This is a genomic window from Streptomyces sp. NPDC058195, assembly GCF_042883525.1.
Taxonomy (GTDB): Bacteria; Actinomycetota; Actinomycetes; order Streptomycetales; family Streptomycetaceae; genus Streptomyces.
The window spans coordinates 1-57671 of record NZ_JBHVVM010000030.1 but is presented as its reverse complement, the minus strand read 5'-3'; the positions used below and the strand labels follow the sequence as shown (position 1 = coordinate 57671).

Here is a 57671-nt window from a genome sequence, read left to right as displayed (position 1 = left end):
TGGCACGACATCGCACCCCGCAGCACGGTGCGATCCATGGAGGTGGTCACGAGCGCCCAGATCACCAGCCACCCCGCCTTCGTCACCGCGATGCGCGACGCCTTCGAACAGGTCAGCGCATGAGCAGCACGCCGAACATCCTCCCCGCTCCAGATCTCGCGGCCTCCACGACGAGGCCGAGTCCGTGAGCATCACCCTGCGCACACCCCAGTCCCCCGCAACGGCAGATCGCCCCGACGCCACGCCACGGTTGTGGGCACAGCGCAACTTCGTCCTCTTCTGGTTCGGGCAGACCGTCTCGAAAGTCGGCAACGGCGCATACTCCGTCGCGCTCGGCTGGACCGTCTACCGGATGACCTCGTCAACAGCCGCTATGGGCACGATCTTGGCCCTCAACTTCGCGCCGCAGGTCATATTCTCCGTGGCCGGCGGGACACTGGCCGACCGATGGTCACGGCGCCGCGTCATCGTCGGTGCCGACTTGACGGCCGCCGGGGCCATCGGTGTCCTCGCGGTGCTCGCCGCCACACAACACCTCTCCCTCGGCCTCCTCATGGCCGCAGCCGTAGTGCTGGGCACCGTCAGCGCCTTCTACAGCCCGGCCTACGCGGCCATGAATCGCGAACTGCTCGAAGCAAAGGAGTTCCGTAAGGCCAACTCCGTGCTCACCGCGTCCTCGAGCCTGGCCCGCCTCGTGGGGCCCCTGCTGGCAGCTGGCCTCTTCGGGGTCGGTGGACCCGCACTCGTCTTCGCGCTGAACGCCGCCTCCTTCGCGATCGCGGCCGTCGCGATGATGGCCACGGACATCCGAGCCCGCCCCGGCCCACGCACGATGGACGGAATCCGCCGGGAACTTTCCCAGGGGCTGCGCTACACATGCTCCGAGCCCTGGCTGATTCTGATCATCGCCCTGTCGCTCGCGGTCAACATCCTGTGCCTGGCCCCCTATTCCGTGCTGCTGCCCGCGCTCGTCCAGCAGGCCCACAGCGGGGTGGGAACCCTAGGACTGGTCAGCGCGTCCGAGATCGCTGCCCTGCTGCTGGCCTCACTGATCATCGGGCGTGTGCGCGGGATCAAGGCGGGCACCGGACTGCTCGTTCTGGGCTCGGCGATGGGCCTGGGCGCCACGGTTCTCGGCACGCTGGGAGGCCAGCCAGGCATGCTGTTCCTCGGCGCGATCTTGTTCGGTGTCGGGCTTTCCTTCGACGTCATCGAGAACACCCTGCTGCAGAACAGAGTGCCCGAGCATCTCCTCTCCCGGGTCTACAGCGTGAACATGACTCTCTCGTACTCGCTGCAACCGCTCGGATACTTCTTCTCCGGGCTTCTGGCACGGCACTTCAGCGCCCCTGCCGTCCTCACGGCAGGCGGGCTCACGATGCTCACCGCCTGCTCCGTCGCCGTGCTCCTGCCGACCACCCGGCGCCTGGATGCGGTCCGCTGCTAGCCCGCAGTCCACCGGCCGACCCGTACAGCATCACCTCTTGATCGCCCTGCTCGACGCGGAGTGCGAGCTCGCGCCCAGGGCAGCGAACCCAAGCCTTGTGGAGGAAATCCCCCATGCCCAACCTTGCCGACATAGCCGAGATCACGTCACACATGCTGATAGGTGAGCACGCCGAGCAGCCGACCTGCCTGCCCCAGGCCATGCTGGACGCTGCGGCCCGACACCCCGACCGCGTCGCGGTGGTCCATGACCACGCCCATATCACCTATCGCGAACTTGCCGATCAGGCACTCGAGTTGGCCGCCCGGCTACAGGGCGAGGGCGTCGGCCGCGAGGTGCCCGTGGCCATTTTGCTGCCGCGCACGCCCGCCCTCGTCGCGGCCATCTTTGGCACCTGGCTGGCCGGCGGGGCTTGCCTGATGTTGGACCCCGTCGCTCCGCCCCGTCGCCGTGAGCATATGCTCCGCGACAGTGGAACCCGTGTCGCGGTGACGGCCCAGGAGCTGGCCGCTTCGCTGCCCGCCGGCATCCGTACGATTCTGCCGCCGGGGGCCGACCATGCGACCGGAACTGGGCCGCTGGCCAGGGGCGACATGCTGGTAAAAGCCACCGACCTCGCCTACGTCATCTATACCTCCGGCACCACCGGGCAGCCCAAGGGCGTGATGGTCGAGCACCAGACTCTGTCCGCCATGGCCGACAGCATGGAACAGGCCCTGTACGGCGGGAACGATCCCGGTGTGCGACGTGTGGCACTCAATGGTGCTACCAGTGCCGATCCCTTCTTCGCGGACTTCGCCAACCTGGCCCGTGGACGCACACTCGTCATCGTGGACGAGGCCACCCGCCGTGACCCGGAACGTCTCGGGAATCTGCTGAGCACGCAGCGCATCGACCTGTTCGACGGTACTCCGACGCAGATGCGAGCCCTGCTCCTGGCTGTCGGCGCCTGCGCACTGGACTCCCTGAAGTTCCTCATCCTGGGCAGCGAACCCATTGATGCCGAACTGTGGCAGCAACTGCGCTCCCTCACGCACGTGCGCACCCACAACTACTACGGCCCCACGGAAACAACGGTGTATGTCACCGGGGCCGTCCTGGCACACCACCCCGAGCCGGTCATCGGCACCGCGTTGCCCGGTAATCAGGCCCTCGTCGTAGACCGGGACCTGCGGCCCGTACCCGCAGGTGAGATCGGCGAGATCTGCATTAGCGGCGACCAAGTGGCCCGCGGCTACCTCAACCCCGGGCCTGCCGAAGGCGCCCGCTTCGCTCTCCTCGCCCTGCCCGACGCCCCCACCCCTGTCCGCGCCTATCGCACCGGTGACAGGGGCCGGTACAACGCACGCGGCCAACTGGAGTTCCTCGGCCGCTTCGACAACCAGGTCCAGGTCAACGGCCACCGCATCGAACTCGGCGAGATCGAGCATCATCTACGCGCCTGCCCCGAAGTGGCCAATACCGCTGTCGCCCTGCTGGAGGGCCAGGCGGGCGAGGGCCTGCACGCCTGGCTCGTCCTCAACGAGAGCACCGACCTGAGCGTGATCCGCGCCCGCCTGGCCGAGAGCCTGCCTGCGCACATGCTCCCCCGCCTCACGGCGGTCGGCTCCATCCCGATGAACACCGCGGGCAAGGCAGACATCCAGGCCCTCGCCGTCGCGGCTCAGCAGCACCCGCACTCCTCGCCTGCGGCGGGCGAGGAACTGCCCGACATCTTGAACACCGCCTGGCGGGACATCTTGAAAGCGGACGCGATCGACTCCGCCGACCGCTTCTTCGACATCGGCGGAGACTCCGTCAAGGCCACCCAGCTCACGCTCGCTCTGCGGCACCTCCTGGGCACCGCCCTCCCCATCCGGACGATCTTCGAAAACCCGCGCCTGTCCGACTTCCAGCACGCCGTCAGCCAGCACCTGACCACGGAGCCCGCCGACGCGCAAGCGCCCCGGCCCGCCTGAGAAGAGGACCGACATGACGACAGCTTCCGCACAAGTACCCGCCCCGAGCCTGGAGTTCTGGCCGGAAGCCACGCTCGGCATGGGACTCGGCGTCCCCGTCGCCATCGGCGGCGACCTCTCGCCCGAAAGCCTCCTCGCAGCGCACCACCACGGCGTGTTCTGCCTGCCCCGCAGCGAAGCCGACGACCTCGCCGAGGCCGAAGCCACCTACAGCCCGGACGTACAGACCGGTGACATCCCCGTGCTTCCCTCCACGGCGAACCCGTACGGCACACAGTGGTGGTCGCCCTATCTGCGCTACGTCATTCCCACCGACGAAATCCGCCTGGGCCGCACCGTCCGGAAGAAGATCCGCGGCTCGTCCTGGACGACCCGCGTGAACGAGGACTTCACCGGCGTCCTGGACGCCTGCCGAGGCGACCGCAAACCGAGGTGGATCACCGAAACCCTGGTGGACTGTCTGAAGGACCTGCACCAGGACGGCTGGGTCAAGAGCATCGAAGTGTGGGAAGGCGGCGACCTTATCGGCGGGCTCTTCGGCTTCGCCCTCGACCAGGTCTTCGTCATGTCGTCCACCTTCAGCCGTCGGCCCCATGCTGCGAAGATCGCCATCGCGGACCTCGCGCGCCGGACCGACCTCGGCAACATCCGGCTCCTGGACGCGCAGGGCCACAACGACTACACGGTCAGTGTGGGCGCCCGAGGAATCCCGCGAGCCGAGTACCTGCAGAGGCTGGGCCCGGCAGGACCTCCCGGTGTCCTCGACGAGCAACCCGCCGACGCCAGACGCCTTCTCGTGCCCTAGCCGGACAGCCCGAACCCCACGGACCTACACTCCCGAAGCCGAGAGAGACGCAATGTTCACTGCTCTGCTCCTCATCACCCTGGGCATCACGATCCGGCAGGCCGACCGCTGGTGGCATAGTCCCCGCCGCGGACGCCACACGCTGAAGACGCTGCGCGACGTCATGGCGCTACAGCGTCAGCGGGTCAACGACGCCACTCCGGTCCTGCTGCTCATCGGCCACTGGGTGGAGATAGCCGGATGGTGCCTCTTCGCCGCCCACCACGGCGTCTGGGCCTGGGTGCTGACCGCCGTCGTGAGCGCGGTCAAGATGCGCCATCTCCAGGAGGTCAGCCACTTCGCGGTCCATGGCGTCCTCACCCGTAACCCCCGGCTCAGCGCCTTCCTGGCAGAAGCCGCCGTGCACCTCCCGCTCGGGTTCGTCCCCGTGCCGGTACGCCGACAGCGTCACGTGCGCGAGCACCACCCCAACGCCACCGTCTCCGGCGTCGACCCCAACCTCGCCGACCTGCACCAGGCAGGGCTCCACCCTGGCGTTGCGACACGACACTTCGTACGAGCCGTCGTATTCCCGCTCACGCCACACGGCATCGTCGACACAGTCCAGGGCATCTACGCCAACATCTTTACCTCGCAGGCTCGTTGGGGACGCTTCGTCGCGCTGGCCGCCGCGCCCACCATCGCAACGTGGGCCTGGGGCTGGCACGTGGCCCTGTTCGTCTTCGTCATTCCGCGACTGCTGTTCTACCCGCAGCTCGCCTGGATGTCGCTCCTGGTGGAGCACCGCTGGTTCGACGCCGAACCCATCGCGGGCCCGCCCGCCGTCGTCGAAGCCGCGCGCTGCCTCCGCATGTATCCGAACCTGCCCGCCCTCGCCCTCCTCGCGCGCGGCACATGGCTGCCCTACGGAGACCTCTACCACTACGCTCACTCCGCTCACCCGTCGGTGCGCTGGAACTTCCTCCCCGCGCTGGAGCACGCCATCGGATTCCCCCACTACTCGCCCGACGCCCTGCTCCTGGGGGACAACGCGGTCCTGCGTCGGCACCGCAAGGCTCTGGCCGCGGACACGGTGGCCGACGCTCCACAGACCGTTGCGCTGCTTACCAGGTAGCACGGCCGCACACAGGCAGGAGAACCGAACACCATGCCCACTCCATTGTTGTTGGCCAAGGGCCACGGCGCACAGAACGACTTCCTCGTGGTGACCGACCCGGACAACCGACTGCACCTGACGCCGGCCGACATCACCGCGCTCTGCCACCGACGCACCGGCATCGGCGCGGACGGACTCCTGCGCGCGGTCCCCGCCACCCGTATCCCCGAGGCCGCCACGATGGCCCGTGACGCGGAATGGTTCATGGACTACCGCAACGCGGACGGCAGCCTCGGCGCCATGTGCGGCAATGGCATCCGCGTCTTCGCCCGGCACCTCGTTGACACACGCCTCGCAGCCCCGGGCCGACTCCCGATTGCCACCCGCGCCGGAATCCGCACCGTCCACGTGCCCATCGACGACAGCGAGGACATCCATGTCGAGATGGGCCGCCCCACCCTGCCCGGCCCCGACACCATCACCGTCACCGCCGACGGCTTCAGCTGGCCCGCCGTGCACGTCGACGTCGGCAACCCGCACGCGGTCGTCTTCGTTGATGACCTAAACCATCCCGGCCCCCTCAACGTTGCGCCCGTCGTCACACCGACCAACGCCTATCCGCACGGCGTCACCGTCGAGTTCGTCCAGCGACGTGGTCCGCGACACCTCATCATGCGGGTGCACGAGCGCGGCGTCGGCGAGACTCGCGCCTGCGGCACCGGCGCCTGTGCCGCCGTAACCGCGCACGTGCTGACCTCAGCCGATCCGAGAACCGGTGTATTCCGCGTCGACGTGCCCGGCGGCACCCTACACGTCACCGTCCACGACGACGGCACACTTCGCCTCGCTGGCTCAGCTCATATCGCCGCCACCGGAATCCGGCCTGTGCGCCGCCTTACCGGCACTGAAAAGACAAATGATCTGCTTAATCGCGGCGTGCTCAGCAGAGCAGCTGTTGGCCCGCCACATGGTGTGTGAAGCCCTCACCGGCGAAGTGGGCATCGAGGCGGAATGGCCCACCGATGGCCGCACCTGCCACAGCGGCGACCGTCACCTTCAGCGCGTGCGGCTATTGCCAGATCCTGACAAGCGCGTCGAACTGTGCTCGGAGTCGAAGTCGGCCGCTCCAGCAACGCAAGCAAGTGAGACCTTAGGAGCCGCCCGGAGAGGCGCTCCGGTGGACAGCCGGTGGACAGACGCCTTTGGACGAGCCAGTGCGAGGCCGCACGGGGAAGACTGGCGCACATGGTCTGATCTGGGAAAACGTCATCAGGGAGCATGGCGCGGCACCACTCGGCACGATCGCTCTCGGTCTCGTAATGCGTAGGTCTCGGGGTCGAAACCTGAAGACAGCGCTGGCCCGGTTGAGGGTCAGAGCTGCAGGCGCCCCCGGTCGCACATGGGTGGTTTCAGGAACCGGGAGCCGTTTCCTTCAGGAAACGTTCCACCTCGCGGGCCATGCCGGAATCAGCCGCTGACGCGCGAGAGTTCCTTCCCGTTGAGCCCTCGTGGATGCCGAGTCCGCCGACCCAGACGTATCCGAACGCTTGCTCACCGTCGATCTCTGGACTGATTTGGATGTCCAGTTGCCGCAACTGCGCGGGGGTGCAGCGGCGTAGACGGTGGCCGTCGCCCGCCGTTGCGGGTAGAGGTTGAAGCCTCGGATGTCGCTGGAGCCGTACTCATCCACGAAGGCGCCGTGGCCGTCCCGTCTCACACGGACGTCAATGTGGCGGGGATGGTCGCACAAATCGATGGAGAGGTGTGTGGAACGGCGGTTCTCGAACGTCACCTGGAACGAGACGTACGTCAGCCCCTTCGCCTCGTCCCTACGACCCTGCGGGTGCACTCCCCTCGTGAGGGTGTGCACCCGTACACGCAGGCCGGCTCACTCATCGGACTGATAGTCCTGCCAGTCTCCGATGACGTTCGGCGCTTCCATGATCCCCCTCTGACTGATCACGTCAGCTTACGTCCCGCGTTCGTCTCCCCCGCTGCGTGGAGCGGAGGAGAGGGCCTTGAACGTTATGCCGAAACGGTGGCTTTGCCGGTCCCTTCGAGGGATTGGGGCCCTGGTCCCGGGCCCCGGAAGGTTGCTTGCGCAGGGATATCCCAGGGACTTTTCAGGGACTTTCGCGTCTGTCCCAGGGCCGATCCAGGGACTTTCCGCCGCGTAAGCAGGGAAGGCCCTGACAGCGCTGAAAGACACAAAAGAGCTGGTCAGGGCCAACAACCTCAGCACTCGATGATGTTCACCGCGAGCCCGCCCCGCGCGGTCTCCTTGTACTTCACGTTCATGTGACCATTCGGCATCGTTCTTCAAGCCATTGCCGAACCTCCACCGGAGAGAACCGTAGCTGCTGGCCCACGCGGAAGCTCGGCATTCCCTCCTTGAGGTGATTGTCGTACACCCAAGAAGTAGGCTTCCCGAGATAGGCGGCAAGAGCCTTGACGTCCCACATCGGCTCACTCACGAACAATTCCTCTACGCTTGTTTCGGCTGCTCGCGAGGACAGTAGTGAGGAATGGCGGCCGCACCAAGCGGGTGGAGGTCTGCCGGGCGACGAGGGCTCTGAAGCCAGTACCGATCCAGCACGACGCACCCGAACGGACCGGAACGGACGTCAGCGGAAGTCAGCACCAGGTCAGCACCAGTGCCTCTGCGCTCGACTTGCCTCGCACGGTCCGCGCCTCTGACCTGCATGTTTGCTCAGGAGGGCGTCGCGTGGTAGGCGGCGCCCTCCCATTTGGAGAACATCTGGCTGCGCACCAAGCGCTACGACGCGAACGGCAAGGTCAGAAGCGGCACGGGCGGGGTCTGCTACCTGTACTGGCCCGCCCGGCCCACAGCGGCGCAGCGCCGGGTACTGCGCGCGTTCGGCCTGCTCTGACCGTACGCGCGGCACCGTGGCCTCCTCACCCGCCCGGGGTGAGGCGGCCGTACGCGCCGGGCCCTCCCCAGGCACACCGGCCAGGGCCGCTCGCCCTTGACGGCGGGGCAGGGCCGTCCCGGCGCATGCGCGGCTCGCCGCGTGCCCTTCCCGCCCCCGGCGTGCGCCTTGTTCCCGCGGCGGAAGAAGCCGATTCTGATCCTTCCGGCCACTGCTGTACCAAGGCGGACCCCATGACGACGAGCGATGCCGACGACGCCCCCGAGCCCCTTCCCGGGCCCGAGCCCGAACCGGGGCCGGAACCCGAGCCGGAACCCGAGCCGCCCGCCTCCGGGAACAGGCGCGGCTGGCGCACCAACGCGACGGTACTGGCGCTGGTGGTGGCGGTCGCCTCCGCCGCCGTGGCCTCCGTGGTGACCCCGCTCGGCGACCATCTGGTGAAGGCCGTCCTCGACGACCCGACCTGCCCTGGGGAGGCCTGCGACGGCAAGAGTCCCAAGGACCAGGGGTGCGCGGAGGACGCGCGGAGCTACAAGCCGGACACCGCGAACCCCGCGGTCCTCTCGCTGCGGTACAGCGAGGACTGCCAGGCCGTGTGGGCGAAGATCGAGCAGGGCAGCCCCGGGGACCAGGTGCGGGTGAAGGTCCGCGGCGGCGGCGAGCGCAACGCCGAGATCACCTACGGCAACGACCAGTTCACGCAGATGGCGGCGGTCGGCGACGGCGAGTTCCACGCGACCGCCTGCGCGCTTCCGAAGACCGGCGGGGCCAGTACGTACGAGCGCTACTGCATCGAGGCGAGCGAAGCCACGACGTGGCGGTGACCGTCGGCGGACCGGCGGCGCGCCCTGCCGGGCGCGGCCGGATGACGGGGATGGCGCGGGGTGGTGGTGGGCGCGGTGTCGGTGCCACGTGCTGCAATACGGCATCGGTCCTGCTGAGGGGAAGACGTGACACGTACGACGCCACCGCGCCCGCTTGACGTGGCAGCGGAGTTTTCGGAGCTGGCGGGCCTGGCCAGGAGCGCCGTCCGGCTGCATCCGCGTCCGGGTGCGCCGACCGTTCAGGACAGTTCGGTGGGCGGGCCGTTGCTCTGGCCCGCCGCGGAGCCGTGGCCGGAGCACACACCGGCGTACCGGCCCGGCCGGCCGCTGACCACGCTCGCCGACATACGCACCCGGAGGGACCTGCTCACGCGGGCGTGGGCGCGGCCCCGCGGACCCCGCGAGAACCTGTTCACCCGGCAGGAACAGGAGGTCATCGACCGGATCGGCGCCGGTTACGCACCGGAGTCCCTGCCCGAGGGCCCCCTCCCGCTGATCCCGGTCGCGCAGCTCTACGCCCGGGACGTCCCCGGGCTCCCGTGTCCGGACGGGACGGATCTGCTCCAGGTCCTGTGGGCGCCCTTCGAGGACATCGAGGGGTGCTCCGAAGCGGTGCAGCTGCGCTGGCGGTCGTCGGCGGACGTGCGGGAGATTCTGGGCAAGCCGCCCGAGCCGGTCTACATGGACCAGAGTGATCACGTACCGGCACCGTGTGTGCTGCACCCGGAGGAGATCCGGGAGTTCCCGCCGCCCCACGTCCTCGACGAGGAGCGGCAGGCCGGGCTGCGCGCGTGGGCGCAGGGCCGGTCGGCGGACTACGCGGCGGACCTGTCGGTCGCGCCCGGCTGGAAGCTGGGAGGCTGGCCCGCGCACTTCACGTTCCGCGATCCCGCGGGCGCCGACGAGCTGCACTGCGGCGAATGCGGCGGCCCCGTGGAGGCGTTGCTCACCGTCGACAGCAGTGAGTGGGACGGCGCCACCGGCAGCTGGTGTCCCGTCGAGGACGCCGACGGGAACGACCCTCATCCCTACCGGACCGCGCACGAACCCACGATGGTGACCATCGGGCGCGGCTACACCCTTCAGATCTACCACTGCGTCAGCACCCCGGCCCACCTGCCGCGGACGGTCATGCAGTAGCGGGCCCGGCCGGACACCGGGTGTGCGCACGGCGGGAGGAGCCGCGGGCCCCGTCGGCGGGACTGCCGGTGCCGAGGGGGCCCGCGGCGTGGGCACCGGCGCTTTCGAGGGTCAGCGGACCCGGAGCGCCTCGCGGATCGTCCTGAACAGGTCGGTCTGGTCGGTGACGCCCAGGACGCGGTAGGCCTGCGGGCCCTGCGCCGCGATCCGGACCTCGGTGCCGGTGTGCTCCTGCGACTGGCCGGGTGTGTTGGTCGAGTAGTTGACCTTGACCGGCTGGCCCTCGTCGGTGATCAGCGTGGAGCTCAGGCCGGGCGGCTGGGCCTCCAGCGGAACGATCTGGCTGCTGTGGCCGTGGTCGGCGGTGGTGACGACCAGGGTGTCGGGGTGCTGGGCGGCGTACGCGCGAGCCGTCCTCACCGCGCGGTCGAAGGCCGCGGTCTCACCGATCTGGCCGCAGGGGTCGGCCGCGTGGTCCTGCTTGTCGATCGACGCGCCCTCGACCTGGAGGAAGAAGCCCTGCTTGCCGTGGTTCCGCTTCTGCTTCGCCTCCAGGAGCTGGATGGCCCGGGTGGTCTGGCTGGCGAGGTCCGGGATTCCGGCGGGCCGGTTCGGGTTGGAGGTGACACAGCGCTGCGGGTCGGTCCCCCCGGGCGCGGCGGCCCTGCCGGTCCACTCGGTGGGAACGTTGCCCGGGGCGAAGAGGCCGAGCACCGGCTTGCCGCCCTTGACCGCCTTCAGGGAGGCGCTGTCGGTGACGACCTGGTAGCCGAGCTTGCGCGCCTGCCCGGTGACGGTCAGGCCCTTGTACCGGCCCTCGGTGATCGTCTGGTCGAAGCGCTGCCTGCCGCCGCCGAGAAGGACGTCGACCTTGTGGCTGACGCTCTGCTCGGCGATGGAGCCGGGGCCGCCCTTGGCGAGGGTGTCGGTGGGGCACTTGGCCATGTCGGCCGGGCCCTGGCAGGAGCGGTCGGTGACGTGCGAGGCGAGAACGGCCGGGGTGGCGTCGGTCAGCTCGGCGGTGGTCACCGAGCCGGTGGCGTAGCCGCCCTTCTGCGCCAGCTCCAGGATGGTCGGCACGGCCTTGTTGCTGCCCGGCGTCTTGGAGATCCGGCCGTTGACGGTCTTCACGCCGGTCGCCCAGCCGGAACCGCTGGCCGCGGAGTCGGTGACGTAGTCCGGCGTACCGTTCTCGTGCACGGCGTAGGTGGTGTACGCGCCGGTCAGCGGGAACTTGTCCATGTTCAGGCGGCCGGCCGCCCCCACGGTGTAGTTGCGGGCCAGGGTGATCTCGGAGTCGCCCATGCCGTCACCGATGAGCAGGATGACGTTCTTCGCCTTGCCGCCCTTGACGGCGCCCTTCGCGTAGTCCTGGGCGTCGTGCGCACCGGCCGTGGCCGTCAGCGCGACGGCGGCGGTGGTGGCGAGGACGGCGGCGGTGGCCATCAGGTGCTTGCGCGGCAGGCGCTTCACGGACATGCGGTTCTCCTTGCTCCGGCCGGCGGTCAGTACCGACGCCGCACAGCTCATCAGCGGCGGGTGAACCACCGATGGCGTCCGGGCTGCCTCCGTCCTGCCGGAACATGGCATGCGGAGCCCGCGCGCCGCCCGGTACGGCGACGGGCCCCGGCGGAAGGGAATCCGCCGGGGCCCGTCGCGTACGACCGGTAGCCGGTGTCAGTCCGTGCCGGACTCCATCGCGGCGCGGTCCAGCATGGTCTCCTCGTCCGCGGCCTCCCCGCGCGAGGCGATCGCCTGGGCGCCGCCCCGGTCCATGGCGCCGATCAGCCCGGTCGAGGCCGCCTGCGCGGCACCGATCGGCGTCGGGTGGCCGGTGCCGACCAGGCCGAGGCCCGCGTACTGCTCCAGGCGGGCCCGTGAGTCGGCGATGTCCAGGTTCCGCATGGTCAGCTGGCCGATGCGGTCCACCGGGCCGAAGGCCGAGTCCTCGGTGCGCTCCATGGAGAGCTTGTCCGGGTGGTAGCTGAACGCGGGGCCGGTGGTGTCGAGGATCGAGTAGTCCTCACCGCGCCGCAGCCGCAGCGTCACCTCGCCGGTGACGGCCGCGCCGACCCAGCGCTGGAGCGACTCGCGGATCATGAGCGCCTGCGGGTCCAGCCAGCGGCCCTCGTACATCAGCCGGCCGAGCCTGCGGCCCTCGTTGTGGTACGCGGCCAGCGTGTCCTCGTTGTGGATCGCGTTGACCAGACGCTCGTAGACGATGTGCAGCAGCGCCATGCCGGGCGCCTCGTAGATGCCGCGGCTCTTCGCCTCGATGATCCGGTTCTCGATCTGGTCGGACATGCCGAGGCCGTGACGGCCGCCGATCGCGTTGGCCTCCATCACGAGATCGACGGGGGAGGCGAACTCCTTGCCGTTGATGGTGACCGGGCGGCCCTGGTCGAAGCCGATCGTCACGTCCTCCGTGGCGATCTCCACCGACGGATCCCAGAACCGCACTCCCATGATCGGCTCGACCGTCTCGACCCCGGTGTCGAGGTGCTCCAGGGTCTTGGCCTCATGGGTGGCGCCCCAGATGTTGGCGTCCGTGGAGTACGCCTTCTCCGTGGAGTCCCGGTACGGCAGCTCGTGCGCGAGCAGCCACTCCGACATCTCCTTGCGGCCGCCGAGCTCCGTCACGAAGTCCGCGTCCAGCCAGGGCTTGTAGATCCGCAGGTGCGGGTTGGCGAGCAGCCCGTAGCGGTAGAACCGCTCGATGTCGTTGCCCTTGAAGGTGGAACCGTCGCCCCAGATCTGCACCCCGTCCTCAAGCATGGCGCGAACCAGCAGGGTGCCGGTCACGGCCCGTCCGAGCGGCGTCGTGTTGAAGTAGGGCCGCCCGCCCGACCTGATGTGGAACGCACCGCAGGAGAGCGCGGCCAGTCCTTCCTCGACCAGCGCGGCCCGGCAGTCGACGAGCCGGGTGATCTCCGCGCCGTACGCGGAGGCGCGACCGGGCACGGACGCGATGTCGGGCTCGTCGTACTGGCCGATGTCGGCGGTGTACGTGCAGGGCACGGCGCCCTTGTCACGCATCCAGGCGACGGCTACGGAGGTGTCGAGCCCGCCGGAGAAGGCGATGCCGACGCGCTCGCCGGCGGGGAGGGAGGTGAGGACTTTGGACATGGGAAGACTATGCACCACATCGCATGATCATGCAACATCTGACGCGGCTGCCCGGTTCCGCCGGGGCCTGGCCGGGCATCCGCAACGAGCGGAACAGGGCGGCGGGCCCACCGGCCCGCCGCCCCGTCCCGGATTCCGTGCGGGGGCTCCCTGTCTAGTTGATGGCCCTGATCAGCTCCCCGTCGGTGGTGTCACCGCTGAGCTCCCAGAAGAACGCGCCGCCGAGGCCCTGGCTCTTGGCCCAGGTCATCTTGGAGGCGATGGTGGCGGGGGTGTCGTAGCTCCACCAGTTCGTTCCGCAGTGGGCGTAGGCGGTTCCGGCGACGGTGCCGGTGGAGGGGCAGCTGTTCTTGAGGACCTTGTAGTCCTCGATGCCGGCCTCGTAGGTGCCGGGGGCGGCTCCGGTGGCGGTGCCGCCGGGGGCGTCCTGGGTGACGCCGGTCCAGCCGCGGCCGTAGAAGCCGATGCCGAGGAGCAGCTTGGAGGCGGGGACGCCCTGGGTCTTCAGCTTGGCGATGGCGTCGGCGGAGCTGAAGCCGGCCTGCGGGATGCCGTTGTACGAGGTGAGCGGGGAGTGCGGGGCAGTGGGGCCCTTGGCGTCCCAGGCGCCGAAGAAGTCGTACGTCATCACGTTGTACCAGTCCAGGGACTGGGCGGCGCCGGCGTAGTCGGTGAGGTCGATCTTGCCGCCGTCGGAGCCGTCGGCGGTGATGGCGGCGGTGACCAGGTTGTTGCCGCCGAACTTGGTGCGCAGTGCCGTGGTGAGGCCCTTCAGGGCGGCCGGGCCGCTGGTGTCGCAGGTCAGGCCGCAGGCGTTGGGGTACTCCCAGTCGATGTCGATGCCGTCGAAGACATCGGCCCAGCGGGGGTCCTCCACCAGGTTGTAGCAGGACTCGGCGAACGCGGCCGGGTTCTTGGCGGCCTCACCGAAGCCGCCGGACCAGGTCCAGCCGCCGAACGACCAGATGATCTTCAGGTCGGGGTGCAGCTTCTTGAGCTTGCGCAGCTGGTTGAAGTTGCCGCGCAGATCCTGGTCCCAGGTGTCGGCGACGCCGTCGACGGACTGGTCGGCGGTGTACGCCTTCTCGTAGTCGGCGTACGAGTCGCCGATCGTGCACCTGCCGCCCTGGACGTTGCCGAAGGCGTAGTTGATGTGCGTGAGTTTGTCGGCCGACCCGGAGGTCTCGACGTTCCTCACGTGGTAATTGCGTCCGTAGACGCCCCAGTTAGTGAAGTATCCGACCACCTTGTCGCCGGCCGCGGTGGGGGTCGCGTCGACGGTGGCGGGCGCCGCTGCCCGCGTGGTGGTGGGGGTCGCGCCGGCCGGTGCGGTGCCCGCGACGCCCAGCAGGGCGGCGCCGAGGGCGGCGGTACAGGCGGCAGCGGCGAACGCCCGGAATCGGGCGCGGACGCGGTGGGGTCCGAACATCTTGTCTCCTCGTGGGGGAGGGAACTCGCTTGCGGGGACAGGGAGTCGGCGATGACGCGAACTTGGCATGAACGCGCAAATGCCGTTCCGTGGGAACCGTAGATGGACTAGACCAGTCAGGTCAATGGTGTGGACCAAGTCCCGTGGCCCTTCCGCACGTGGCCGAGTCGCCCGGGTGCCCCGTGACGGATATCGTCCGATCGGGCATACTCAAGCCGCCACAGCCGCTGGCCAGCGGCTCTCGTAATCCGGGGGACCGACGGCGCGGCTGGACCTCAGTGCTTTTCCGGGCAAGCCCGGATCCCCCGGCGGCGCCGCCCACACCCCTCGCGCGCGACCGTCGCAACGCCCGACAGGGAGGAGAGCGCCGTCATGACCGACCGTGCTTCACACATGGTGGAACGTCGACTGCCCACCGAGGAGTCCAGGGAGCTGGTCGCGCTCGTTCGCGACATCGCTCAGCGGGAGATCGTTCCCGCGGCCGCCGAGGAGGAGGAAGCGGGACGGTTCCCGCGCGAGGTCTTCTCGCTGCTCTCCGAGTCCGGTCTGCTGGGCCTTCCCTACGACTCCGCCTACGGCGGCGGTGACCAGCCGTACGAGGTCTACCTCCAGGTGCTCGAAGAGCTCGCGGCCGCCCGGCTCACCGTCGGCCTCGGCGTCAGCGTCCACTCGCTGGCCTGCCACGCGGTCGCCGGATACGGCACCGACAAGCAGCGGGCCGAACACCTCCCCGCGATGCTGGGGGGCGGCCTGCTGGGCGCCTACTGCCTCTCCGAGCCCGCGGCCGGCTCCGACGCCGCCTCGCTCCGTACCAAGGCCGTACGGGACGGTGACGACTGGGTCATCACCGGCACGAAGGCGTGGATCACCCACGGCGGCGTCGCCGACTTCTACACGGTGCTGGCCCGCACCGGCGCCGAGGGTGCCCGCGGGATCACCGCGTTCCTGGTGCCCGGCGACGCCGAGGGGCTGAGTGCGGCCGCGCCCGAGAAGAAGATGGGCATGAAGGGCTCGCCTACCGCCCAGCTGCACTTCGACGGCGTCCGGATTCCCGACACGCGACGGGTCGGGGAGGAGGGCCAGGGCTTCGCGATCGCCCTCTCCGCGCTCGACTCCGGACGGCTGGGCATCGCCGCCTGCGCGATCGGCGTCGCCCAGGCGGCCCTGAACGAGGCCATCGGCTACGCCGCCGGGAGGCAGCAGTTCGGCCGCCCCATCGCGGACTTCCAGGGGCTGCGCTTCATGCTCGCCGACATGGCCACTCAGATCGAGGCGGGCCGTGCGCTCTACCTGGAGGCGGCCCGGCTCCGCGACGCGGGCCAGACCTTCTCCCGCCAGGCGGCCATGGCCAAGCTGTTCTGCACCGACACCGCCATGCGGGTCACCGTCGACGCCGTCCAGGTGCTCGGCGGATACGGCTACACCCTCGACTTCCCCGTCGAGCGGTTGATGCGCGAGGCGAAGGTGCTGCAGATCGTCGAGGGCACCAACCAGATTCAGCGGATGGTCATCGCGCGCCACCTCGCAGGTCCCGAGACCCGCTGACCCGCGGCGGCCGGTCCGGCCGCGCGGGAGTCGTCACGATCCGGCTTCACTCCTGGTCGTGGCGGCCCGGCAGGGTCCGCACCACGCTCTCCCGGTGGCGTGGCGGTGCGCGGCAGGCGGGGGACCGGGCGCGGAACCGTCCGGGAGGGACCGGCCGTGCACCGGACCGCGCAAGCGGCGGCTGCGGCGGAAGAGAAAGGACGGCGGCCGGGACCACGCGGGGCCAGGGGCGAGGGCCGGGGTCCTGCTCACTGCCGGCACCGAGAGTCCGCCCGGCCCGCTCCGAAGGGGCGGAACGCGTACCGCGGACACCACGTCGGCCGGGCCGTCGTGGTGCGCGGGAGCTGCCGGCGGTGCGCGGCGGGCGTCAGGCGGCGTCGTGCCGCATGCGGGGAACGCGCAGCGGGCGGGAGCCGGGGCCCCCGGCGTGCGAGAACGGCTGCATCCTCCAGTCGAGCCCCTGGGGGAGCGTCAGCAGCAGGCCCGTCTCCTGCTCCTGGGCGTCGAGGGAGTCATCGGCGGGCCGCGCCTGCGCGGCCGTACGCCCGGTGCCGGAGCAGACGGTCAGCACGAACGGATTCCACGGCGTCGGGCACCGCGCGTGCTCCGGAAGCACCTCCTCGCCCGCGAGCAGCGCGATCGGCTGCGCGCAGTCCGGGCAGATCACCCGGTACATCTCGAAGGTGTCGTACGCGTCGAACGCGATGTCCTCGCCGGGAACGGTGTCCTCGGCGAGGTCCGGTTCGTCGCGGCCGGTGAGCTTCAGGCTCTGCATGGGAAATTCCCCCCTCAGGTGGGCCGATCAGGCGACTTGGCCTCGGCCACAGCAAGCACTTCCCGTCACGCATCCCCCGTAACCGTGAGGGGGTCGGCTACCCACCCGTAAACCTGTGGTGTTCGTCACATGAACCCTGCGTGCGGCCTCTTCTGAGAGCCGGACGCTGTGCCTGGAGGGCCCCGGGGCCCTAGGTTGATCCGTATGGAGGAGCTGGACCGACAGATCGTGGATTTGCTCGTCAAGGACGGGCGGATGAGCTACACCGACCTGGGCAAGGCCACGGGCCTGTCCACATCGGCGGTTCATCAGCGCGTCCGCAGGCTGGAGCAGCGCGGGGTGATCCGGGGCTACGCCGCGGTCGTCGACCCGGAGGCCGTGGGCCTGCCGATCACCGCGTTCATCTCGGTGAAACCCTTCGACCCGAGCGCGCCGGACGACATCGCCGAACGGCTCGCCGAGGTCCCGGAGCTGGAGGCGTGCCACAGCGTCGCGGGCGACGAGAACTACATCCTCAAGGTGCGGGTCGCCGCGCCGCTGGAGCTGGAGCACCTGCTCACCCGGATCCGCTCCCTGGCCGGTGTCTCCACCCGCACCACAGTCGTCCTGTCCACCCCGTACGAGGCACGGCCGCCGCGGATCTGAGGGGGTCGCGGACCGTTCGGGTCCGGGCAGGCGCGAGACTGGTCCCATGACCGAGAGCACCGCCCCCCAGAGCGACCACCGCACCGTGCTGCTGCGCGGTGGAGACGTCCACAGCCCCGCCGACCCCTTCGCCACCGCCATGGTGGTCGAACGCGGCCATGTCGCCTGGGTGGGCTCGGAAGGGGCCGCCGACGCCTTCGCGAGCGGCGTCGACGAGGTCGTCGACCTCGACGGAGCGCTGGTCACCCCCGCGTTCACCGACGCCCACGTCCACACCACGTCGAGCGGGCTGGCCCTCACCGGCCTCGATCTGTCCCGCGCCCGGAGCCTGGACGAGGCGCTCGCCCTGCTGCGCGCCCATGTGGCCGCCCGCCCCGGGGACCGGGTGGTCCTCGGCCACGGCTGGGACGCCGCCCGCTGGCCGGAACAGCGCCCCCCCTCGCGCGCCGAACTCGACGCGGCGGCCGCCAGCCGCCCCGTCTACCTGCCCCGGGTCGACGTGCACTCCGCGGTCGTGACCACCGCGCTGCTCGACCTCGTCCCCGGTGTCACCGGGCTGACCGGCTACCACCCCGACGCGCCTCTGACCGGGGCCGCCCACCACGCGGTCCGCGCCGCGGCCCACGGCGCGGTCTCCCCGGCCCAGCGCGCCGACGCCCAGCGTGCCGCCCTGCGCCACGCCGCCTCGCTCGGCATCGGCACCCTGCACGAGTGCGGCGGCCCGGACATCTCCGACGAGGAGGACTTCGCCGGGCTGCTGAAGCTCGCCGCGGCGGAGAACGGGCCGCGCGTCCACGGCTACTGGGCCGAGCAGGTCGCCGACGAGAAGGACGCCCGCCGCATCCGCGAGCTCGGCGCGATCGGCGCCGCCGGAGACCTCTTCGTGGACGGTTCGCTCGGCTCGCACACCGCCTGGCTGCACGAGCCGTACGCCGACGGCCCGGCCGGGCACACCGGCACGGCCCACCTGGACGCCGCTCAGATCGCCGCCCACGTCACCGCGTGCACCGAGGCGGGGCTCCAGGCCGGTTTCCACGCCATCGGGGACGCCGCGGTCTCGGCCGTCGTCGACGGGGTCCGGGCTGCCTCGCAGACGCTCGGGCTGTCCCGGATCCGCGGTGCCCGGCACCGGGTCGAGCATGCCGAGATGCTCACCCCCGAGACCGTCGCCGCCTTCGCGGAGCTGGGACTGACCGCCTCCGTCCAGCCCGCCTTCGACGCGGCCTGGGGCGGCGAGGAGGGGATGTACGCGCACCGGCTCGGTGCCGGGCGGGCCAGGACCCTCAACCCGTACGCGGCGCTCCTGCGGGCCGGTGTGCCGCTGGCCTTCGGCTCCGACAGTCCGGTCACCCCGTTCGACCCGTGGGGCACCGTGCGGGCCGCCGCCTTCCACCGCACGCCCGAGCACCGGATCTCCGTACGGGCGGGCTTCACCGCTCACACCAGGGGCGGCTGGCGGGCCGTGGGGCGTGACGACGCGGGCCTCCTGGTCCCCGGAGCCCCGGCCGACTACGCGGTCTGGCGCACCTCCGAGCTGCTGGTCCAGGCCCCCGACGACCGGGTAGCCCGCTGGTCGACCGACCCCCGTTCGGGCACGCCCGGCCTGCCCGATCTCACCCCCGGAGCGGAGCTCCCGGTCTGCCTGCGGACGGTGGTTCTCGGACACACGGTCTACGAGCGGCCGAACGAGTGACGTGCGGATGTTCCGTACCGTCACCGGTGGTGGGTCCGGTTCCGCCGCGACCTGGGGATCTTCGCTACTGACCAGGCAAGTTTCGTAAATATTGCAGGTCAGACGGCTATTGACAGAATGCGGCCACTGGCCGGTAGGTTCGGCCGGGTCCACCACAGGACGTCTGACCGGTCGAACCTCCACGCAGTCGTCGAACGCCGCTGGGTCACGGGGTGGTGTGCCGCACCGGCGCACCACCACTGTCAGCCAGGTTCAGCGCCCGCGCCTCGGGACGAGGGAAGGTTTCAGCCGGTCGGCGGTGCGACCCGGATGGGGCCCGGACGTTCAGTAGACAACGGCTCTAGGTCGACCCGCAGCCAGCGGGCCCCAGGTCGGCCCGAAGGGCGCCGGGCCCCCATCCGCAGTTCCCGTCCCGCCCGTACCGGGCATCTGTCCGTACTTCCCTCCTTCTGTCCCGGGCCCGGGACAGGTCCTGCCCGACCGCGTCGCCGAACGGCCCGCGTCCGCTGGATATGGTGGGCACCTGCGTACGGACGTAAGGGGCAGTAAGTGAACGACGGCGGTCAGCGGCGGTACGGGCCGCTCGGCAAGATCCTGGTGATCATCCCGACCTACAACGAGGCCGAGAACATCAAGCCGATCGTCAGCCGGGTGCGTACCGCCGTGCCGGAGGCCGACATCCTGGTCGCCGACGACAACAGCCCGGACGGCACCGGCAAGATCGCCGACGAGATCGCCGCCGGGGACAGCCAGGTCCGTGTGCTGCACCGCAAGGGCAAGGAAGGACTCGGCGCGGCCTACCTCGCGGGCTTCCGCTGGGGCACCGAACAGGGCTACGGCGTGCTCGTGGAGATGGACGCCGACGGCTCCCACCAGCCCGAGGAACTGCCCCGGCTGCTCACCGCGCTCAAGGGCGCCGACCTGGTGCTCGGCTCCCGCTGGGTGCCGGGCGGGCGTGTGGTCAACTGGCCCAAGTCCCGCGAGATGATCTCCCGCGGGGGCAGCACCTACTCCCGGCTCCTGCTCGGGCTGCGCACCCGGGACGTCACCGGAGGCTTCCGGGCCTTCCGCGTCGAGACCCTGGACGGCCTCGGCCTCGACCAGGTCGCCTCGCAGGGCTACTGCTTCCAGGTCGACCTGGCCCGCCGGGCCGTCGAGGCCGGGTACCACGTCGTCGAGGTCCCGATCACCTTCGTCGACCGGGAGATCGGCGACTCGAAGATGAGCCGGGACATCCTGGTCGAGGCGCTCTGGCGGGTCACTTCCTGGGGTGTCACCTCCCGCGCGAACCGGGTCCTGGGCCGCAAGGCCCTCTGACCGGCCCGCCCGCGGCGCCCCGGCGGGATCACCCCCTTGTGCCACTCGGACGCCCGTACGGGCACACTGGGGACCATGACGACCGGCACTCCGCCCCCGACCGCCCGCAAGCGCTCACGCGCCCGCACCTACATCCCCCTCGCCATCGCCGCCTGGGCGGTGCTGGAGATCTGGCTGCTCACCGTCGTGGCCAACGCGGCGGGCGGGTTCACCGTGCTGCTGCTCCTGGCGGCGGGCCTCGTGTGCGGCGCCGCCGTCGTGAAGCGGGCCGGCCGCCGGGCCTTCCGCAACCTCACCGAGACGCTCCAGCGGACCCCGGACCGGTCCGGGGCCGCAGCCCCGCAGACCGACGCCCCCGACAGCAGGGGCAACGGCTTCCTGATGCTCGGCGGGCTGCTCCTGATGATCCCCGGGGTCATCTCGGACGTCGCCGGGCTCGTCCTGCTGGTGCCGCCGGTCCGTACCCGGCTCGGCCGGTACGCGGAGCGGTCCCTGGAGCGCCGGATGCGGGACGCGAGCCCCGGCAGCTTCTCCGACGCCTTCCAGCAGGCCCGCATTCACCGGCCGGACGGGAAGATCGTGCAGGGTGAGGTCATCCGGCCCGACGGCACACAGCCGGGACCGCGCTCCGACGACGGCCCCCGGCCGCCCCTGACCCCCTGAACGCCCGCCTCGTCCCGGCCCACGGCCATGCGCCGGGACGCGGCAAGGCCCTCGGTACGACACAGAGCCGCGGGCCGTGACACACGATCGGTGTCACGGCCCGCGGCTCTGTCGTAATGAGGTGGTGCGTGAGGGGTCAGGCGGACTTCCTGCTGTCCCTCGGGTGCACGGCGATGTTCATGGCGCCGGAGCGCAGCACCGCCAGCCGTTCGGCGAGGACTTCCTCCAGCTCCTCGCGGGTGCGCCGCTCCATGAGCATGTCCCAGTGCGTACGCGCAGGCTTGCCCTTCTTCTCCTCGGGGCCATCCCCGTCCACCAGGAGTGCCATGGCGCCGCACGCCTTGCACTCCCACTCCGGCGGAATCTCCGCCTCTACCGAGAACGGCATCTCGAATCGATGTCCGTTCTGGCATGCGTACTCCACCGCCTGGCGCGGGGCCAGATCGATGCCGCGGTCCGTCTCGTAGCTGGTAACCACGAGTCGCGTGCCGCGGAGAGCTCGCTCACTCATGAATCGTGCCTCCCGGGCTTGTCGCCCACAGGACAGGTGTCGCTGTCGTCGTCATCCGGTCAACGTCCGGTCGGCGGTAAAGATTCCCGTTGCCGGTCATGCGTCGCCCGTCGTGCCGCTGCTTCTTAAGGTTTCCCAGGGTTCCAAGTACCCACCGATGCCCGGAATGTCACATCTGGTGAAAGTTGTCACCCAACGGTTTTACTTCTTCCACGCGCAGTAACGGTCCTCCGGGCAGGCCAAAGGCGTACACTACCGGCCTTTCACTTCAACGTCTAAATCCGTTCCGGTACGGGATTGCCCGCGGCGGCCACTGCCCGCCGCACCGGCACCCTCGCGAGCAGCGCCGCACCGACCACGAAGAAGATCACCAACGAGATGATCGCGTCCCGGTAACTGCCGGTCAGCTGGAAGGCGAGACCGAACACCAGCGGCCCCAGCCAGCTCAGACCGCGGTCGCTCATCTCGTACGCGGAGAAGTACTCGGCCTCCTTGCCGCGCGGTACCAGGTGGGAGAAGAGCGAGCGTGACAGCGCCTGGCTGCCGCCCAGCACCATGCCGATCGCCGAGGCCAGGAGGTAGAAGTAGACCGGCGCCCCGGAGGGGAGGAAGTATCCGGCCACGAGAATCAGGGTCCAGACCGCGAGCGAGGCGAGAATCGTGCGCTTCGCGCCGTACGAGCGCGCCAGCCGCCCCATCCCCAGCGCCCCGGCCACCGCCAGCACCTGCACCAGCAGGACCGCCGTGATCAGGGTGGTCTGGTCGAGGCCCAGCTCCTCCGATCCGTACACCGACGCCTGGGAGATCACGGTCTGCACGCCGTCGTTGTAGATGAGGTACGCCAGCAGGAAGGAGAGCGTCAGCGGATGGCGGCGCATGTCGCGCAGGGTGGCCAGCAGCTGCCGCCAGCCCGAACCGACCGCCCCCTCGCCGTTCGTCGTCACGCCCCGGTCGCGCAGACGGCGCAGCGGTATGAGGGTGAAGGCGCCCCACCACAGACCTGCCGACGCCAGACAGATCCGTACCGAGTCGGACTCGGACAGGCCGAAGGAATCGTGGCCCGTGTACAGGATCAGATTCAGCACCAGGACCAGCGCGCCCGAGGTGTAGCCGAAGGCCCAGCCGCGCGAGGAGACCGCGTCCCGTTCGTCCGGCCCGGCGATCTGCGGCAGATACGCGTTGTACAGCACCATCGAGACCGAGATCGCCGCGTTCGCCACGATCAGGAGGAACGCGCCCAGCAGATAGCGGTGCCCGTCCAGGAAGAACATGCCGGTGGTCGCGGCGGCCCCGGTGTAGGCGGCGACCGCCAGCAGCGGCTTCTTGCGCCCCGTACGGTCCGCGGCGGCACCCACGATCGGCATCACGATCACGGCGAGCACGACGGACGCCGAGACCGCGTACGCGAACAGTGATCCGGCCCGGACCGGAATGCCGAGCGGGTGCACATAGCCGTCGGCGTCCGAGGCCGCCTTGGCGATCGAGGTCAGGTAGGGGCCGATGAACACCGTCAGCACGCTCGTCGAATAGACGGAGCACGCGAAGTCATAGAAATACCAGCCGCGCTGTTCGCGTCTTCGGCTCGTGGCCGCGTCCGCGTCCGGACCGGTCGGTTCAGCGGTTTCCGCGGTCTCGGTGCTCAAGCCGCACCCCCTCGTCTCTCCCCGTGAAGACCCGGCACGGCAGGCATCAGGCCCAGGCCCCCCGCTCGCTCAGCACCGTGCGCAGCGTCTCGATGTGATCGGTCATGATGCCATCCACACCGAGATCGAGGAGCGCGGCCATCCGCTCGGGTTCGTTCACCGTCCAGACGTGCACCTGGAGGCCGCGCGCGTGCGCCTCGCGCACGAAGCGGCGGTCGACCACCCGGATGCCGTTCTGGCTCTCCGGCACCTGCGCGCACACCGCGCCCGCCCGCAGTGCCGCCGGTATCCCGTAGGAGCGCAGCCGCAGGCCCAGTACGCCCCGGATGCCGTAGGAGGTGGCGAGCCGGGGGCCGCCCAGGCGGTGCGCCTTGGCGACCCGCGCCTCCGAGAAGGAGCCGACGCACACCCGGTCCCAGGCGTTCGCCCGGCGGATCAGCCCGATCAGCGGCTCCAGGGCGGAAGGGGCCTTGAGGTCGACGTTCCAGCGGGCCCCGGGGAACGTCTCCAGCAGTTCCTCGAACAGGGGCAGGGGCTCCCGGCCCGCCACCCTGGCCCGCCGCACCTCGCTCCAGGGCAGCTCGGCGATCCGGCCGCGGGCGTCGGTGACCCGGTCCAGGGTGGTGTCGTGGAACGCCACCAGGCGGCCGTCCGACGTGGTGTGCACATCGGTCTCGAAGTAGCGGTACCCGGCGTCGGCGGCCCGGCGGAACGCGGTGGTGGTGTTCTCGATCCCGTCCGCCGCACCGCCCCGGTGGGCGAACGGGATCGTCGCGGGATGGTCGAGATAGGGGTGGCGTTCTGAGGTCACTGCGGAAGTATGGCCTGCCCCGGTGTCCGGGGGGTGACGGAGGTGCCGCCGTCATCCGGCGCGGGAGCGTCGGCTCCCTGCCCGTCGGCTCCCTGCCCCTCGGGCTCCTCCCTGCCGGACTCCCTGCCGGACTTCCCGCCGGATTCTCCGGCGGAGGCCTTCGCGCCGCCCGGCTCCTCCTCGTCGGCGGGATTCCGGCCGATCGCGAAGACCCGCAGGAAGAACTGGGCGAGCGGGCCGATGGCCAGGGCGTACAGCACCGTGCCCACGCCGAGGGAGCCGCCGAGCAGGAAGCCGCTCACCACGACCGCGACCTCGATCAGGGTGCGTACCAGCCTGATGGAGCGGCCGGTACGCAGATGCAGCCCGGTCATCAGCCCGTCGCGGGGCCCCGGTCCGAACCGCGCCGCGATGTACAGCCCGGTCGCGACTCCGTTGACCACGACCCCCGCGGCCAGTACGGCGATCCGCGCGGCCAGGCCGTGCACGTCGGGGACGAGCGCGAGCGTTCCGTCCATGGCGAGACCGACCGCGAACACGTTGGACACGGTGCCCAGCCCAGGCCGCTGTCTCAGCGGTATCCACAGCAGCAGCACCACCGCACCGACGATGATCGAGACGACTCCGATGGACAGCCCGGTGCGCCCGGCGAGCCCCTGGTGCAGCACGCCCCAGGGTTCGAGCCCCAGACCGGCGCGGACCAGGAGCGCGGAGCTGGCCCCGTAGAGCGCGAGACCGACGTACAGCTGGACCAGCCGACGGGTGAGGTGCGCTCCGTGAGGGGCGGCGGCGGTGGACAAGACGTACCCCCTGATGTGGTGATGGTGGACTGTCGCATGCCACTCTGTGGCAGGGGATTGGCTACCAACTATGGCCAATCCGAGGAAGGTGGACTGATTTCCATGGCTGAGTGGACTTCGGCGGTCGGGGCGGCGCAGCTGGCTCGCCAGCTCCAGGCGCAGCGGCAGTCGCGGCCCGCCGGGCCGGGCGCCCGCCGCCCGCCCGCCTACCGGGCGCTGGCCGACGGCATCCGCCTGCTCGTGCTGGAGGGCCGGGTGCCGGTCGCCGCACGCCTTCCCGCCGAACGCGAACTGGCCCTCGCCCTCTCCGTGAGCCGCACCACCGTCGCCGCCGCGTACGAGGCGCTGCGCACCGAGGGCTTCCTGGAGTCCCGCCGCGGGGCAGGCAGCTGGACCGCGGTGCCCGCGGGCAACCCGCTGCCCGCACGCGGCCTGGAGCCGCTGCCCCCGGAGTCCCTCGGCTCCATGATCGACCTGGGCTGCGCCTCGCTGCCCGCCCCGGAGCCGTGGCTGACCCGGGCGGTACAGGGCGCCATTGAGGAACTGCCGCCGTACGCCCACACCCACGGCGACTACCCGGCCGGTCTGCCCGCGCTGCGGCAGATGATCGCCGAGCGGTACACCGGGCGCGGCATCCCGACCATGCCCGAGCAGATCATGGTCACCACCGGTGCCATGGGTGCCATCGACGCGATCTGTCATCTCTTCGCGGGCCGCGGCGAGCGGATCGCGGTGGAGTCCCCGAGCTACGCCAACATCCTCCAGCTGATGCGGGAGGCGGGTGCCCGGCTGGTGCCGGTGGCGATGGAGGAGGGGCTCGGCGGCTGGGACATGAACCGCTGGCGGCAGGTCCTGCGGGAGGCGGCACCCCGCCTCGCCTACGTCGTCGCCGACTTCCACAACCCGACCGGCGCCCTGGCCGACGAGGACCGGCGGCGCGAGCTGGTCGACGCCGCCCGCTCGGCGGGGACGGTCCTGGTCGCCGACGAGACCATGAACGAGCTCTGCCTCGATGCCGGGGTGAGCATGCCGCGCCGGGTCTGCGCCTTCGACCCGGCGGGCTCCACCGTGATCACGGTCGGCTCGGCGAGCAAGGCGTTCTGGGCGGGTATGCGGATCGGCTGGGTGCGCGCCGCCCCGGACGTGATCCGCAGCCTGGTCGCCGCCCGCGCCTACGCCGACATGGGCACGCCCGTCCTCGAACAGCTCGCGGTGAACTGGCTGATGCGCACCGGTGGCTGGGAGGAGGCCGTGCGGCTGCGGCGGGAACAGGCGCGGGAGAACCGGGACGCGCTCGTCGCCGCCGTCCGCCGGGAGCTGCCCGACTGGGAGTTCACCGTCCCGAGCGGCGGCCTGACGCTCTGGGTGCGCACGGGCGGGCTCTCCGGGTCCAGGCTGGCGGTGGCGGGGGAGCAGGTCGGTGTCCGGGTTCCGTCCGGCCCCCGGTTCGGCGTCGACGGCGCCTTCGAGGGGTACGTGCGGCTGCCGTTCACGGTCGCGGGGCCGGTCGCGGACGAGGCGGCCGTCCGGCTCGCGGCGGCGGCCCGGCTGGTCGGTTCGGGGGCGGGCGCGGGGGCCGAGGCGCCGCGTACGTTCGTCGCCTGACCGGTCCGCGGTGCCGCCGCGGTCAGTCGGTGACCGCCAGGCCCTCGGAGATGGCGCGCGGCAGCAGCGGCTCCGGGACGCCAGCCGGTTCGGGGGCGGCCGTCCGCGCGGTCCCGGGCGCCGCGGCCGCGTCGCGCCGTCCGGGGAGCAGCCCGAGTACCGCCTGCCGGTGCGCCTCGCCGGTGGTCTCGTCGTACGGATCGGGCGTGGCCGGGACCTGGAGGCGCAGTACCGGACCGGTGCCGAGGCGCGCGTAGCCCCGGCCGGGAGGGATCTCCGGCGCCGGGGTGGTGTCCGGCCCGGCGCCGAGCACCGACGCCACCTCCTCGCGGGAGCACCGCCCGAGCACGACCCGGGCCCGCAGATGCGCACGCACGTTCTCGCCGAGGGCGTCCAGGCTGTCGAACTGATCGGCCAGGACCACCGTGACACCGGTCGCCCTGCCGTGCCGCAGTGGCACCTGGAGCAGCTCCAGGGGGTCGGGCCGGCCGCTCGCGGCGGCGAGGCGGCCGAGGAGGCCGGGCCGGTCCAGCAGGATCCACAGCGGGCGCCTGATGTCGTCGGGCAGCGGATGTCCCGCCTGCAGGGCCCGGCTCGCGGCGAGCAGCCGCCGTTCCGTCTCGTGGGCCGCCCACTCCAGGGTCGCCAGCGCGCCGGCCGGTTCGCACTCCACGGCCAGCACACCGTCGCGCCCGGTCAGACAGGCGTACTCGCCCGTCGCGGCGGCCTCGACGATCAGGATGTCGCCGTGCTGGAGTGCCTGGAGGGCGAGTGAGCGCACCAGGGTCGTGGCGCCGCTGCCGGGCTGCCCGGCCACCAGCAGATGCGGTTCGGTGGAGCGGGCGCCGGTCCGCCAGACGACGGGCGGGGCGTCGCGGGTGAGGTCGCCGTCGTGCACCGGGACCGTGCGCTGCACCGCCTCGCCGTCGGTGAAGCCCAGCACGGTCTCGCCGGGGGAGGTCACGAAGCGCTGGGCGCCGATCGAGGTGGGCAGGGCGCCGAGGACGTTCATGAGGAGCTGGTTGTCCTCCTCGTCCCAGGTGAAGCGGTACTCGCGGCCGCGGCCCGACTTGGCGTGCAGCAGCTGCTCGATCCGGGCCCGGGACGCGGTCTCCCCGTCGGTGAAGTACGCGGGGTAGGTCACCCGGAGCCGGGTGGGCCGCCCGTCGCCGTCGAAGGCGTAGTCGCTGAAGACCTTCTCCCAGTCGCCGCCGTGCGCGTAGAGCGGACCGGGGTCGTCGGGCACGCTGAAGTACGGCACGAGCGCCTCGTACAGGGAGCGCAGCCGCGTGGCCTCCGCCTCGGCGGGGCCGGTCCTCGCGACGGTCCGCTCCCGGCCCTTCCAGGCCGCCGCGCCCATCACCGTCACCAGGGTGATCAGCCCTCCGAACGGCATGAGGGCCAGACCGAACAGGCAGGCCGCGACGACGAACAGCGCGGGGCCGCGCTTGTCCTTGGGCGTCGCGGCCCACCTCTGCCGTCCGGCTGCGGCCAGCAGCCGCAGACCGCGGGTGACCGTGATCAGCGGATGGAGGATGTCCGTGGCGTTGTCGGCGGCCGTGCGCGCGAACTCTCGGCTGCGCGTGATCGAGGCGCTGCCGCTGCTCAGAATGCGGGGGAGTGGTCGCCGGGCCACGTCGGTCTCCTGAAGGGGTGGAAGCGGTCGCGGGGGGTCAGAACTTGATCCCGCCCAGAAGGCCGGCGAGGCTCGCGCCGCCCGCCGTGATGCTCGGGGCGATGGCGGTGCCCGCCAGATAGAAGCCGAACAGCGCGGTGACGAGGGCGTGCGAGGCCTTGAGGCCGTCCTTCCTGAAGAAGAGGAAGACGATGATTCCGAGGATGACGACGCCTGACATGGACAGGATCATGAGAGGTTCTCCTGGTTGGGGGGACGGTCACCATGAGTCCTTCCAGGATCACCGGAAGTATCTATATGACAAAAGCTGTGTTCGGGTGAAAAGTCATTATTTTCACTTGATCGGCTGTCTGGGCGGGCCGCCGGGCGGGATGTCCGGTGGCGGGGTCGTACCGTCCGTGATCCTTTGCCAGGGTCGGCCCGGGGCACGTGACCCGGGCGGGCAGTACCCTGTCGGTTCACTCGTACGGCCCCATGGCGTACGTTCCGGCAGGTCGGCAGTGGTGCAGAACGGCGAGAGAGAGGCGGTCCGTCCGATGAGCGAAATCCCCGATCCCGAAGTGGTCGAGCTGGCGACGAAGGTCTTCGGCCTCGCGCGCCGCGGTGAGACGGACGCGCTCGCCGCGTACGTCGACGCGGGCGTCCCCGTGAACCTCACCAACGACCGGGGCGACTCGCTGCTGATGCTCGCCGCCTACCACGGGCACGCCGCGGCCGTCACGGCGCTCGTGGCGCGCGGTGCCGACCCGGGCCGGGCCAACGACCGCGGGCAGACGCCGCTCGCCGGTGCCGTTTTCAAGGGCGAGGACGCGGTGATCGACGCCCTTCTCGCCGCCGGGGCCGACCCCGTCGCCGGAACCCCCTCCGCCGTCGACACCGCGCGCATGTTCGGCAAGGCCGACCTGCTGGAACGCTTCGGCGCCCGCTGACCGGGTACGCCGTAAATGTGGTCGCGGTGGCGAAATGGCTGGGTCATCATGACGTCGCGGGCCCGGCTCCGGGCCACCGACGAGAGGCAGAGGGAAATGGTCTACACCAAGCAGAAGACGACGGTCGGCCGATCATGTTGCTGCGCGGCGTAGTGCCCACCCGGCACTTGGAACGGCACAGTCCCGATTGCGTCGACAGCTTGATGTGAGGCATTTTCCATGTTTGATCCGTTCATAGCGCCGAGCGGCACGCTGCTCGGCCTGCTGCAGAGGGGCCGGGGCGACGGCACGCTCCACGCGCTCGCCGCACCCCGCCCGGAGGCCCTGGCGGCCCTCAACCACTGCGTCCTGAGCGATCCGCGTCACGACTGGCAGGTGGAGAACCGCTCTCTCTACTACGCGCGCCTGTATCTCGACCTCGACGGGGGCATCGAGGAGATCGAGCGCCACCTGTGTGATCCCGACGACCACCTCGACACCGACGACTCCCGCACCGGACTCGCCCTCGCCGTGCTCGGCCACCTGGCCGCGTACGGACGCGGTGACGCCCTGGCCCTGCTGCGGCGCTACGCCGCGACCGGCGCCAACTGGGCCTGGGCCCTGGACGAGCTGGCCCTGCGCGACGATGACGCGGGGCTCCGCGGCCTCGCCGTGCCCGTCCTCGGCCGCTTCCCGGCCACCGCGGAGGGCGCCGCCGAGCTGGCCGCCGCGGTGCGCGACGCCTACGAGCCCCGCCCCTGGCGGCTCTGGGCGGACGACCCGCGCGCGGAGGTCGGTGCCCGGGTCCGGGCCGCCTCGGAACAGGGCTCGTTCGACCGCTGGCAGCGCCAGATGAGGCCCGGCGGACCCCGTCCCGGCTGGAGCGTCCAGGCCGTCTTCGACTGGGCCCAGCAGGGACTCGAACGCGGCAGCACCCTCCATGTGCCCGCCGCCCGCTGCCTCGCGGCCGTCGCCGGTCCCGAGGACCGGCCCACGCTCGTCGAGGCCGCCCGCAGCGGCCCGGAGGGCGCCCGCGGCGCCGCCCTGCACTACCTGGCGGAAGCCGGGGATCCGGTGGTGCTCGACCTGATCGAGGCCGGTGCGGTCTGCGCCTCGCGCACCGTCGCCGACGCGGCCATCGCCGCCTTCGAGCGGATGTGCGGGGACGCGGCGGTGGAGCGTGCCCGGCGCTGGGCCCGGCGGCCCGACGCCCTCGGCGCCTCCGCGGCCGGGGTGCTCGCCTGCCGGGGCGGCGCCCAGGACGCGACGGTGGTCCTCGCCGCGCTCCGCGAGGCCGTGCGCGGCACGGGGCCGGACGAGCCCCGCCTGTGGACGCTGGTGGACGGCGCGGGACGGCTGGGCATCGCCTGCGCCGCCCCCGTACTCCGGCACGTCTACCGCGAGACCTCCTCCTCGCACCTGCGGGGCCGGGCGGCCCGCGCCCTGGCCGCCACCGACCCCTCCTTCGCCACCGGCTTCGCCGTCGAGTGCCTGTGGGACTGCGAGGAGACCACCCGCGAGGTCGCCGCACTGCACGCGGAGACCGGCGACATCAGGGTCGCCGAGCGACTGCGCCGCCTCGCGGCCGATCCCGCCGAGGAGGCCGAGGTGCAGACGGCGGTACGCAGCCGGATCGGACCCGACGCCCCGGCGGTCTGACCGAGTGATGCACAGCGACGCGCGTCGGGGGGCGCGCGGCGCGTACGGCCGGTCCCACCGGCCCTCACCCCTTCCGGCCCCACCCCTTCCGGGCCCGCCCTTCGCGCCGTCGGCCGTGCCGCGCGCCAGTATGGAGGGATGACCGGACGCTGGGAGTTCTGGATCGACCGGGGCGGGACCTTCACCGACATCGTCGGCCGGGCCCCCGACGGACACCTGGTCACCCGCAAGCTGCTCTCCCACGCCCCGGAGCGCTACCGCGACGCCGCCGTGGCCGGAATCCGGGCCGTACTCGGCCTCGGCCCCGCCGAGCCCGTTCCCGCCGACCGGATCGACGCCGTACGGATCGGCACGACCGTCGCCACCAACGCCCTGCTGGAACGGCGCGGCGAACCGACCGTCCTGGTCATCACCGAAGGCTTCCGGGACGCCCTGCGCATCGCCTACCAGAACCGGCCCCGCCTCTTCGACCGGCGCATCCTGCTGCCCGAAGCCGTCTACGACCGGGTGATCGAGGTCCCCGAGCGGATCGACGCCCACGGCCGGGTCCTCACCCCTGTGGACCGGACGGCCGTCACCGCACGGCTGCGTGCCGCCCACGCCGACGGACTGCGCAGCGCCGCCGTCGTCCTCATGCACGGCTACCGCCACCCCCGGCACGAGAGCGCCGTCGCCGACGCCGCCCGCGAGGCGGGCTTCACCCAGATCAGCTGCTCGCACGAGGTGAGCCCGCTGATCAAGCTCGTACCGCGCGGCGACACCACCGTCGTCGACGCCTACCTCTCACCGATCCTGCGCCGCTACGTCGACGAGATCGCGGGCGAACTCGACGGCGTCCGGCTGCTGTTCATGCAGTCCAACGGCGGGCTGCGCGAAGCCGCCCACTTCCGGGGCAAGGACGCCGTGCTCTCCGGCCCGGCCGGGGGAGTGGTCGGCATGGCCCGCACCTCCGAACAGGCCGGGTACGACCGGGTCATCGGCTTCGACATGGGCGGCACCTCCACCGACGTGTCGCACTACGCGGGCGGGTTCGAGCGCGAACTCGGCACCCGGGTCGCCGGGGTACGGATGCGCGCCCCGATGATGAGCATCCACACCGTCGCGGCCGGGGGCGGCTCCGTCCTCCACTTCGACGGCCGCCGCCAGCGGGTCGGCCCCGACTCGGCGGGCGCGGCCCCCGGCCCGGCCTGCTACCGCCGCGGCGGCCCGCTGACCGTGACCGACGCCAATGTGCTGCTCGGACGCGTCCAGCCCGCCTGGTTCCCGGCCGTCTTCGGCCCCGGCGGCGACCTCCCGCTCGACGCCGGCCTGGTCCGCGAACGCTTCGAAGCACTCGCCGAGGACGTCACCCGCGCCACCGGCACCCGGCACACGGCCGCCCGGATCGCCGCCGGATTCCTGGAGATCGCCGTGCTCAGCATGGCGAACGCGGTCAAGAAGATCTCCGTACAGCGCGGACACGACATCACCCGCTACGCCCTCACCGGCTTCGGCGGCGCCGGTGGCCAGCACGTCTGCGCCGTCGCCGACTTCCTGGGCATCGACACCGTGCTCGTACCGCCGCTCGCGGGCGTACTCTCCGCGTACGGCATCGGCCTCGCCGACGCCACCGCGATGCGCGAACGGTCGGTGGAGGCGGAACTGACCGCAGCGGCCGCGGCCGGGGTCCGGGACCTCTGCGGGGAACTGGCCGCCGCCGCCCGCGCCGACCTGCGCGCCGACTCCGTACCCGACCACGCGATCCGCACGCGCGCCCGGGTGCTGCTGCGCTACGCGGGCACGGACTCCAGCCTCGCCGTCGACCTGGACACCGCGCCCGCCATGGCCGCCGCCTTCAGCGCCGAACACCGCGCACGGTACGCGTTCACCATGGACAAGACGCTGGTCGTCGAAGCCGTGACGGTCGAGGCGACCGGTGCGGCGGGCCGCCCCGCCGGGCCCCCGGCCCAGCCCCCGCCCGCCGCCCGAACCGAGCCGCGCCCGCGCGACACCGTACGGATGTACGCCGAGGGCCGCTGGCAGGACACCCCGCTCCATCTCCGCGCGGAACTGCGCCCCGCCGACACCGTGACCGGCCCCGCCGTCATCGCCGAGGCGGACGCCACCACCGTCGTCGACCCCGGCTGGCAGGCGGCCCCCACCGGCACCGGACACCTGCTGCTGACCCGGGCCCGCCCCCGCCCGGACCGTACCGCCGTCGGCACCCGGGTCGACCCCGTCATGCTGGAGGTCTTCAACAACCTCTTCATGTCGATCGCCGAGCAGATGGGCGTGCGGCTGGAGAACACCGCCCACTCCGTCAACATCAAGGAACGGCTCGACTTCTCCTGCGCCCTGTTCGACACGGACGGCAACCTGATCGCCAACGCCCCGCACATCCCCGTCCACCTCGGCTCGATGGGGGAGTCGATCAAGGAGGTGCTGCGGCGCAACAGCGGCACGATGCGGCCCGGCGACGCCTACGCCGTCAATGACCCCTACCACGGGGGCACCCACCTGCCCGACGTCACGGTGGTCACCCCGGTCTTCGACGGCGACGGCGACGGCGGCAAGCCGCGCTTCCTGGTGGCCTCCCGGGGACACCACGCCGAGATCGGCGGCATCACCCCCGGCTCCATGCCCGCCTTCAGCCGCACCATCGACGAGGAGGGCGTGCTGTTCGACAACTGGCTGCTGGTCCGCGACGGCAGGTTCCGCGAGGACGAGACACGTGCCCTGCTCACCGAAGCCGCCCATCCCTCCCGCGACCCCGAGGCCAACCTCGCCGACCTGCGCGCCCAGATCGCCGCCAACGAGAAGGGCATCACCGAACTGCGGCGCATGACCGACCAGTTCGGACCGGATGTGGTCACCGCGTACATGGGACACGTGCAGGACAACGCCGAGGAATCCGTCCGCCGGATCATCGCCCGGCTCCACGACGGCGCCTACCGCTACGAGACCGACAACGGCGCGGTCATCGCCGCCGCCCTCACCGTGGACCGGGAGGCGCGCAGCGCGGTCGTCGACTTCACCGGCACCTCGCCCCAGCAGCCCGGCAACTTCAACGCACCGCGGTCCGTCGTCATGGCAGCCGTGCTGTACGTCTTCCGCACCCTGGTCGCCGAGGACATCCCGCTCAACAGCGGCTGCCTCAAACCCCTGGAGATCCGTATCCCGGAGGGCTCCATGCTGGCCCCGGTCCACCCGGCGGCCACCGTCGCGGGCAACGTGGAGACCTCCCAGGCCGTCACCGGAGCCCTGTACGGGGCCCTCGGCATCCAGGCCGAGGGCTCGGGCACCATGAACAACCTCACCTTCGGCAACGAACGCGTCCAGTACTACGAGACCGTGGCCAGCGGCTCGGGCGCGGGCGACGGCTTCGACGGCGCCGACGCCGTGCAGACCCACATGACCAACTCCCGTCTCACCGACCCCGAGATCCTCGAATGGCGCTACCCCGTCCTGCTGGAGAGCTTCCAGGTGCGCGACGGCAGTGAGGGCCGCGGGCGCTGGCACGGCGGCCGGGGCGTGGAACGGCGGCTCCGCTTCCTGGAACCCGTCACCGTGACCCTGCTCTCCGGCCACCGCCGGGTCCGGCCGTACGGAATGGCGGGCGGCGGGCCCGGCGCGCTCGGCGAACAGCACGTCGAGCACCCGGACGGGCGGCCCGACACGCCCCTGCACGGCTGCGACACCGCGGAGTTGGGGCCGGGCGACGTCCTGGTGCTGCGCACCCCGGGCGGCGGGGGCTACGGCACCGCGTAAAATCTGCCCGGTGCCTCACGGCCGGGTCGCTTCTGCGCCGTTTCGACCGTTGTCCGTGCGAGGACCTAATCTGTGCACCGTGACTTCGCCTGCCTACACGGACAACGCCGCGCCCCAGCTCAGCGCGGGGCCGAGGCCCGCCCCGGGCCCGGCCGCCGACGAGGGGCTCTCGCGGCGGCTGCGCGCGCTCGCCTGCACGGCGCCGCTGCACGACCTCGACGTGCGCAAGGCGAACCTGGCCGGTGAGTACACGGTCTACGCGATGGCCGAGGTCGCCCTCGCCGCGATCGACCTGGTCACCCTCAACATGGACTTCGACACCGGCGCGGACCACGACCAGATAGTGACCAGGCTCCTTCCCCGCGTCGCCGCCCAGGCCCCCCACCGCCCCGCGTCCGAGCACGAGCGCGTCGCGCGCTGGGTCCTGGAGAACCTGGTCAACGTCGGCAGCGTGGACCGGGGATTCCGCGCGGTGTACGGCACCTTCGGCCCCGACGGGGTGTACGTCCGCCGCGACTACGACTTCAAGCTGATCGAGGAGGTTCCCGGATACGGCGGAACGGTCTACCTCCGGGCCACCGACGAAGCGGTCAACGTCCTGGTCGGAGCCCTCGACACGGACGTCACCAGCGCCCAGATCGCCGCCGAGGTGAAGCTGGAGGTCCTCATCAGCCGGGGCCGCCTCGCCGACGCGCAGCTCGCCGCCGAGCAGGCCCGGTACCGCACCGTCCAGTACGCGGAAACCCTCCGCAAGACCCTGGAGGCCACCCGGCGCAACGTCCGCGCGGTCGACTGGCTCAACGCCGTGCCCGACATGATCGCCGAAGCGCTGGACCACGTGGCCGACCGCTACCGCCACGAGAACGCGATCCTCACCAACATCCGCAAGGCACGCGACGAGGCGGAGGAGCCCGAGCACAAGCGCCGCGCCGCCGAGCTGGTCGACATCGTCAAGGACTGCATCCGCCGCCACACCCAGCTCCAGTCCCGCCTGCTGGAGGCCGGACCGCTCTTCCGCGCCGAGCAGGACCGGCAGGCGTTCGCCACCCCCGCCGGCCGCACCGGCCTCGACCTGTACGGCCAGCTGGTCGCCCCGCTGCTGCCGCTCCCCGTCGAGCAGGCGATCCGCGTCACCGACGCCTTCTTCGCCCGTGGCACCGGCCTGCGCACCCCCACCTCGGTGCGGGTGGGCGACCTGGTCGAGATGCTGCTCACCCCTCCCCTGGAGCGGGAGCACCTGGGCGTGGAGATGCCCGAGCCCGATCTGATCGCCACCCCCGACGACAGCAGATTCAGCGAGGAGCAGCTCGCCAGCGCCACGGAGCTCCTGGACCTGGAGCACGACGCCCCGCGCCGCCTGTCCGGGCTCCTGGCCGAGGCCCGGCGCCGCGACCCCGAGCTGCCCTACCTGGTCGCCCTGCTCGCGGTGCACGCCGCGAGCCCGCCGGTCGGCACCGCCTACCGGCAGGGCGAGCAGCGGCTGCTGTTCTCCGTCGATGACGGCACCCCGCTGGACGACCCGGAGTTCGGCGGTGCCGACCTGATAGTGGGCACGGCCCTGCTGGACGCGGCCGGGATGGCCGCGGACCGCTCGGAGGCGTCATGACCACCGCGACCCGGCAGGCTCCGGCCGCGCCGCCCCGGGCGTCCACGGCGAGAGCCCGCGCCGTCCACCCCGTACCGAAGTGTTTCCGCAGCAAGGAGCGACAGTCGTGAGCGAGCACCGCGCACAGCACACCGACGCGTGGAGCGAGCCGACCACCGCGTACGCCCCCGAGGGCACCGGCCCCGCCGAGCAGCCCGGCCCCGCCGCCGCACCCCCCGTCACCCCGGCCGACGCCGCCGACGCCGCCCGGCTCGTCGCCTTCGGTCTTCAGCCCAAGCTGCTGCCCGCGCGCGACGCCGAGTACGCCGAACTGCTCCGCCGCTACCGGGACGAGCCCGCCTTCGCCCGGCTCGCCGACGCCGTGGCGAGCGGGCTCGGCCTCGTCGTCCTGGAGGTCTCCACCCGCGCGGGCATGGCCGTGACCGCCGCCGAGGACTCCGTCTTCGCCGTCCGCATGGGCGACTACGCCCGCCGCGCCTCCTCCGACTCCGCCGACCGCTTCCTGCACGGGCTCGCCCACCTCGCCGTCGCCGCGATGTCCTTCCCCCGCCCCGAGGACCTCGCCGACGACGCGTACATCGGCCGGATCACGGTCAACGGCGTCGACTCCTTCGTACGCCAGGCCTGCCACCGCCTGGAGGAGCGCGCCGCCGAGCACGGCGACAACACCGACCCCGCCACCGACGCCCCCGGGCTGGAGGCCGCCTGGCGGATCTACGCCCGCCGCAGCTCCACCGGCGCCACGAAGGACGCCCGGCGGCTGGCCGGTTCCACCACCGGCATCGTCGGCAAGGCCGTCGCCTTCCTCACCGACTCCGGCTTCCTCCAGCGCACCGGGGACGACGCCGGAGGCGCCTTCCGCACCACCGCCCGCTACCAGCTCCAGGTCCGCGACATGGCAGGCGGCGCCGCCATGGCCGAACTGCTGGACCTCGGCGTCGTACCGGTCACCGACGGCACCGCGACCCTGCTCCCGCCGCCCGGCACCGACGACCTGGAGCTGGCCGCCGACGCGGGCCTGCCCTTCCACGCCTGACCGGCCGCCCCACCCCCCCTTTCCTTCGCCTGCCGCTTTCTGAACGACGAGAGTCCGCCGCCATGTACGAGCTGTCCCGGGTCCGCCTCTACTCCATCGGGCCTGCCGGTGCGCGCTACGCCGACACCGTGCTTGACCTGCGGGGCGTGGGCGAACCCGTGCCCCATCCCGCCCCGGCCCAGGCGGAGTTCTTCGAGGAGGAGCCGGTCGGCCCGCCGCGGCGCCCCGCGCCCGCGGGCGTGCTCTTCCTGGAGAACGGCGGCGGCAAGTCGGTGCTGCTGAAGCTGATCTTCTCGGTGATGCTTCCCGGCCACCGCAACACCCTCGGCGGCGCCAGCTCCGGCGTACTGCGCAAGTTCCTCCTCGCCGACGACTGCGGGCACGTCGCCCTGGAGTGGCAGCACACCCTCACCGGCGAGTGCGTGGTCGTCGGCAAGGTCAGTGAATGGCGCGGCCGTCAGGTCTCCAACGACCCGCGCAAGTTCGCCGAGGCCTGGTACTCCTTCCGGCCCGGCCCCGGCCTCAGCCTGGACTCCCTGCCGGTCGCCGAGGCCACTTCCGTACGCCCGTCCGCCGAAGGCGCTTCCGGCGCGAGCGGCCGGCGGCGCACGATGAAGGGATTCCGCGACGCGCTCACCGAGGCGGGCAAGTTCTACCAGCACCTCGACGTGCACTGGGAAGAGATCCACGACCGCTGGAACGAGCACCTCGGCGACCTCGGCCTCGACCCCGAACTCTTCCGCTACCAGCGCGAGATGAACGCCGACGAGGGCGAGGCGGCGGGGCTCTTCGCGGTCAAGAAGGACTCCGACTTCACCGACCTGCTGCTGCGCGCAGTCACCGACACCCGTGACACCGACGGCCTCGCCGACCTGGTCAGCGGCTTCGGCAACAAGCTGGGCCGCCGCGCCGAGCTGACCGCCGAACGCGACTTCACCGCGGGCTCCGCCGACCTCCTCGGCCGGATCGTGGAGGCCGCGGGCATCCGCTCCCGCGCCCGGGACATCCACGCGGGCGCCGAACGCCGCACCCGTACGCTCGCCCGCAGGCTCGTTGCCCGCGCCGGGGAGGAACGCGGCCGCACCGCCGAACTGGCCCGGCAGGTGACCGCCGCCGCGCACACCGTCACCACGGCCGAACAGGCCCGCGGCCGCAGCGCCCTGATCGCCGCAGAACTGGCCTACCGGCACGCCTCCCTGGCGCTGACCGCGGCCGAGAAGGGCGCCGCCGCCCAGCGCCGCGAGCTGAGCGACGCCCGTACCCTGCACTCCGCCTGGCAGGCCGCCGAGGCGGTGCTCCGCCACCGGGCCGCCGCCGACCGTTCCGCCCGGGTCGCCGTCGCCATCCGCGAGGCCGAGCGGGACGCCGCGCCCGCCCTCGCCGCCCGTGCCACGGCTGCCGCCGACCTCGTCCAGGCCCTGCACACCGCCGCCGAGGCCGGTGAGACGCTCGCCAACGAGGAGGAGGAGCGCTCCGCCACCCTCCAGACCGAGGGCGAGACCGCCCACCGCGACGCCACCACCGCCGCCACCGAGGCCCAGCGCGCCCGCAGCGAGGCCGGGCACCTGCGCCAGCGCCTCACCGAGGTGGAGCAGGAGACCGCCCAGGCGGTACGGGCGGGCTGGCTCGACGACACCGCGCCGGACGCCGACCCGGCACGGGCCGCCCTCGCCGCGAGCGACGCCGAGACCTCCGCCGTCGCCGCCTGGGACACGGCCCGGGAGGCCGCCCGGGCGGCCTCCGACACGGCCCGGGAGGCCACCGCCGCGGAGAGCCGCGCCGAACTCGCCGCCGCCCGCGCCGCCGACGCCGCCCACGCCGCGGAACAGTCCTACGAGGCCGAGCTCAGGGCCGCCGAGTCGATCGCCGCCGCCCCCCGGCTCGCCGACCTGCTCGGGCTGCCCGCGGGCCCCGGCACCGGCGTGCCCCGGCCCCGCAGCGGAGCCGGCGGCCCGGAGCCGGAGGCCCCGTACGGCACGGACGGCACCGGGACCGACCGGCGGCCCGCCACCGGTGAACCGGCCGCCGGGCCCGGCGAGCCCGGCCGTACGGCCCCGTCCGCACGGACCGCGGGCACCGGCACCACCACGGCCATCGCCGAACAGGGCGACGAAGGGCCCCTCACCGCGCAGGAGCTGGACCGCAGCGCCGACGAACTGCGCGAACTGCTCGACCAGTCCATCGCCTCCGCCGAACGCCGTCTGTTCGAACTGCGCACCGCGGCGGCCGATGACTCCCGCATCCTCGGCGCACTCGGCGACGGCGGGCTGCTGCCCCCCGGGCCCGACGTCCTCGCCACCGTCGAGTACCTCGGCGAGCACGGCATCCCCGCACTGCCCGGCTGGCGCTACCTCGCCCAGGCCGTCGACCCCGCCGACCACGCGGCCGTCCTCGCCGCCCGCCCCGAACTGGTCGACGGCGTGGTCATCACCGACCCCGACGCGCACGCCCGCGCCCGCGAGGCACTGAGCGGCGCCGCGCTGCTGCCGCGCTCCGCGGTCGCCGTCGGCACCGCCGCCGCGCTGCTCGCCCCCGTCCCGCCCCCGGGAACCGGCCCGGCGCAGGGCACGGAGGGCGTGTTCCTGGTCCCGCCGAACCCGGCGATGCACGACGAGCACGCGGCCGATGAGGAGCGGCAGGCCCTCAGAAGCAGGGCCGCGGCCCGTGACGAGGACATCCGCGCCCTCGCCGCCCGCCTTGCCGCGGACCGTTCCCTGGCCGCCCGCATCGGCTCCTGGCGAGCCGACTGCCCGCCCGGCACGCTCGCCGAGCTCGCCGAGGGCGCCCGCACCGCCCGTGCCCTCGCCGGGGCCGCCGGGGCCGAGCTGGCCGAAGCCCGCACGGTGCGTGCCGAAGCGGACGAGGCCGCCGCCGACACCGCCCGGGTCCGGGAGGAGCGCCAGGAGGCAGCCCAGCGCGCCCGCCGCGCCGCCGACGCCCTCGCGGGTCTCGCGCACCGGCTCCGCGAACGGGCGGGCTGGCAGCTCAAGCTCCGTGAACTCATCGACGAGGCCGCCGAGTCCGAAGCCCGTGCCACCGTCTGTCTGGAGCGCGCCCGCGCCGCCGACGAGGACCGCCGCGCCGCCCAGCGCGCCGCCGACGACGCCCGGCGCACCGCCCGTGCCCTGCGCGCCGAACGGGCGGAGATCGCGGGCGCCCCCGAACACCTTCCCGAGCCCGCGGACGACGGCCCGCGCCCCTCGCTCCCCGCACTGCGCGAGGCGTACCGGGCCGCCTCCCAGCTGTACGAGAAGGTCGGCGTAGGCGCTGACCTGCGCGCCGAGCAGGCCCGCGCGGAGAGCGACGAGAGCGCCGCCCTCGCCGAGCTGGACCGGCTCACCAACAAGGTCCGCACCCGCGCCGCGCAGCTCCTCGAAGGCACCGACGGCGCGGACGGCCCCTCCAGGCAGGCCGCCGCCGCCCGCGCCGAATCCCTGGTCCAGCTCCTGGAGACCAGGGCCTCCACGGCGAGCGAACAGCTGGGCAGGCTCCGCGGCGAGGCCGAGCGCCTGGCCCCGGCCGACGGCGAGCCCCACCACACCGACCTTCCCGAGGAGCTGGTGCCCGCGGACGCGGAGCAGGCCCAGACCCTGCTGCGCACCGCCACGGGCGAGCTGGCCTCCGCCACCGCGACCCTGGACACCGCCCGCGCCGCGCACGCCGAGCTGCTGCACGCCCACCGCACCGCCGAGGACTCGGCGGGCGGCTTCGACGAGACGGCGGCCCTCCTGCGCGACCTGCTCAGGGACCACGGCGCGGAGGACGACCCCGAGGCCCCCGAGCCCTACCCCGGAAGCCTCGGCGAAGCCCGCCAGTCCGCCGCCGAGGCCCGGCGCTCGCTGCGCGGCTGCGCCGCGGACCTGTCCGCCGCCGAGAGCTCCGTACGGGACGCGAGCGACGTCCTCGTACGCCATGCCAACTCCACCCGCTACGAGCAGGTCCGCACCCCCGCCCGCCAGCAGATCCGCGAACTCCCGGCCGCGGCGCTGCCCGAGCACGCCGAGAAGTGGGCCGCCGCCTTCGCGCCCCGGCTGAGGGTGCTCACCGACGAGCTGGCCCAGCTGGAACGCAACCGCGACTCCATCGTCGACCGGCTCCGCGGCCTGGTGGAGTCCGCCCTCACCACCCTCCGCTCCGCCCAGCGCCTCTCCCAGCTGCCCGAGGGCCTGGGGGAGTGGTCCGGTCAGGAATTCCTCCGCATCCGCTTCGAGGAACCCGACCAGGCGACGCTCACCGAGCGGCTCGGCGACGTCGTCGACGAGGCGACCCGTGCCGCGCTGAAGAAGAACTCCGACATGCGCCGGGACGGCATGTCCCTGCTGCTGCGCGGTGTACAGGCAGCGCTGGAACCCAAGGGCATCGCCGTGGAGATCCTGAAGCCGGACGCGGTGCTGCGCGCCGAGCGCGTCCCGGTCGGGCAGATGGGCGACGTCTTCTCCGGCGGCCAGCTGCTGACGGCGGCCATCGCCCTCTACTGCACGATGGCCGCGCTCCGCAGCAACGACCGGGGCCGCGACCGGCACCAGCACCGGCACGCGGGCACCCTCTTCCTGGACAACCCCATCGGCCGCGCCAACGCCACCTACCTGCTGGAGCTCCAGCGCGCGGTGTCCGATGCCCTGGGCGTGCAGCTGCTGTACACGACCGGCCTCTTCGACACCACCGCGCTCGCCGAGTTCCCGCTGGTCATCCGCCTGCGCAATGACGCGGACCTGCGGGCCGGGCTGAAGTACATCAGCGTGGAGGAGCATCTGCGCCCCGGGCTGCCGCAGCAGGACCCGAACGGGGAGACGGTGCACGGCGAGATCACCGCCACCCGGATGTTCAAGCGCGCCGCCACCCCCGCCGACCCGGGCGGCGCGTAGCGACGACGAGGGGGCTCAGGCTCCCGAGAGCCTCTCCGCGCCCCGGCGGCGTATCCGCGCTTCGTCCCGTTGCGCGGCCCGCGCCGCCCGCCGTGCCCTGCGCCGCTCACGGCGCAGCTGCCGCGCCGAGCTGCTCGGGACCGAGACGACGCCGTAGCGCTGGTTCCAGACCTGCCGGGTGACCCAGACGTCCAGCACCGACCAGGTCGCGACCACGGTGCTGGACACGCTGCTGAGCACCATCGGGAAGGCCAGCCAGGACTCGGTCAGCGTGCACAGGAACGCCACCATGGCCTGAATGATCGTCAGCGACATGATGAGCACGGCGCGCACCGCGGAACGGCGCACCGGGTCCGGCATCCGCCACCGTGTCGCGGGCTCTTCCACCCACAGCTGCTGGCGGGGGATCTTCTCCCCGTCGCTCGCAGGACCCGCCGCCACCGGACCCGCTTCCGTCGCCCGACTCGCCGTCGCCGCCGGAGCGGCCGCCGCGGCCGGTGCCGTCGGCACCGCGCCGCGACGCTGTTCCGTTTCCAAGGATCCTCAACTCCCCACCACTGTCCGACTTCAGGGTTGCTGCCCGGCGCGCGCCGTGGCCACGCGGGCGGGCCGGATCCGTCCGGCCGCGCGGCGCTCCCGTCCCGGACGCCCGCCCGGCGGATCAGATAATCCGGTACCCATCATGATCCCGCCGAACGGACCCCGGCACTCCACGTGTTACCCCTGCCCCGTACAGAGAGACGAGTGTGCGACGGTGAAGATTCCCCCAAGGCGGCGCGAAGCGAAGAATTCCAGCCAACTGCTCTGCCGGGCACAAACAAGCCACAGAGGACCTCTTCTGCCGCTTTCGCGAATTTCATCGCTCGCAATACCAGGACAACCCACGATCAGGGCAGGATAGCGCGGCTGAAAATCGCCCGGACGACCCTTCGAGTTGTTACTCCGTCGGTAGTAGGCTCGCGCCGTTTGTTGACGAAACACGACTCCCGCCCCGCGGGTGTCGAGCTGGGGGAGTCCATGCGCTTTCGCGGGAAGTCCATCCGCAGGAAGATCGTGGCGCTGCTGCTGGTGCCGCTCGTCTCTCTCACCGGGCTCTGGGGATTCGCCACGTACCTGACGGGGCGAGAGGCCCGCCAGCTCATGGGCGCGAGCACGATCGTGGAGCAGGTCGGTCACCCGCTGGAGGACACCGTCCGCGCGATCCAGGACGAGCGCCGCCAGACGCTGGTCTTCCTCGCCGACCCCAGGGCCTCCGACGCGCTCCCGTCGCTGGAACGCCAGCGCGCGGCCACCGACCGGGTCCTGGGCGGCGTCAAGGACGGCGCCCGGCAGAAGGACATCCGTAAAGCGCTCAGTTCCGAGGACGACGCACAGCTGAACTCGATCCTCGCCACGGTCGAGGGGCTGGGCGCCCTCCGTGATTCAGTTGACAAGCGAACCATCGACCGTGCCAAGGCCATGGAGTTCTACGGCCGCCTCATCGACCCCTGCTACCGCTTCCTCACCGGCCTCCGCACGATGGAGAACGTGTCGATGGACAAGCAGGTCCGGGCGCTGGCCGGAATTTCCCGGGCCCGCGAAATGCTCTCCCGCGAGGACGCCCTGGTCGCGTCGTCGCTGATCGCCGGGCGGCTCACCACCGAGGAACTGCGCCAGGTCTCCGACCTGGTGGCCAATCGCAAGCTGCTCTACGAGATCAACGTGGACGCGCTGCCCGCCTCGGAACGCCAGCGCGTGGAGCGGTACTGGGCGAGCCCGGACAGCGAACCGCTGCGCACGGCGGAGAAGACCCTCGTCGAGGACGGTCCCACCGAGGACCCCCGGACCGTCGACGCCGAGCGCTGGCAGGAGGTGGCCCCCCCGGTCCTGGACCGGCTGGCCAAGGACTCCACGGAGATGAACAGCCGTTTCCAGGAACGGGGCAAGCCGGCCGGGTACGGCGTCCTGATCAAGGCCGGGATCGCCGGCGTCCTCGGGTTCCTCGCCCTGGTCGGCTCGGTCTTCGTCTCCGTACGCATCGGCCGCGAGCTGATCCGCGACCTCTCCCGGCTCCGCAAGGACGCCCACGAGGTCTCCGGCATACGACTGCCCAGCGTGATGCGCAGGCTCGCCGCCGGGGAGCAGGTCGACGTCGAGACGGAGGCCCCGCACCTCCAGTACGAGCGGGACGAGATCGGCCAGGTCGGACAGGCCCTCAACACCCTGCAGCGGGCCGCCGTCGAAGCCGCCGTCAAACAGGCGGACATGCGGCGCGGCGTCTCCGAGGTCTTCGTCAACCTCGCCCGCCGCAACCAGGTGCTGCTGCACCGGCAGCTGACGCTGCTGGACGCGATGGAGCGCCGCACCGAGAACACCGACGAACTCGCCGACCTCTTCCGGCTCGACCACCTGACCACGCGCATGCGGCGCCACGCCGAGGGGCTGGTCATCCTCTCCGGCGCGGCCCCCTCACGGCAGTGGCGCAAGCCGATCCAGCTGATGGACGTGGTGCGCGCCGCGGTCGCCGAGGTCGAGGACTACGAGCGGATCGAGGTCCGCCGCCTGGCCCGCATCGGCGTGGGCGGCCCGGCCGTGGCCGACCTCACCCACCTGATCGCCGAACTCCTGGAGAACGCCACGGTGTTCTCGCCGCCGCACACCGCGGTCCAGGTGCACGGTGAGCGGGTGGCCAACGGCTTCACCCTGGAGATCCACGACCGCGGCCTCGGTATGACGCCCGACGTCCTCCTGGACGCCAACCTCCGGCTCGCCGAGACCCCCGAGTTCGAGCTCTCCGACACCGACCGGCTCGGCCTGTTCGTCGTCAGCCGGCTCGCCCAGCGTCAGAACGTCCGGGTCTCGCTCCAGAAGTCCCCGTACGGGGGCACGACGGCCGTCGTCTTCATCCCCGCGACGCTGCTCACCGACGCCCCGGAGACCCACGGCACCGGCTTCCGCCTCGACCGCCGTGCCGAGCGGGCCATCGGCAGCGGCGGCGGGCCCGCCGGCACGGCGCCCGGCAACGACCGGGGCCGCGCGGCCGGCGCACCGGACCGCCGCACCACCGGCAGGTCCCCGGGCCTCTCGCCCGTTCCCACCGGCCTGGTCGACCCGGCCCTCCTGGACGGCCCCGTCGAGCTCGAAGGCCCCGTCGGAACGCTCGGGTTCGACGGCGACCCGGCCCTCGATCCCCTCCTCGACCCTCTGCTGGGCGGCGCCGACGACCTCGACGGGGCCGAGAGCGAACGCGGCGGCATCTTCCGCGCCCGCGACCTCCGGCGCGACGCCGAGCGCGAACAGCACCAGCAGGCCCCCGGACGGCCGGCCGGAGACCGCCCCGGCGCCCCCGTGCCGCTGCCCCGCCGCACGCCGCCGACCCTGGTCGCCGAGAACGGCCGCAGGGTCGACGGGGCGGGCCGCGCCCGCCTCGCGACCGCCGACACGGACGGGCCCGCCACCAGCCGCACACCCCAGGACGCCGACCGCACGCGTCCCGGGGCGGCCACCGAACCCCGGCAGCCCACCGGCTTCCGGAAACCCACCGGGACCGCGGCGCCCGAGGAGACCGCGGCTCCGCGCCCCCGGGAGACCGTGGGCGGGCTTCCCCGCCGCATCCGGCAGGCCAGCCTCGCCCCGCAACTGCGCGAGGAGTCTGCCGTCCGCGAAGCCGAACCGGACCGTACGGAACCAGACCAGGACGTCGAGCGTGATGCGGAGGAGGTGCGCAGCCGCATGGCTTCGCTCCAGCGCGGCTGGCAGCGCGGCCGACGGCAGAACGCCGAGGACACGGCCGGCTCCGGTGACACAGCACAAGGAACCACTCCGGGAGGGGACGGTCGATGACCGCACCGAACGTCGCAGTAACCACCGCCGCACGCCAGGGCTCCGGCCAGCTCAACTGGCTCCTCGACGAGCTCGTCGAACGCGTCGCCAGCATCCACAAGGCGCTGGTGCTCTCCAGCGACGGCCTTGCCACCGGCACTTCGAAGGATCTGACCCGCGAGGACAGCGAGCACCTGGCGGCCGTCGCCTCCGGGTTCCACAGCCTCGCCAAGGGCGTGGGACGTCACTTCGACGCGGGCAGGGTCCGCCAGACCGTTGTCGAACTCGACGAGGCGTTCTTGTTCGTCACGGCCGCCGGTGACGGCAGCTGCCTCGCGGTGCTGGCCGACGCGGACTCCGACGTGGGCCTGGTGGCGTACGAGATGACGCTGATGGTCAAGCGTGTCGGCGCCCACCTCGCCAACGCGCCCAGGACGACCGGTCAGTCCGCCGGGGGGTGAGTGGACGGTGAGCGCCGACACGCCCGGATACCCGGCCACGCCCACCGAACCGCAGGCCCCGCGCTGGTACGACGACGAGGCGGGGCCGGTGGTCCGTCCGTACGCGATGACCCGGGGCCGTACCAGCAGCGCCTCCCGCCATCGGCTCGACCTGATCGCGCTCGTCGTACCCGAACCCGAGGCCGACGACCCCGGCCGGGACCAGACGCTCTCCCCGGAGCACGTGGAGATCGTCGAACTCTGCAACGGCATGCCCCAGTCGATCGCGGAGCTCGCGGCCGGCCTGGACCTCCCCGTCGGGGTGGTCCGGGTGCTGGTCGGCGATCTCGTCGAGGACGCGCTGGTGCATGTGACCCGTCCCGTTCCGCCGGCCGAGCTGCCGGATGTGAGCATTCTTCGCGAGGTGATCAATGGTCTTCGGGCGCTCTAGCCGCAAGAAGCGGCCCGTGGAGCCCGTTACCCTGAAAATCCTGGTGGCGGGCGGATTCGGTGTGGGCAAGACGACGCTGGTCGGCGCGGTCAGCGAGATCAGGCCGCTGCGTACGGAGGAGACCCTCAGCGAGGCGGGCCGTCCGGTGGACGACCTGGCCGGGGTGGAGGCGAAGACCACCACCACGGTGGCCATGGACTTCGGCCGGATCACGCTGCGCGAGGATCTGGTGCTGTACCTCTTCGGCACCCCGGGGCAGGACCGGTTCTGGTTCCTCTGGGACGAGCTGGCCCAGGGCGCGCTGGGAGCCGTCGTGCTCGCGGACACCCGGAGGCTGGAGGACTCCTTCGCGGCGGTCGACTACTTCGAACGCCGGAAGATCCCCTTCACCGTCGCCGTCAACTGCTTCGAGGGCGCCGAGACCTTCCCCACCGGGACGGTGCAGGCCGCGCTGGACCTGGACCCGGAGGTGCCGCTGCTGATGTGCGACGCGCGCGACCGCGCCTCTGTACGGGACGTGCTCGTCGCCGTCGTCGAGCACGCGGCCGCCCGCGTCGCCCGCGGCCGCGAACCGGCCACGACGTAGCGGCAGCGCCCTGCCGGTCAGGACCGGGGGCGACAGGAATCCTGCCGGCAGGGGTTCTCCGCGAGCCACGTGGCGGCGGTCTCCGCCAGCTCCTCGTCGCGCCCCGCCAGCATCATCCGGATCATCTGCGCGTCGCCGCGGAGCGACCAGGCGGGATGCCCGAAGGTGGCCGGGTTGTTCTTCTCGATCAGGAAGTGCGCGGGCCAGGCGGTTCCGTACCCGATCAGCGGCAACGCGGCCAGATACCGCTTGCGCCCCCGGGCCAGACCGTAGGCGGTGAGCGCCAGCCCGGTCAGGGTGCCGGTCAGATGGACCCACCGGGTCGCGGCCTTCGAGTGCATCGCCACGTAGTAGGGCCAGAATTCCTCGTACGAATCGAACGTCTGCTCAGGCATACCGGCACCGTAACCGCTGGGAGGGCAACCGGAAACGCCCCTGCCGCGTCCGAGAGGAAGGAGCGGGCGGCCGGGGCTCACGGGGGTGGTCCCGGCGCCCGCTCAGGCGGGCGGCGTCAGTGTCCGGCGACGGACCGGCGGGCCACCGGGAAGTCGAAGTAGGTGTCCGGGAACAGCTCCGGCTTGAAGGTGTAGTGCCACCACTCCTCGGCCAGATTCACGAAACCGGCCTCGGTGAGCGTCTTCCTCAGGAACTGCCGGTGGGCGCGCTGCACTCCCTGCACGCGCGGATCGTCGGTGTGGGAGAGCGTGTCGAAGCAGTCGAACCCGGTGCCCATGTCCACCGAGTTGTCGGGGAACCGCTCGGCGGCCGGCGCGTAACAGGGCACCTGCTCACCGCCCGGACGGTACGGCGGGGTCGGCGCGGCGGGCAGCCTCACCAGCGTCAGGTCCACCATGCTGCCGCGGCTGTGCCCGGACTTCTCCGCGATGTAGCCGTCCGCGAACAGCCGCGTCTTGTCGACCCGGGGGTAGAACTCGCCCTTCATGGACTGGTCGTCCGGATCCTTCGCCCACCGCACGAAGTGGTCGACCGCCCGCTGAGGCCGGTAGCAGTCGTACACCTTCAGCGAGTAGCCCTGGCGCAGCAGCCGGGTCTGTGCCCGGTGCAGTGCCCGCGCCGCGGGGCGGGTCAGGATGCAGAGCGGCTGGCGGTAGCCGTCCACCGCAACACCCATGAAGGTGTGGGCGGTGGGGTAGCGCATCTCCTGGATGATCGACGGGTCGACCGAGCTCAGCGCGACGAACTCCGCGGGCGCCTTCGGCTCGGGCCCGGCCGTCGCCGCGGGGGCGGCGGCGCTGACGGCGAACAGGGCGGCGGCAGCGGCCGCCAGGACACGGAGAGCGGAACCAAGTTTTGTCATGAGCGCATAATCCAGCAGTGAGGGGGTCCTCGTTCGGCGATCCGGTACAGTCCGCGCGTGTCCGCACTCCGGAGCAAGCCCGACAAGCCCCTCAAGGACTCCCACTGCGCGAGCTGCGGGGCGCCCTTCGACCCACCACCGGCCGCCTGGCCCCGCGTCTGCGCCGTCTGCGGCACCACCGCGTACCGCAACCCGCTGCCGGTCGCCGTCGCCCTGCTGCCCGTCACCGGCCCCGGCCGCACCGGCCTCGTCGTGATCACCCGCACCATCCCGCCCCACCGCGGCGGCCTCGCCCTCCCCGGCGGCTACATCGACCACGACGAGGACTGGAAGCACGCGGTCGTACGGGAACTCGGCGAGGAGACCGGCATCGAAGCCGACGCACGGGACGTCCGGCTCGCCGACGCCCTCAGCGCCCCCGACGGCCACCTCCTGCTCTTCGGCCTCCTCCCCGAGCGCCCCGCCACAGCCCTCCCGCCCGCGCGCCCCACCGACGAGACGGCGGGCCACCACCTGCTGCGTGCCCCCGCCGAACTCGCATTCCCCCTGCACACCCGCGCCGTCCGCAACTGGTTCGACGGCCACTACCGCTGACCGGTCCGCGCCCGGCTTCCCCACCCGCCGGGCGCACCCGCCCTACCGGCCCCGCACCCGCAGCGGACAGCCCGCCGACCCCACCGGCCCCCCGGCCCCCTCCCGCTCGACCACGACCCGCCCGTCCACCCACCGCGAGGTGTACCGCTCGACCTCCGCCCGCTCCCAGCCGTCCCCCGCGTCCCGGACCACCACCCCGCCCCCGCGCCGCCCCGCCGCCGGAGCCCACACCTCCAGTTCCACCCCACCGTCCGCACCCCGCACCGGCAGCACCGCACCCGCCCGCGCCAGCACCGGGATCCGCGACAGGGGCGCGTCCAGCAGCACCTGCCCCGGGCCCTCGTACGCCGCACCGGTCGCCGTGTCGTACCAGCGCCCCCGCGGCAGCCGCACCGCCCGCCGGTCCGCGCCGCGCTCCAGCACCGGAGCCACCAGCAGCGCGTCCCCCAGCAAGAACGCGTCCTCGCAGTCCCGCAGCGCCCGGTCCCCGGGCGACCGCCACCACAGCGGCCGCACATACGGCGCACCGGTCAGCCCCGCCAGCCGCGAGAGCGTCACGAAATACGGGTGCAGTCGGTCCCGCTCCGCCAGCGCCGCCCGCGCGTGCTCCAGCACCTCGGGCCCGAACTCCCACGGCTCCCGCCGCCCCGCGTCGATCGCCGCATGCGTACGGAACAACGGCAGATACGCCCCCAGCTGGAACCACCGCAGATACAGCTCCGGCGACGGCGCCCCGTCGAACCCGCCCACATCGGGCCCCGAGTACGGCACCCCGCACAGCCCCAGACCCAGCACCAGCGCCAACGAGGCCCGCAACCCCGGCCAGCCGGTCGCCACATCACCGGACCAGGTCCCCCCGTACCGCTGCATCCCCGCCCATCCGGACCGCGAGAACAGGAAGGGACGCTCCGCCGGACGCAGCCGCCGCAGCCCCTCGTACCCGGCACGCGCCATCGCCAGCGCGTACACGTTGTGGGCCTCCCGGTGATCGCCGCCACGGCCCTCCAGCGCGTGCCGCGCTGACCGGGGCAGTGTCGGATCGCCGAACGCCGCGAACGACACCGGTTCGTTCATGTCGTGCCACACCCCCGAGAAGCCCCGCGCCAGCCGCTCCTCGTACAGACCGCCCCACCACTCCCGCACCGCCGGATCGGTGAAGTCCGGGAACACGCACTCACCCGGCCACACCTCCCCGCGCACCACCCGGCCCCGCGCGTCCCGCACGAACGCCCCGCCGTCCCCGACCGCCGCCCCCGCGTCGAACACCGCGTTCCCCGGCTCCGCCTTCACCGCCGGATCGACGATCGACACCAGCCGTACGCCGTCCTCCCGCAACTCCTGCGCCAGCCCCGGCAGGTCGGGAAACCGCTCCGGGTCCACCGTGAACACCCGGTGCCCGTCGTAGTGGTCGATGTCCAGATGCAGTGCGGACAGCGGCAGCCCCCGCTCCCGGTAACCGGCCACCACCCGCCGCACCTCCCGCTCGCTCCCGAAACCCCACCGGGCGTGCTGCGGACCCAGCGCCCAGCCCGGCGGCAGCGCCGGAGCACCCGTGAGCGCCACCCACCCCCGCAGCACCCGGGCAGGCGTACCCGTCACCACCCAGCAGCGCAACGGCCCGCCGTCCATCCGCACCTCGCACGTACCCGGCCGGTCGTGCCCCGAGCCCGCGCCCTCCTCGCCCTCGCGCAGCGTCACCCGCCCCCGCCAGGAGTTGTCGTGGAACATCAGATGCGTCCCCGCGTCACTGACCACCAGCTGCACCGGCATCGTCAGGTACAGCGGATCGTCCTGCGGACCGAACCGGCCACCGGGATCGGTGTTCCACAACTCGTACGCCCCGTCCCGCAGCCGCGGCCCCGACGCCCGGCCGCCGAGCCCGAAGAACCGCGCGTCCGCGGGCACCTCGGACCGCTGCACCCACCGGGCACCACCCCCCGACACCGGCTCCCACCAGCGCGGCGGCAGCTCCCGCCGGAGCACCACCCCGCCGGGGGTCCGCAGCTCCACCGCCCCGTGCCGGGACACCGCCACGGTCAGCCGCTCCGAGACCACCTGCCAGCCACCGTCCGTGTCCGGCTCCAGCACCGCCCGCGGATCGGGCTCCGGCGCCGCACCCGCCAGCGCGTACGACGCGAGCGGCTCCGCCCCGTCCCAGCCCCAGAACACCGCGCCCCCCACCGCCACCCGCACCCGCAGCACCGAACGGGCGAACCGCACCACACCCCCGCCCGGCCCCGGCTCCGCACCCACCACAGGACCCGGTACCCGAGCCCGCTCCGCACCGCGCGGCGGCAGCGCCCGCGCGTCCGCGCCCCGGCGCCGCCAGGAGAAGCGCGCCGCACGCAGCCCCCGCACCGAACCGACTATCTTCACCGAGCGCACCAGGTCACGACCGTTCATGCGGCTCACCCTGCCATCGAACAGGGCGGACATGGGCTCCGTTCAACTTCCGTTCACCCACGCCAGGACCCGTGGCCGGACCACATGCCCGGACCCGTGACCATGGGTGGCGAACCCTGGTGCGAAAGACGATCACATGGCATCGTCCGTAACGGCCGCCTCACGCGCACACCCCGGCACGTGCGCGCGACCCACGCCCACCCCGCGTACCCGCAGAGCCAGGGAGCCGCCCCATGACCACCGCAGCCAACGACACCCCCCTCTGGCAGCCCGGCCCCGACCGCATCGCCGCGGCCGCCGTCACCCGCTTCCAGAGCTGGGCCGCCCAGCGCTACGGAGCACCGGCCGAGGGCGGCTACCCGGCGCTGCACCAGTGGTCTGTGGACCAGCTCGACACCTTCTGGCAGGCCGTCGCCGACTGGTTCGACGTACGGTTCTCCACCCCCTACGAGACCGTCCTCGCCGACCGCGCCATGCCCGGCGCCCAGTGGTTCCCCGGCGCCACCCTCAACTACGCCGAACACGCCCTGCGCACCTCCGAGGACCCGCTGCGCGCGGACGCCCCCGCCCTGATCCACGTCGACGAGACCCACACCCAGGTCCCCGTCTCCTGGTCCGAGCTCCGCCGCCGGGTCGGCTCACTCGCCGCCGAACTCCGCGCCCTGGGCGTCACCCCCGGCGACCGCGTCAGCGGCTACCTCCCCAACATCCCCGAAGCCGTCGTCGCCCTCCTCGCCACCGCGGCCGTCGGCGCCGTCTGGACGTCCTGCGCCCCGGACTTCGGCGCCCGCAGCGTCCTCGACCGCTTCCAGCAGATCGAACCCGTCGTCCTGTTCACCGTCGACGGCTACCGCTACGGCGGCAAGGAACACCACCGCGCGGACACCGTCGCCGAGCTGCGCCGGGAACTGCCCACCCTGCGTGCCGTCGTCCACATCCCGCTGCTGGGCACCAAGGCCCCCGAGGGCGCCCTCGAATGGTCCGCCGTCACCGCCGCGGACACCGAACCGGTCTTCGAGCAGGTCCCCTTCGACCACCCGCTGTGGGTCCTCTACTCCTCCGGCACCACCGGGCTCCCCAAGGCGATCGTGCAGTCCCAGGGCGGCATCCTCCTGGAGCACTTCAAGCAGCTCGGCCTGCACTGCGACCTCGGGCCGGAGGACCGGTTCTTCTGGTACACCTCCACCGGCTGGATGATGTGGAACTTCCTGGTCTCCGGCCTCCTCACCGGCACCACGGTCATCCTGTACGACGGAAGCCCCGGCTACCCCGACGTCAGCGCCCAGTGGCGGGTCGCCGAACAGACCGGGGCCACCCTCTTCGGCACCTCCGCCGCCTACGTCATGGCCTGCCGCAAGGCCGGTATCCACCCGGGCCGCGACCTCGACCTCTCCCGCGTCCAGTGCGTCGCCACCACCGGATCCCCCCTCCCGCCCGGCGGCTTCCGCTGGCTCCACGACGAAGTGGGCGAAGACCTCTGGATCGCCTCCGTCAGCGGCGGTACGGACGTCTGCAGCTGTTTCGCCGGGGCGGTCCCCACCCTCCCGGTCCACATCGGCGAACTCCAGGCCGCCTGTCTCGGCACGGACCTGCGGTCCTGGGATCCGGCGGGCAACGCGCTCGTCGGCGAGGTCGGCGAACTCGTCGTCACCGCCCCCATGCCCTCCATGCCCGTCCGCTTCTGGAACGACCCCGACGGCAGCCGCTACCACGACAGCTACTTCGACATGTACCCCGGAGTCTGGCGCCACGGCGACTGGATCACCCTCACCGACCGCGGCTCCGTCGTCATCCACGGCCGCTCCGACTCCACGCTCAACCGCCAGGGCGTCCGGATGGGCTCCTCGGACATCTACGAGGCCGTCGAACGGCTCCCCGAGATCCGTGAGTCCCTCGTCGTCGGCATCGAGCAGCCCGACGGGGGCTACTGGATGCCGCTCTTCGTCCACCTCGCCGACGGCGCCCGGCTGGACGACGCACTGCGCGACAGCATCAAGCGCACCATCCGGGAGAACCTCTCCCCGCGCCACGTCCCGGACGAGGTCATCGAGGTCCCCGGCATCCCGCACACCCTCACCGGCAAGCGCATCGAGGTCCCGGTCAAGCGCCTGCTCCAGGGAACGCCCCTGGCCAAAGCGGTCAACCCCGGCTCGGTCGACAAGATCGAGCTCCTCCACTTCTACGTGGAACTGGCCCGCAAGTCCTCCTGACGCCCCCCGGCCGCGTCACACCCGTCCGCACTGTCAGTGCTCGTGATTACTCTGAGTGAGCATTGATCGACAGCGTACCGGGGGAGTCATGGCGCACACCACGCACAACGGGAAGAACACCACGGGCCGGCCGAACCGGCACAGCCGGTCGGCCGCGTCCATGCGCCGCGCGCTGCGCCGCGAAGCACCCAGCACCATCGGCCTGCTGGCCGACGAGCAGGACTTCGCGGCGATGCGGCGCTACCGCACCTTCACCTTCGACGACCACACCCTCTATCTCCAGCAGGTCGAAAGCCTGCTGAAACACCTTTCCGCACGCGGCGTGCACACCACGGTCGCACTCTTCGACCCCGAGGAGTACGCCGCGTTCTGCGCCGGGACGGGGCTCGCACCCGACACCCCGGCCAGCCGCAGCCGCTTCACCGCCGAGATCGCCTCCGCCGGGGCCACCGTCACCTACACCGGGCAGGGCCTCGACAGCCTGATCCCGCTCCTGGCCGACCGGGCCGCCCGCCGCGCCACCTGGGAGTACGCCACGGCGCGCCTGGCCGGCGTCGGCGCGTGCGCGGACTGCGGCCAGGACATCGGGCACTCCGCCTTCGACCGGGCCTCGCACCTGCTGCTCCGCGTCCTGGAGGCGGCGGGCCCCGGCACCCACCACATGGTCTGCAGTACCCCGGCCGAGGGTGCACACCTGGCCGCCGTCCTGTACACCGAACGCGACACCGCCGGACCGGCGCGGATCGGCTCCGAGGAGGGCGCCGAGTTCGTGACGGTGCTCGCGATGGCCATCGCCCTCGACAAGCCCGCCGGGCTCGTGCTCCGTACCAGCCGTCCGGGCACGGGGGAGCGAGTGCACGGCTGGCGGCTGAAGCGGGGCAGCCTCCTCCCGCTCAGCGCCGGTGAGGTCTTCGACGCCTACTGCACTGACGCCGAGACCGGCGAACCGATCGCCCCGGAGTCGCACGTGGAGTACTGCGCGGGCTTCGATATCGGTGCCGACGAACCGGGAGCGCACCACTGACACACCGAAGGGGCTCCCCGCCACCATCGGGCGGGGAGCCCCTTCACCACCACGGACGCTACTCGCCCGAGAGCACACCCTGAGCCGCGATCCGGGCCTCCTCGGCGGAGTCGGCCGCCCGTGCGGCCGACGCGGCACGCTCGCACTGCGCGAGCGTGTACTTCGCCAGCGTGGCACGCACATAGGGAATGGAGGCCGCGCCCATCGACAGAGACGTCACACCCAGCCCGGTCAGGACACAGGCCAGCAGCGGATCGGAGGCTGCCTCACCACAGACGCCGCAGCTCCTGCCCTCGGTCCGGGCCGCCTCCGCCGACAGCGCGACCAGATCGAGCAGCGCGGGCTGCCACGGGTCCTGCAGCCGGGACACGGCGCCGACCTGCCGGTCGGCGGCGAAGGTGTACTGCGCCAGGTCATTGGTGCCCAGCGAGAGGAACTCCACCTCCCGCAGGATCGAACGCGCCCGCAGCGCGGCGGACGGGATCTCCACCATCGCACCGAACTTCGCCTGGAGGCCCGCCGCGCGGCAGGCGTCGGCGAAGGCCCTGGCGTCCGCCCGGTCCGCCACCATCGGCGCCATGACCTCAAGGTGCACGGGCAGACCCTCGGCCGCCTTCGACAGCGCGGTCAGCTGGGTGGACAGCACCTCCGGGTGGTCCAGCAGACTCCGCAGCCCGCGCACGCCCAGCGCCGGATTCGGCTCGTCCGCGGGGGTCAGGAAGTCCAGCGGCTTGTCGGCCCCGGCATCCAGCACCCGTACGACGACCCGCCCCTCGGGAAAGGCCTCCAGCACCGCCCGGTACGCCGCGATCTGCTTCTCCTCGGACGGCGCCCGGCTGCTGTCGTCCAGGAACAGGAACTCGGTACGGAACAGCCCCACGCCCTCCGCGCCGGCCTCGACCGCCGCCGGTACGTCGCTGGGCCCGCCGACGTTGGCGAGCAGCGGGATCCGGTGACCGTCGGAGGTCGCGCCCGGGCCGGAGGCAGCCGACAGTGCGGCCCTGCGCGCGGCGGCGGCGCTCTCCATCTCCGCGCGCTTCTCGGCGCTCGGCTCGACGAAGATCTCACCGGTGCTGCCGTCCACGGCGATGACCGTGCCCTCGGCGAGTTCACCCGCACCGGGCAGTGCCACGACGGCCGGTACCCCGAGGGCACGGGCGAGAATGGCGCTGTGGCTGGTCGGGCCGCCCTCCTCGGTCACGAAGCCGAGCACCAGGGCCGGGTCGAGCAGCGCCGTGTCCGCGGGCGCCAGGTCCCGGGCGATCAGCACATAGGGCTCATCACTGTCCGGCACCCCGGGCATCGGCACCCCGAGCAGCCGGGCCACGATCCGGTTGCGTACGTCGTCGAGGTCGGCGACACGCCCCGCCAGGTACTCCCCGGCATTGGCGAGCAGTGCCCGGTACGAGGCGAACGCGTCGTAGACACCGCGCTCGGCGGTGCTGCCGACGGCGATACGGCGTTCCACGTCGGCGATCAGCTCGGGATCCTGCGCCATCATGGCCTGGGCCTCCAGCACATGCTGGGCCTCGCCCCCGGCCAGATTGCCGCGCGCGATCAGATCGGCCGCCACGGCTTCGACGGCCTGCCGGGCGCGCCCCTGTTCGCGCTCGGCGTCCTCCGCCGGAATCTGCTTGGCCGGCGGTTCGAGCACCGCAGTCCCCATGTGACGCACCTCGCCGATCGCCACCCCGTGGCTCACGCCGACACCTCGCAGCGTTGTCTCCATGTCACCCGTCTCCGGTCGTGCGGCGGCCCGTGCCTCCGCGGTGGATATCCAGCCGGCCGTCATCGGGCCGGGCTTGTCACTGCCAGCCGAACAAGGAGTCGCCGACCTTCACGTCACCGTCCTCGCGCACATCGGAGAGGGAGCCGACGGTGGCCTCCAGCGCGACGACCGGGCACACCGGCGACTTGCCGGCCTCCTCGACAGCCGCGGGGTTCCAGCGCACGATGCCCTGACCACGGGTGACGGTGTCTCCCTTGTTCACGAGCAGCTCGAAGCCCTCGCCGTTGAGCTGAACGGTGTCGATGCCGAGGTGGGTGAGTACCCCGTGCCCGTCCGTGTCCACGACGACGAACGCGTGCGGGTGCAGGGAGACGATGATGCCGTCGACCGGCGACACGGCCTCGGACGGCTCGCGCACGGGATCGATGGCGGTGCCGGGCCCCACCATCGCGCCGGAGAAGACCGGATCCGGTACCGCGGCCAGCCCGATCGCCTGTCCGGCAAGTGGGGACGTCACAGTGGTCATAGGGAGCCTCCCAGGGGCGGAGCTTGATGGGCGTCGTCACCGTCTGTGGAGGACGACGTGCTGTTCAGCAGCGTAAGTCATAAGAAGTCCCGGTTCTGCCCGAGTCCTGCCGATACGCGGCCTTAGCGTCACACCGGAAACGATTTGCCTCGACTCCCGGCTGCCTGTACTGTCGTACTCCTGCCTGGCCCCAGTGTGACTTTGAGTCGAGGGCCGGTGGCGACTTTCAAGCATTTGCTCTAACTGCGAAGTGGCACCCGTATGTCTGCGGGGGCTGGTCAAGGAAAGAGAAAGGGCCTGATAGAGTCGGACTCGCCGGAAAGGGAATCGCGGAAGCGAGGAACTGGAAAGCGAATCCCGCTTCGACTGGGAATCGGCACTCGAAAGAGTCTGATAGAGTCGGAAACG

At 72.1% G+C, this 57671-nt stretch carries 43 protein-coding genes and 1 pseudogene (1 of these 44 running past the window's edge); 28 read left to right on the top strand and 16 right to left on the bottom strand.

All coding sequences use genetic code 11. From position 1 onward, the window contains the following. From ACFVWY_RS29305 to ACFVWY_RS29265, 9 genes and pseudogenes are all read left to right on the top strand, one after another. Window positions 1-123, top strand: partial view of a thioesterase domain-containing protein gene (locus tag ACFVWY_RS29305; protein ID WP_389877691.1) — the final stretch only. It extends 723 nt beyond the left edge of the window; the window shows 123 of its 846 coding nt (coding positions 724-846); the start codon falls outside the window, past its left edge; it ends in the stop codon at window positions 121-123. Window positions 124-184: 61 nt separating this feature from the next. Then, on the top strand, window positions 185-1447 hold the full coding sequence (locus ACFVWY_RS29300; RefSeq protein WP_389877690.1) for an MFS transporter: 1263 nt from the start codon (window positions 185-187) through the stop codon (window positions 1445-1447). 113 nt (window positions 1448-1560) lie between these two features. Continuing rightward, window positions 1561-3405, top strand: a complete 1845-nt coding sequence (locus ACFVWY_RS29295) for a non-ribosomal peptide synthetase (protein ID WP_389877688.1) — start codon at window positions 1561-1563, stop codon at window positions 3403-3405. A gap of 13 nt (window positions 3406-3418) precedes the next feature. Continuing rightward, window positions 3419-4210 (top strand): leucyl/phenylalanyl-tRNA--protein transferase, encoded by a 792-nt coding sequence (locus ACFVWY_RS29290; RefSeq protein WP_389877686.1) that lies wholly within the window; start codon window positions 3419-3421, stop codon window positions 4208-4210. Window positions 4211-4262: 52 nt separating this feature from the next. Further along, the gene (locus ACFVWY_RS29285; protein WP_389877684.1) at window positions 4263-5324 is read left to right on the top strand and encodes a fatty acid desaturase; all 1062 of its coding nucleotides are present in this window, start codon (window positions 4263-4265) and stop codon (window positions 5322-5324) included. Between the two features lie 33 nt (window positions 5325-5357). Further along, entirely contained in the window at window positions 5358-6284 is a 927-nt protein-coding gene (dapF, locus tag ACFVWY_RS29280; RefSeq protein ID WP_389877683.1) for a diaminopimelate epimerase, read from the top strand. A 1772-nt stretch (window positions 6285-8056) separates the two neighbouring features. Continuing rightward, window positions 8057-8197, top strand: a pseudogene (locus ACFVWY_RS29275) (peptidase C39 family protein); the annotation flags it as partial. 233 nt (window positions 8198-8430) lie between these two features. After that, entirely contained in the window at window positions 8431-9021 is a 591-nt protein-coding gene (locus ACFVWY_RS29270) for a DUF2690 domain-containing protein (RefSeq protein ID WP_389877681.1), read from the top strand. A gap of 159 nt (window positions 9022-9180) precedes the next feature. Further along, a complete protein-coding gene (locus ACFVWY_RS29265) occupies window positions 9181-10161 on the top strand; it encodes a hypothetical protein (RefSeq protein ID WP_389877680.1) in 981 nt (326 codons plus the stop codon). Between the two features lie 111 nt (window positions 10162-10272). On the opposite strand, the gene ACFVWY_RS29260 is transcribed toward ACFVWY_RS29265, so the two are convergent. The 3 genes from ACFVWY_RS29260 to ACFVWY_RS29250 all read right to left on the bottom strand — a co-directional run bounded on the left by ACFVWY_RS29260 (window position 10273) and on the right by ACFVWY_RS29250 (window position 14716). Next, window positions 10273-11640, bottom strand: coding sequence for an alkaline phosphatase (locus ACFVWY_RS29260; protein WP_389877678.1), 1368 nt, complete (start codon window positions 11638-11640; stop codon window positions 10273-10275). Between the two features lie 198 nt (window positions 11641-11838). Then, the gene (argG, locus tag ACFVWY_RS29255; protein ID WP_389877676.1) at window positions 11839-13287 is read right to left on the bottom strand and encodes an argininosuccinate synthase; all 1449 of its coding nucleotides are present in this window, start codon (window positions 13285-13287) and stop codon (window positions 11839-11841) included. Between the two features lie 154 nt (window positions 13288-13441). Then, the gene (locus tag ACFVWY_RS29250) at window positions 13442-14716 is read right to left on the bottom strand and encodes a glycoside hydrolase family 18 protein (protein WP_389877674.1); all 1275 of its coding nucleotides are present in this window, start codon (window positions 14714-14716) and stop codon (window positions 13442-13444) included. A 372-nt stretch (window positions 14717-15088) separates the two neighbouring features. Between ACFVWY_RS29250 and ACFVWY_RS29245 the strand changes: the two genes are divergently transcribed. Beyond that, window positions 15089-16261 carry an acyl-CoA dehydrogenase family protein gene (locus ACFVWY_RS29245; protein ID WP_389877673.1) on the top strand — a complete coding sequence of 391 codons (1173 nt, stop codon included), beginning with the start codon at window positions 15089-15091 and terminating at the stop codon, window positions 16259-16261. A gap of 367 nt (window positions 16262-16628) precedes the next feature. Here ACFVWY_RS29245 and ACFVWY_RS29240 read toward each other — a convergent pair whose 3' ends face one another. After that, window positions 16629-17036, bottom strand: coding sequence for a hypothetical protein (locus ACFVWY_RS29240; protein ID WP_389877672.1), 408 nt, complete (start codon window positions 17034-17036; stop codon window positions 16629-16631). Between the two features lie 204 nt (window positions 17037-17240). Here ACFVWY_RS29240 and ACFVWY_RS29235 point away from each other — a divergent pair, with 204 nt between their 5' ends. The 4 genes from ACFVWY_RS29235 (at window position 17241) to fxsA (ending at window position 21354) form a co-directional block, all read left to right on the top strand. After that, window positions 17241-17681 carry an Lrp/AsnC family transcriptional regulator gene (locus ACFVWY_RS29235; protein ID WP_389877670.1) on the top strand — a complete coding sequence of 147 codons (441 nt, stop codon included), beginning with the start codon at window positions 17241-17243 and terminating at the stop codon, window positions 17679-17681. Between the two features lie 46 nt (window positions 17682-17727). Next, window positions 17728-19374: an amidohydrolase gene (locus ACFVWY_RS29230; protein WP_389877669.1), complete on the top strand. Its 1647-nt coding sequence runs from the start codon at window positions 17728-17730 to the stop codon at window positions 19372-19374. A 549-nt stretch (window positions 19375-19923) separates the two neighbouring features. Next, window positions 19924-20691, top strand: coding sequence for a polyprenol monophosphomannose synthase (locus ACFVWY_RS29225; RefSeq protein WP_389877667.1), 768 nt, complete (start codon window positions 19924-19926; stop codon window positions 20689-20691). Window positions 20692-20766: 75 nt separating this feature from the next. Next, window positions 20767-21354, top strand: coding sequence for an FxsA family membrane protein (gene fxsA, locus ACFVWY_RS29220; protein ID WP_389877666.1), 588 nt, complete (start codon window positions 20767-20769; stop codon window positions 21352-21354). A 136-nt stretch (window positions 21355-21490) separates the two neighbouring features. On the opposite strand, the gene ACFVWY_RS29215 is transcribed toward fxsA, so the two are convergent. From ACFVWY_RS29215 to ACFVWY_RS29200, 4 genes are all read right to left on the bottom strand, one after another. Beyond that, window positions 21491-21865, bottom strand: coding sequence for an RNA polymerase-binding protein RbpA (locus tag ACFVWY_RS29215; protein WP_007262928.1), 375 nt, complete (start codon window positions 21863-21865; stop codon window positions 21491-21493). 275 nt (window positions 21866-22140) lie between these two features. Continuing rightward, complete coding sequence (locus ACFVWY_RS29210) at window positions 22141-23508, bottom strand: MFS transporter (RefSeq protein ID WP_389877664.1); 1368 nt, start codon at window positions 23506-23508, stop codon at window positions 22141-22143. Window positions 23509-23554: 46 nt separating this feature from the next. Beyond that, window positions 23555-24319 carry a glycerophosphodiester phosphodiesterase gene (locus tag ACFVWY_RS29205; RefSeq protein WP_389877663.1) on the bottom strand — a complete coding sequence of 255 codons (765 nt, stop codon included), beginning with the start codon at window positions 24317-24319 and terminating at the stop codon, window positions 23555-23557. Further along, on the bottom strand, window positions 24316-25119 hold the full coding sequence (locus ACFVWY_RS29200; protein ID WP_389877662.1) for a YitT family protein: 804 nt from the start codon (window positions 25117-25119) through the stop codon (window positions 24316-24318). Before ACFVWY_RS29200 ends, ACFVWY_RS29205 begins: the two co-directional genes overlap by 4 nt. 102 nt (window positions 25120-25221) lie before the next feature. Between ACFVWY_RS29200 and ACFVWY_RS29195 the strand changes: the two genes are divergently transcribed. Beyond that, complete coding sequence (locus ACFVWY_RS29195) at window positions 25222-26724, top strand: PLP-dependent aminotransferase family protein (protein WP_389877660.1); 1503 nt, start codon at window positions 25222-25224, stop codon at window positions 26722-26724. A gap of 22 nt (window positions 26725-26746) precedes the next feature. On the opposite strand, the gene ACFVWY_RS29190 is transcribed toward ACFVWY_RS29195, so the two are convergent. Both ACFVWY_RS29190 and ACFVWY_RS29185 read right to left on the bottom strand, forming a co-directional pair. Then, on the bottom strand, window positions 26747-28360 hold the full coding sequence (locus ACFVWY_RS29190) for a hypothetical protein (protein ID WP_389877659.1): 1614 nt from the start codon (window positions 28358-28360) through the stop codon (window positions 26747-26749). Window positions 28361-28397: 37 nt separating this feature from the next. Next, window positions 28398-28592, bottom strand: coding sequence for a hypothetical protein (locus ACFVWY_RS29185; RefSeq protein WP_018103962.1), 195 nt, complete (start codon window positions 28590-28592; stop codon window positions 28398-28400). A gap of 304 nt (window positions 28593-28896) precedes the next feature. On the opposite strand from ACFVWY_RS29185, the gene ACFVWY_RS29180 reads away from it, so the two are divergent. The 6 genes from ACFVWY_RS29180 (at window position 28897) to ACFVWY_RS29155 (ending at window position 42181) form a co-directional block, all read left to right on the top strand. Beyond that, a complete protein-coding gene (locus tag ACFVWY_RS29180; RefSeq protein WP_389877657.1) occupies window positions 28897-29289 on the top strand; it encodes an ankyrin repeat domain-containing protein in 393 nt (130 codons plus the stop codon). Window positions 29290-29508: 219 nt separating this feature from the next. Continuing rightward, on the top strand, window positions 29509-30927 hold the full coding sequence (locus tag ACFVWY_RS29175; protein WP_389877655.1) for a HEAT repeat domain-containing protein: 1419 nt from the start codon (window positions 29509-29511) through the stop codon (window positions 30925-30927). 138 nt (window positions 30928-31065) lie between these two features. Beyond that, complete coding sequence (locus ACFVWY_RS29170) at window positions 31066-34674, top strand: hydantoinase B/oxoprolinase family protein (protein ID WP_389877654.1); 3609 nt, start codon at window positions 31066-31068, stop codon at window positions 34672-34674. A gap of 79 nt (window positions 34675-34753) precedes the next feature. After that, a complete protein-coding gene (locus tag ACFVWY_RS29165; RefSeq protein ID WP_389877652.1) occupies window positions 34754-36280 on the top strand; it encodes a hypothetical protein in 1527 nt (508 codons plus the stop codon). Between the two features lie 106 nt (window positions 36281-36386). Continuing rightward, window positions 36387-37316: a hypothetical protein gene (locus ACFVWY_RS29160; protein WP_389877650.1), complete on the top strand. Its 930-nt coding sequence runs from the start codon at window positions 36387-36389 to the stop codon at window positions 37314-37316. Window positions 37317-37378: 62 nt separating this feature from the next. Next, a complete protein-coding gene (locus tag ACFVWY_RS29155; RefSeq protein ID WP_389877649.1) occupies window positions 37379-42181 on the top strand; it encodes a hypothetical protein in 4803 nt (1600 codons plus the stop codon). 15 nt (window positions 42182-42196) lie between these two features. Here ACFVWY_RS29155 and ACFVWY_RS29150 read toward each other — a convergent pair whose 3' ends face one another. Then, on the bottom strand, window positions 42197-42622 hold the full coding sequence (locus tag ACFVWY_RS29150) for a hypothetical protein (RefSeq protein ID WP_389877647.1): 426 nt from the start codon (window positions 42620-42622) through the stop codon (window positions 42197-42199). Window positions 42623-43198: 576 nt separating this feature from the next. Between ACFVWY_RS29150 and ACFVWY_RS29145 the strand changes: the two genes are divergently transcribed. From ACFVWY_RS29145 to ACFVWY_RS29130, 4 genes are read left to right on the top strand one after another with little or no spacing between them, the layout of a single operon-like run. Continuing rightward, window positions 43199-46003 carry a nitrate- and nitrite sensing domain-containing protein gene (locus ACFVWY_RS29145; protein ID WP_389877781.1) on the top strand — a complete coding sequence of 935 codons (2805 nt, stop codon included), beginning with the start codon at window positions 43199-43201 and terminating at the stop codon, window positions 46001-46003. Beyond that, entirely contained in the window at window positions 46000-46443 is a 444-nt protein-coding gene (locus ACFVWY_RS29140; RefSeq protein ID WP_389877646.1) for a roadblock/LC7 domain-containing protein, read from the top strand. Before ACFVWY_RS29145 ends, ACFVWY_RS29140 begins: the two co-directional genes overlap by 4 nt. Before the next feature lie 7 nt (window positions 46444-46450). Next, window positions 46451-46873: a DUF742 domain-containing protein gene (locus ACFVWY_RS29135; RefSeq protein ID WP_389877645.1), complete on the top strand. Its 423-nt coding sequence runs from the start codon at window positions 46451-46453 to the stop codon at window positions 46871-46873. Next, window positions 46854-47459 carry an ATP/GTP-binding protein gene (locus tag ACFVWY_RS29130; protein ID WP_389877644.1) on the top strand — a complete coding sequence of 202 codons (606 nt, stop codon included), beginning with the start codon at window positions 46854-46856 and terminating at the stop codon, window positions 47457-47459. The genes ACFVWY_RS29135 and ACFVWY_RS29130 overlap by 20 nt, the downstream gene beginning before the upstream one ends. 17 nt (window positions 47460-47476) lie before the next feature. Here ACFVWY_RS29130 and ACFVWY_RS29125 read toward each other — a convergent pair whose 3' ends face one another. Both ACFVWY_RS29125 and ACFVWY_RS29120 read right to left on the bottom strand, forming a co-directional pair. Then, on the bottom strand, window positions 47477-47854 hold the full coding sequence (locus ACFVWY_RS29125; RefSeq protein ID WP_389877643.1) for an Mpo1-like protein: 378 nt from the start codon (window positions 47852-47854) through the stop codon (window positions 47477-47479). 116 nt (window positions 47855-47970) lie between these two features. After that, window positions 47971-48777, bottom strand: coding sequence for a M15 family metallopeptidase (locus ACFVWY_RS29120; RefSeq protein ID WP_389877642.1), 807 nt, complete (start codon window positions 48775-48777; stop codon window positions 47971-47973). A gap of 57 nt (window positions 48778-48834) precedes the next feature. Between ACFVWY_RS29120 and ACFVWY_RS29115 the strand changes: the two genes are divergently transcribed. Then, a complete protein-coding gene (locus ACFVWY_RS29115) occupies window positions 48835-49371 on the top strand; it encodes an NUDIX domain-containing protein (RefSeq protein WP_389877640.1) in 537 nt (178 codons plus the stop codon). A 42-nt stretch (window positions 49372-49413) separates the two neighbouring features. Here the strand turns inward: ACFVWY_RS29115 and ACFVWY_RS29110 are convergent, their stop codons facing one another. Then, window positions 49414-51774, bottom strand: coding sequence for a glycoside hydrolase family 31 protein (locus ACFVWY_RS29110; RefSeq protein WP_389877638.1), 2361 nt, complete (start codon window positions 51772-51774; stop codon window positions 49414-49416). Between the two features lie 233 nt (window positions 51775-52007). Between ACFVWY_RS29110 and ACFVWY_RS29105 the strand changes: the two genes are divergently transcribed. Next, entirely contained in the window at window positions 52008-53984 is a 1977-nt protein-coding gene (locus ACFVWY_RS29105; RefSeq protein ID WP_389877636.1) for an acetoacetate--CoA ligase, read from the top strand. 88 nt (window positions 53985-54072) lie between these two features. Continuing rightward, entirely contained in the window at window positions 54073-55008 is a 936-nt protein-coding gene (locus ACFVWY_RS29100; protein WP_389877635.1) for a hypothetical protein, read from the top strand. A 58-nt stretch (window positions 55009-55066) separates the two neighbouring features. Here ACFVWY_RS29100 and ptsP read toward each other — a convergent pair whose 3' ends face one another. Both ptsP and ACFVWY_RS29090 read right to left on the bottom strand, forming a co-directional pair. Beyond that, the gene (gene ptsP / locus ACFVWY_RS29095; protein ID WP_389877634.1) at window positions 55067-56737 is read right to left on the bottom strand and encodes a phosphoenolpyruvate--protein phosphotransferase; all 1671 of its coding nucleotides are present in this window, start codon (window positions 56735-56737) and stop codon (window positions 55067-55069) included. A gap of 76 nt (window positions 56738-56813) precedes the next feature. Continuing rightward, on the bottom strand, window positions 56814-57263 hold the full coding sequence (locus ACFVWY_RS29090) for a PTS glucose transporter subunit IIA (protein WP_389877632.1): 450 nt from the start codon (window positions 57261-57263) through the stop codon (window positions 56814-56816). Between the last annotated feature and the right edge of the window lie 408 nt (window positions 57264-57671).

What these genes read in the sequence shown, in the direction of transcription:
- ACFVWY_RS29295 (WP_389877688.1), top strand. Translation starts at nt 1,561, where the DNA reads ATGCCCAACCTTGCCGACATAGCCGAGATCACGTCACACATGCTGATA.
- ACFVWY_RS29290 (WP_389877686.1), top strand. Translation starts at nt 3,419, where the DNA reads ATGACGACAGCTTCCGCACAAGTACCCGCCCCGAGCCTGGAGTTCTGG.
- ACFVWY_RS29285 (WP_389877684.1), top strand. Translation starts at nt 4,263, where the DNA reads ATGTTCACTGCTCTGCTCCTCATCACCCTGGGCATCACGATCCGGCAG.
- dapF (WP_389877683.1), top strand. Translation starts at nt 5,358, where the DNA reads ATGCCCACTCCATTGTTGTTGGCCAAGGGCCACGGCGCACAGAACGAC.
- ACFVWY_RS29270 (WP_389877681.1), top strand. Translation starts at nt 8,431, where the DNA reads ATGACGACGAGCGATGCCGACGACGCCCCCGAGCCCCTTCCCGGGCCC.
- ACFVWY_RS29260 (WP_389877678.1), bottom strand. Translation starts at nt 11,640, where the DNA reads ATGTCCGTGAAGCGCCTGCCGCGCAAGCACCTGATGGCCACCGCCGCC.
- argG (WP_389877676.1), bottom strand. Translation starts at nt 13,287, where the DNA reads ATGTCCAAAGTCCTCACCTCCCTCCCCGCCGGCGAGCGCGTCGGCATC.
- ACFVWY_RS29250 (WP_389877674.1), bottom strand. Translation starts at nt 14,716, where the DNA reads ATGTTCGGACCCCACCGCGTCCGCGCCCGATTCCGGGCGTTCGCCGCT.
- ACFVWY_RS29245 (WP_389877673.1), top strand. Translation starts at nt 15,089, where the DNA reads ATGACCGACCGTGCTTCACACATGGTGGAACGTCGACTGCCCACCGAG.
- ACFVWY_RS29240 (WP_389877672.1), bottom strand. Translation starts at nt 17,036, where the DNA reads ATGCAGAGCCTGAAGCTCACCGGCCGCGACGAACCGGACCTCGCCGAG.
- ACFVWY_RS29235 (WP_389877670.1), top strand. Translation starts at nt 17,241, where the DNA reads ATGGAGGAGCTGGACCGACAGATCGTGGATTTGCTCGTCAAGGACGGG.
- ACFVWY_RS29230 (WP_389877669.1), top strand. Translation starts at nt 17,728, where the DNA reads ATGACCGAGAGCACCGCCCCCCAGAGCGACCACCGCACCGTGCTGCTG.
- fxsA (WP_389877666.1), top strand. Translation starts at nt 20,767, where the DNA reads ATGACGACCGGCACTCCGCCCCCGACCGCCCGCAAGCGCTCACGCGCC.
- ACFVWY_RS29215 (WP_007262928.1), bottom strand. Translation starts at nt 21,865, where the DNA reads ATGAGTGAGCGAGCTCTCCGCGGCACGCGACTCGTGGTTACCAGCTAC.
- ACFVWY_RS29195 (WP_389877660.1), top strand. Translation starts at nt 25,222, where the DNA reads ATGGCTGAGTGGACTTCGGCGGTCGGGGCGGCGCAGCTGGCTCGCCAG.
- ACFVWY_RS29185 (WP_018103962.1), bottom strand. Translation starts at nt 28,592, where the DNA reads ATGATCCTGTCCATGTCAGGCGTCGTCATCCTCGGAATCATCGTCTTC.
- ACFVWY_RS29180 (WP_389877657.1), top strand. Translation starts at nt 28,897, where the DNA reads ATGAGCGAAATCCCCGATCCCGAAGTGGTCGAGCTGGCGACGAAGGTC.
- ACFVWY_RS29175 (WP_389877655.1), top strand. Translation starts at nt 29,509, where the DNA reads ATGTTTGATCCGTTCATAGCGCCGAGCGGCACGCTGCTCGGCCTGCTG.
- ACFVWY_RS29170 (WP_389877654.1), top strand. Translation starts at nt 31,066, where the DNA reads ATGACCGGACGCTGGGAGTTCTGGATCGACCGGGGCGGGACCTTCACC.
- ACFVWY_RS29155 (WP_389877649.1), top strand. Translation starts at nt 37,379, where the DNA reads ATGTACGAGCTGTCCCGGGTCCGCCTCTACTCCATCGGGCCTGCCGGT.
- ACFVWY_RS29145 (WP_389877781.1), top strand. Translation starts at nt 43,199, where the DNA reads ATGCGCTTTCGCGGGAAGTCCATCCGCAGGAAGATCGTGGCGCTGCTG.
- ACFVWY_RS29140 (WP_389877646.1), top strand. Translation starts at nt 46,000, where the DNA reads ATGACCGCACCGAACGTCGCAGTAACCACCGCCGCACGCCAGGGCTCC.
- ACFVWY_RS29130 (WP_389877644.1), top strand. Translation starts at nt 46,854, where the DNA reads ATGGTCTTCGGGCGCTCTAGCCGCAAGAAGCGGCCCGTGGAGCCCGTT.
- ACFVWY_RS29125 (WP_389877643.1), bottom strand. Translation starts at nt 47,854, where the DNA reads ATGCCTGAGCAGACGTTCGATTCGTACGAGGAATTCTGGCCCTACTAC.
- ACFVWY_RS29120 (WP_389877642.1), bottom strand. Translation starts at nt 48,777, where the DNA reads ATGACAAAACTTGGTTCCGCTCTCCGTGTCCTGGCGGCCGCTGCCGCC.
- ACFVWY_RS29110 (WP_389877638.1), bottom strand. Translation starts at nt 51,774, where the DNA reads ATGAACGGTCGTGACCTGGTGCGCTCGGTGAAGATAGTCGGTTCGGTG.
- ACFVWY_RS29105 (WP_389877636.1), top strand. Translation starts at nt 52,008, where the DNA reads ATGACCACCGCAGCCAACGACACCCCCCTCTGGCAGCCCGGCCCCGAC.
- ACFVWY_RS29100 (WP_389877635.1), top strand. Translation starts at nt 54,073, where the DNA reads ATGGCGCACACCACGCACAACGGGAAGAACACCACGGGCCGGCCGAAC.
- ptsP (WP_389877634.1), bottom strand. Translation starts at nt 56,737, where the DNA reads ATGGAGACAACGCTGCGAGGTGTCGGCGTGAGCCACGGGGTGGCGATC.
- ACFVWY_RS29090 (WP_389877632.1), bottom strand. Translation starts at nt 57,263, where the DNA reads ATGACCACTGTGACGTCCCCACTTGCCGGACAGGCGATCGGGCTGGCC.